General features: G+C 42.3%; 55 protein-coding genes and 1 rRNA gene (1 of these 56 only partly in view). 29 read left to right on the top strand and 27 right to left on the bottom strand.

What is annotated here, in order from left to right; genetic code table 11:
• Window positions 1-533, top strand: partial view of a DeoR/GlpR family DNA-binding transcription regulator gene (locus G457_RS0101170; RefSeq protein ID WP_026944843.1) — the 3' portion only. It extends 217 nt beyond the left edge of the window; only the last 533 of its 750 coding nucleotides appear in the window; its start codon lies off the left edge, out of view; it ends in the stop codon at window positions 531-533.
• A gap of 3 nt (window positions 534-536) precedes the next feature.
• Here the strand turns inward: G457_RS0101170 and G457_RS0101165 are convergent, their stop codons facing one another.
• On the bottom strand, window positions 537-1,916 hold the full coding sequence (locus tag G457_RS0101165) for a Gfo/Idh/MocA family protein (protein ID WP_081701361.1): 1,380 nt from the start codon (window positions 1,914-1,916) through the stop codon (window positions 537-539).
• 133 nt (window positions 1,917-2,049) lie between these two features.
• Here G457_RS0101165 and G457_RS0101160 point away from each other — a divergent pair, with 133 nt between their 5' ends.
• From G457_RS0101160 to G457_RS0101150, 3 genes are all read left to right on the top strand, one after another.
• Window positions 2,050-2,925 carry a geranylgeranylglycerol-phosphate geranylgeranyltransferase gene (locus G457_RS0101160; protein ID WP_024281643.1) on the top strand — a complete coding sequence of 292 codons (876 nt, stop codon included), beginning with the start codon at window positions 2,050-2,052 and terminating at the stop codon, window positions 2,923-2,925.
• A 76-nt stretch (window positions 2,926-3,001) separates the two neighbouring features.
• Window positions 3,002-4,084, top strand: a complete 1,083-nt coding sequence (proB, locus tag G457_RS0101155) for a glutamate 5-kinase (RefSeq protein WP_026944841.1) — start codon at window positions 3,002-3,004, stop codon at window positions 4,082-4,084.
• Window positions 4,077-5,318 carry a glutamate-5-semialdehyde dehydrogenase gene (locus tag G457_RS0101150; RefSeq protein ID WP_026944840.1) on the top strand — a complete coding sequence of 414 codons (1,242 nt, stop codon included), beginning with the start codon at window positions 4,077-4,079 and terminating at the stop codon, window positions 5,316-5,318. The genes proB and G457_RS0101150 overlap by 8 nt, the downstream gene beginning before the upstream one ends.
• On the opposite strand, the gene hisIE is transcribed toward G457_RS0101150, so the two are convergent.
• From hisIE to G457_RS0101075, 14 genes are all read right to left on the bottom strand, one after another.
• Window positions 5,315-5,938 carry a bifunctional phosphoribosyl-AMP cyclohydrolase/phosphoribosyl-ATP diphosphatase HisIE gene (gene hisIE / locus G457_RS0101145; protein WP_282705545.1) on the bottom strand — a complete coding sequence of 208 codons (624 nt, stop codon included), beginning with the start codon at window positions 5,936-5,938 and terminating at the stop codon, window positions 5,315-5,317. The genes G457_RS0101150 and hisIE overlap by 4 nt on opposite strands.
• Window positions 5,939-6,102: 164 nt before the next feature.
• Window positions 6,103-6,858 (bottom strand): imidazole glycerol phosphate synthase subunit HisF, encoded by a 756-nt coding sequence (gene hisF, locus G457_RS0101140; RefSeq protein WP_026944838.1) that lies wholly within the window; start codon window positions 6,856-6,858, stop codon window positions 6,103-6,105.
• Window positions 6,859-6,915: 57 nt separating this feature from the next.
• Window positions 6,916-7,635: a 1-(5-phosphoribosyl)-5-[(5-phosphoribosylamino)methylideneamino]imidazole-4-carboxamide isomerase gene (gene hisA / locus G457_RS0101135; protein ID WP_026944837.1), complete on the bottom strand. Its 720-nt coding sequence runs from the start codon at window positions 7,633-7,635 to the stop codon at window positions 6,916-6,918.
• Between the two features lie 134 nt (window positions 7,636-7,769).
• Window positions 7,770-8,366, bottom strand: a complete 597-nt coding sequence (gene hisH / locus G457_RS0101130) for an imidazole glycerol phosphate synthase subunit HisH (RefSeq protein ID WP_026944836.1) — start codon at window positions 8,364-8,366, stop codon at window positions 7,770-7,772.
• 90 nt (window positions 8,367-8,456) lie between these two features.
• The gene (locus tag G457_RS0101125) at window positions 8,457-9,239 is read right to left on the bottom strand and encodes a phenylalanine 4-monooxygenase (RefSeq protein ID WP_026944835.1); all 783 of its coding nucleotides are present in this window, start codon (window positions 9,237-9,239) and stop codon (window positions 8,457-8,459) included.
• A gap of 257 nt (window positions 9,240-9,496) precedes the next feature.
• A complete protein-coding gene (gene aroF, locus G457_RS0101115) occupies window positions 9,497-10,516 on the bottom strand; it encodes a 3-deoxy-7-phosphoheptulonate synthase (RefSeq protein WP_026944834.1) in 1,020 nt (339 codons plus the stop codon).
• A gap of 51 nt (window positions 10,517-10,567) precedes the next feature.
• The gene (gene trpA / locus G457_RS0101110; protein WP_026944833.1) at window positions 10,568-11,341 is read right to left on the bottom strand and encodes a tryptophan synthase subunit alpha; all 774 of its coding nucleotides are present in this window, start codon (window positions 11,339-11,341) and stop codon (window positions 10,568-10,570) included.
• Between the two features lie 88 nt (window positions 11,342-11,429).
• The gene (trpB, locus tag G457_RS0101105) at window positions 11,430-12,608 is read right to left on the bottom strand and encodes a tryptophan synthase subunit beta (protein ID WP_026944832.1); all 1,179 of its coding nucleotides are present in this window, start codon (window positions 12,606-12,608) and stop codon (window positions 11,430-11,432) included.
• A 12-nt stretch (window positions 12,609-12,620) separates the two neighbouring features.
• Window positions 12,621-13,259: a phosphoribosylanthranilate isomerase gene (locus G457_RS0101100; protein WP_026944831.1), complete on the bottom strand. Its 639-nt coding sequence runs from the start codon at window positions 13,257-13,259 to the stop codon at window positions 12,621-12,623.
• Window positions 13,259-14,074, bottom strand: coding sequence for an indole-3-glycerol phosphate synthase TrpC (gene trpC, locus G457_RS0101095; RefSeq protein WP_035482915.1), 816 nt, complete (start codon window positions 14,072-14,074; stop codon window positions 13,259-13,261). The genes G457_RS0101100 and trpC overlap by 1 nt, the downstream gene beginning before the upstream one ends.
• 9 nt (window positions 14,075-14,083) lie before the next feature.
• Window positions 14,084-15,094, bottom strand: coding sequence for an anthranilate phosphoribosyltransferase (gene trpD / locus G457_RS0101090; protein WP_026944829.1), 1,011 nt, complete (start codon window positions 15,092-15,094; stop codon window positions 14,084-14,086).
• A gap of 24 nt (window positions 15,095-15,118) precedes the next feature.
• On the bottom strand, window positions 15,119-15,685 hold the full coding sequence (locus G457_RS0101085) for an anthranilate synthase component II (protein ID WP_026944828.1): 567 nt from the start codon (window positions 15,683-15,685) through the stop codon (window positions 15,119-15,121).
• Window positions 15,686-15,732: 47 nt separating this feature from the next.
• Entirely contained in the window at window positions 15,733-16,095 is a 363-nt protein-coding gene (locus G457_RS0101080; protein WP_248602804.1) for a four helix bundle protein, read from the bottom strand.
• Between the two features lie 119 nt (window positions 16,096-16,214).
• The gene (locus G457_RS0101075; protein ID WP_026944826.1) at window positions 16,215-17,627 is read right to left on the bottom strand and encodes an anthranilate synthase component I family protein; all 1,413 of its coding nucleotides are present in this window, start codon (window positions 17,625-17,627) and stop codon (window positions 16,215-16,217) included.
• A 249-nt stretch (window positions 17,628-17,876) separates the two neighbouring features.
• Between G457_RS0101075 and G457_RS0101065 the strand changes: the two genes are divergently transcribed.
• The 3 genes from G457_RS0101065 (at window position 17,877) to G457_RS0101055 (ending at window position 18,746) form a co-directional block, all read left to right on the top strand.
• Entirely contained in the window at window positions 17,877-18,104 is a 228-nt protein-coding gene (locus G457_RS0101065) for a hypothetical protein (RefSeq protein ID WP_026944824.1), read from the top strand.
• A gap of 104 nt (window positions 18,105-18,208) precedes the next feature.
• The gene (locus G457_RS0101060; RefSeq protein ID WP_026944823.1) at window positions 18,209-18,415 is read left to right on the top strand and encodes a hypothetical protein; all 207 of its coding nucleotides are present in this window, start codon (window positions 18,209-18,211) and stop codon (window positions 18,413-18,415) included.
• Window positions 18,405-18,746, top strand: coding sequence for a type II toxin-antitoxin system RelE family toxin (locus tag G457_RS0101055; RefSeq protein ID WP_026944822.1), 342 nt, complete (start codon window positions 18,405-18,407; stop codon window positions 18,744-18,746). Before G457_RS0101060 ends, G457_RS0101055 begins: the two co-directional genes overlap by 11 nt.
• A 57-nt stretch (window positions 18,747-18,803) precedes the next feature.
• On the opposite strand, the gene G457_RS0101050 is transcribed toward G457_RS0101055, so the two are convergent.
• On the bottom strand, window positions 18,804-20,438 hold the full coding sequence (locus tag G457_RS0101050; protein WP_035482913.1) for a M28 family metallopeptidase: 1,635 nt from the start codon (window positions 20,436-20,438) through the stop codon (window positions 18,804-18,806).
• Window positions 20,439-20,661: 223 nt separating this feature from the next.
• On the opposite strand from G457_RS0101050, the gene G457_RS0101045 reads away from it, so the two are divergent.
• The 4 genes from G457_RS0101045 (at window position 20,662) to G457_RS0101030 (ending at window position 24,535) form a co-directional block, all read left to right on the top strand.
• Window positions 20,662-21,738 (top strand): DUF6544 family protein, encoded by a 1,077-nt coding sequence (locus tag G457_RS0101045; RefSeq protein ID WP_026944820.1) that lies wholly within the window; start codon window positions 20,662-20,664, stop codon window positions 21,736-21,738.
• 6 nt (window positions 21,739-21,744) lie between these two features.
• Window positions 21,745-22,845, top strand: a complete 1,101-nt coding sequence (locus tag G457_RS0101040; RefSeq protein ID WP_026944819.1) for a Gfo/Idh/MocA family protein — start codon at window positions 21,745-21,747, stop codon at window positions 22,843-22,845.
• 150 nt (window positions 22,846-22,995) lie between these two features.
• A complete protein-coding gene (locus tag G457_RS0101035) occupies window positions 22,996-23,373 on the top strand; it encodes a VOC family protein (RefSeq protein ID WP_026944818.1) in 378 nt (125 codons plus the stop codon).
• Window positions 23,360-24,535 carry a retropepsin-like aspartic protease gene (locus G457_RS0101030; protein ID WP_026944817.1) on the top strand — a complete coding sequence of 392 codons (1,176 nt, stop codon included), beginning with the start codon at window positions 23,360-23,362 and terminating at the stop codon, window positions 24,533-24,535. The genes G457_RS0101035 and G457_RS0101030 overlap by 14 nt, the downstream gene beginning before the upstream one ends.
• A gap of 46 nt (window positions 24,536-24,581) precedes the next feature.
• Here G457_RS0101030 and G457_RS0101025 read toward each other — a convergent pair whose 3' ends face one another.
• On the bottom strand, window positions 24,582-25,688 hold the full coding sequence (locus G457_RS0101025) for a Gfo/Idh/MocA family protein (protein ID WP_026944816.1): 1,107 nt from the start codon (window positions 25,686-25,688) through the stop codon (window positions 24,582-24,584).
• Between the two features lie 169 nt (window positions 25,689-25,857).
• On the opposite strand from G457_RS0101025, the gene G457_RS0101015 reads away from it, so the two are divergent.
• Complete coding sequence (locus tag G457_RS0101015) at window positions 25,858-26,304, top strand: Hsp20/alpha crystallin family protein (protein WP_026944815.1); 447 nt, start codon at window positions 25,858-25,860, stop codon at window positions 26,302-26,304.
• Window positions 26,305-26,452: 148 nt separating this feature from the next.
• Entirely contained in the window at window positions 26,453-28,888 is a 2,436-nt protein-coding gene (locus tag G457_RS0101010; RefSeq protein ID WP_026944814.1) for a penicillin acylase family protein, read from the top strand.
• Between the two features lie 78 nt (window positions 28,889-28,966).
• On the opposite strand, the gene G457_RS0101005 is transcribed toward G457_RS0101010, so the two are convergent.
• The 3 genes from G457_RS0101005 to G457_RS0100995 form a co-directional block, all read right to left on the bottom strand.
• On the bottom strand, window positions 28,967-29,698 hold the full coding sequence (locus tag G457_RS0101005; protein WP_026944813.1) for a hypothetical protein: 732 nt from the start codon (window positions 29,696-29,698) through the stop codon (window positions 28,967-28,969).
• Complete coding sequence (locus G457_RS0101000; RefSeq protein WP_155847057.1) at window positions 29,691-30,941, bottom strand: hypothetical protein; 1,251 nt, start codon at window positions 30,939-30,941, stop codon at window positions 29,691-29,693. Before G457_RS0101000 ends, G457_RS0101005 begins: the two co-directional genes overlap by 8 nt.
• Before the next feature lie 468 nt (window positions 30,942-31,409).
• Entirely contained in the window at window positions 31,410-32,516 is a 1,107-nt protein-coding gene (locus G457_RS0100995) for an App1 family protein (protein ID WP_026944811.1), read from the bottom strand.
• 234 nt (window positions 32,517-32,750) lie between these two features.
• Between G457_RS0100995 and G457_RS20830 the strand changes: the two genes are divergently transcribed.
• Window positions 32,751-33,143 carry a rhodanese-like domain-containing protein gene (locus tag G457_RS20830; RefSeq protein ID WP_051260653.1) on the top strand — a complete coding sequence of 131 codons (393 nt, stop codon included), beginning with the start codon at window positions 32,751-32,753 and terminating at the stop codon, window positions 33,141-33,143.
• Between the two features lie 10 nt (window positions 33,144-33,153).
• On the opposite strand, the gene G457_RS0100980 is transcribed toward G457_RS20830, so the two are convergent.
• Both G457_RS0100980 and pafA read right to left on the bottom strand, forming a co-directional pair.
• Entirely contained in the window at window positions 33,154-33,609 is a 456-nt protein-coding gene (locus G457_RS0100980) for a hypothetical protein (protein ID WP_026944810.1), read from the bottom strand.
• A 288-nt stretch (window positions 33,610-33,897) separates the two neighbouring features.
• Complete coding sequence (gene pafA, locus G457_RS0100975; RefSeq protein ID WP_081701360.1) at window positions 33,898-35,529, bottom strand: alkaline phosphatase PafA; 1,632 nt, start codon at window positions 35,527-35,529, stop codon at window positions 33,898-33,900.
• 110 nt (window positions 35,530-35,639) lie between these two features.
• Between pafA and G457_RS0100970 the strand changes: the two genes are divergently transcribed.
• Window positions 35,640-37,238 (top strand): aminopeptidase P family protein, encoded by a 1,599-nt coding sequence (locus G457_RS0100970; RefSeq protein ID WP_026944808.1) that lies wholly within the window; start codon window positions 35,640-35,642, stop codon window positions 37,236-37,238.
• Between the two features lie 213 nt (window positions 37,239-37,451).
• The gene (locus G457_RS0100965; protein WP_035482911.1) at window positions 37,452-37,847 is read left to right on the top strand and encodes a GxxExxY protein; all 396 of its coding nucleotides are present in this window, start codon (window positions 37,452-37,454) and stop codon (window positions 37,845-37,847) included.
• 50 nt (window positions 37,848-37,897) lie between these two features.
• Here G457_RS0100965 and G457_RS0100960 read toward each other — a convergent pair whose 3' ends face one another.
• Window positions 37,898-38,494, bottom strand: coding sequence for a carboxypeptidase-like regulatory domain-containing protein (locus G457_RS0100960; protein ID WP_407637237.1), 597 nt, complete (start codon window positions 38,492-38,494; stop codon window positions 37,898-37,900).
• Window positions 38,495-38,652: 158 nt separating this feature from the next.
• Between G457_RS0100960 and G457_RS0100955 the strand changes: the two genes are divergently transcribed.
• The 4 genes from G457_RS0100955 to G457_RS0100940 all read left to right on the top strand — a co-directional run bounded on the left by G457_RS0100955 (window position 38,653) and on the right by G457_RS0100940 (window position 42,253).
• On the top strand, window positions 38,653-39,036 hold the full coding sequence (locus tag G457_RS0100955; RefSeq protein ID WP_026944805.1) for an ArsR/SmtB family transcription factor: 384 nt from the start codon (window positions 38,653-38,655) through the stop codon (window positions 39,034-39,036).
• Between the two features lie 5 nt (window positions 39,037-39,041).
• Complete coding sequence (locus tag G457_RS0100950; protein WP_026944804.1) at window positions 39,042-39,737, top strand: YjjG family noncanonical pyrimidine nucleotidase; 696 nt, start codon at window positions 39,042-39,044, stop codon at window positions 39,735-39,737.
• 71 nt (window positions 39,738-39,808) lie between these two features.
• On the top strand, window positions 39,809-41,443 hold the full coding sequence (gene pruA, locus G457_RS0100945; RefSeq protein ID WP_026944803.1) for an L-glutamate gamma-semialdehyde dehydrogenase: 1,635 nt from the start codon (window positions 39,809-39,811) through the stop codon (window positions 41,441-41,443).
• 249 nt (window positions 41,444-41,692) lie between these two features.
• A complete protein-coding gene (locus G457_RS0100940; RefSeq protein ID WP_026944802.1) occupies window positions 41,693-42,253 on the top strand; it encodes a transposase in 561 nt (186 codons plus the stop codon).
• Window positions 42,254-42,375: 122 nt separating this feature from the next.
• Here G457_RS0100940 and fabG read toward each other — a convergent pair whose 3' ends face one another.
• Complete coding sequence (fabG, locus tag G457_RS0100935; RefSeq protein WP_026944801.1) at window positions 42,376-43,122, bottom strand: 3-oxoacyl-[acyl-carrier-protein] reductase; 747 nt, start codon at window positions 43,120-43,122, stop codon at window positions 42,376-42,378.
• A 293-nt stretch (window positions 43,123-43,415) separates the two neighbouring features.
• Between fabG and lpdA the strand changes: the two genes are divergently transcribed.
• From lpdA to G457_RS0100910, 4 genes are all read left to right on the top strand, one after another.
• Window positions 43,416-44,813 (top strand): dihydrolipoyl dehydrogenase, encoded by a 1,398-nt coding sequence (gene lpdA, locus G457_RS0100925; protein ID WP_026944800.1) that lies wholly within the window; start codon window positions 43,416-43,418, stop codon window positions 44,811-44,813.
• Window positions 44,814-44,891: 78 nt separating this feature from the next.
• Window positions 44,892-45,425 carry an RNA polymerase sigma factor gene (locus G457_RS0100920; RefSeq protein WP_026944799.1) on the top strand — a complete coding sequence of 178 codons (534 nt, stop codon included), beginning with the start codon at window positions 44,892-44,894 and terminating at the stop codon, window positions 45,423-45,425.
• 1 nt (window position 45,426) lies between these two features.
• Window positions 45,427-46,248, top strand: a complete 822-nt coding sequence (locus tag G457_RS0100915; protein WP_026944798.1) for an anti-sigma factor — start codon at window positions 45,427-45,429, stop codon at window positions 46,246-46,248.
• A gap of 100 nt (window positions 46,249-46,348) precedes the next feature.
• Window positions 46,349-46,804 carry a DUF2721 domain-containing protein gene (locus tag G457_RS0100910; protein ID WP_026944797.1) on the top strand — a complete coding sequence of 152 codons (456 nt, stop codon included), beginning with the start codon at window positions 46,349-46,351 and terminating at the stop codon, window positions 46,802-46,804.
• 274 nt (window positions 46,805-47,078) lie between these two features.
• On the opposite strand, the gene G457_RS0100900 is transcribed toward G457_RS0100910, so the two are convergent.
• Both G457_RS0100900 and G457_RS0100895 read right to left on the bottom strand, forming a co-directional pair.
• Window positions 47,079-47,813: a LytR/AlgR family response regulator transcription factor gene (locus tag G457_RS0100900; protein ID WP_026944796.1), complete on the bottom strand. Its 735-nt coding sequence runs from the start codon at window positions 47,811-47,813 to the stop codon at window positions 47,079-47,081.
• A 3-nt stretch (window positions 47,814-47,816) separates the two neighbouring features.
• A complete protein-coding gene (locus G457_RS0100895) occupies window positions 47,817-49,613 on the bottom strand; it encodes a tetratricopeptide repeat protein (RefSeq protein ID WP_026944795.1) in 1,797 nt (598 codons plus the stop codon).
• A 203-nt stretch (window positions 49,614-49,816) separates the two neighbouring features.
• Between G457_RS0100895 and G457_RS0100890 the strand changes: the two genes are divergently transcribed.
• From G457_RS0100890 to G457_RS0100870, 5 genes are all read left to right on the top strand, one after another.
• On the top strand, window positions 49,817-50,776 hold the full coding sequence (locus G457_RS0100890) for a glycerophosphodiester phosphodiesterase family protein (protein WP_035482908.1): 960 nt from the start codon (window positions 49,817-49,819) through the stop codon (window positions 50,774-50,776).
• The gene (locus tag G457_RS0100885) at window positions 50,766-51,779 is read left to right on the top strand and encodes a threonine aldolase family protein (protein ID WP_026944793.1); all 1,014 of its coding nucleotides are present in this window, start codon (window positions 50,766-50,768) and stop codon (window positions 51,777-51,779) included. The genes G457_RS0100890 and G457_RS0100885 overlap by 11 nt, the downstream gene beginning before the upstream one ends.
• A 159-nt stretch (window positions 51,780-51,938) precedes the next feature.
• Window positions 51,939-53,204: a replication-associated recombination protein A gene (locus G457_RS0100880; RefSeq protein ID WP_026944792.1), complete on the top strand. Its 1,266-nt coding sequence runs from the start codon at window positions 51,939-51,941 to the stop codon at window positions 53,202-53,204.
• Between the two features lie 225 nt (window positions 53,205-53,429).
• Window positions 53,430-54,758, top strand: coding sequence for a M16 family metallopeptidase (locus tag G457_RS0100875; protein WP_026944791.1), 1,329 nt, complete (start codon window positions 53,430-53,432; stop codon window positions 54,756-54,758).
• 27 nt (window positions 54,759-54,785) lie between these two features.
• Complete coding sequence (locus tag G457_RS0100870) at window positions 54,786-56,825, top strand: M16 family metallopeptidase (RefSeq protein ID WP_026944790.1); 2,040 nt, start codon at window positions 54,786-54,788, stop codon at window positions 56,823-56,825.
• A gap of 733 nt (window positions 56,826-57,558) precedes the next feature.
• On the opposite strand, the gene rrf is transcribed toward G457_RS0100870, so the two are convergent.
• Window positions 57,559-57,670: ribosomal RNA gene (gene rrf, locus G457_RS0100865) — 5S ribosomal RNA — on the bottom strand.
• Window position 57,671: the final 1 nt, after the last annotated feature.

The raw sequence follows: 57,671 nt of genomic DNA, 5'->3' as shown, positions 1-57,671 counted from the left end.
TCCTTTCTAAAAAGATTAAAATTGCCGAAAAGACCGTTTCATTACTTTCCGAAGGTCAAGTCATCCTGATGAGCGGAGGTACAACCAATTTGGAGGTGGCAAAGATGATCCCCAGGAAATTTCCATTGACAGTCTTTACGCCAAGTTTGCATATCGCTGTCCAACTTTTAGAGTTGCCGGAAGTAGAGGTTTTCTTTTTGGGCGGAAAGCTACAGCACGAATCAAAATTTGCCATTGGAGGCACAGTAGTCAATGCGCTCAATCGACTCAAAGTAGACCTTTGCATTCTAGGCACCGGCTATTTAGATGCTGAGGCTGGACTCACAGAATTTGACTGGGAAGTCATCCAGGTGAAGCAGGCGATGATTCAAGCTGCCAAAAGGACGATTATCCTATCCGTATCGGATAAGTTGCATAGTGTTCAAAAATACCGGACCTGCAGCCTGACGGAAGTCGACACCTTAGTGACCGAATTGGATCCGATGGATACCAAGCTCGACGCTTTCCGACCTTTTCATCTGAAGATCGTTTAGAGCCTAGACTCCTCTCCCACTTTCTTTTAGCTCAATATCAGTCAGATCAGCTATTTTGACTGATTTCTTGGATTCGATGCTATTTCGGGCTGCGATACCTACCAAAATTGACATGGCTCCATCTCGACTTCCAGCCGATTGACGCCAAGGATCAGCCATTTCAGGATCTTTGAAAAGCTTATCCTTAAGGCGGGTATCGCCTCCACCATGACCTCCACCTCCGTGGGGTATGACTATTTCTTTCCGCTCCCCAAAGTTGGTTGTCAGGTAAAGCACATCTTCGGCTTTTTCCTCCCAAGGCTGTCTTTCTTTGATCCAGGCTTCGAGCCGACCTTTCGTCCCATTAAATGCGATGCGGTAGCCTTCATAAGGCGAATAGGTCGTCAGGGAGTAACTAACCTGAACCTTATTTTTATACTTGATTTGCACGGCCATTTTATCGTAGATATCCACGTCCTCGCGGAATACACATCCATCTCGGTCATAGCCATCATATTGAGCATTATCCACATAAAGCTTTTTCAAATGCTCATTTCTGGTAATGTCCCAGAAGAAGTCACAATTATCTTTGTGCGGACAGGAGCGGCAGTTTTCACCTCGGAATAGACCGTTTTTTCCATAAAACTCCAATTCTCCATAGGCAAAAACTTCCTCGGGATCTGAATCTATCCACCAATTCAACAAATCGAAATGGTGTGTTGATTTATGCACCAATAGCGACCCTCCAAATTCTTTTCTGCGATGCCACCTTCTGAAATAATCGGCTCCATGGTACACATCGAGATACCAGTGAAAGTCTACTGATGTCAACTCTCCAATATCTCCTGCTCGAAGGATCTCATACATTCGCTGCCTATGAGGAGAATAGCGGTAGTTAAAGGTAACGATCAACTTCTTGCCTGATTTCCGCTCTGCATCCAAAATCGCCTGGCACTTAAACTCATCCGTGGTCATGGGCTTTTCAGAAATAACATGGATTCCATTTTCCAACCCTTTAATAATGTACTCATGATGGGTGCTATCCATGGTGGTGACAATCAAAACATCCGGCTTGGTCTCTTTAATCATCTGATCACCATCCGTGAATACAGGGCAATCTACCCCGATAAATTCCCTTCCATATCGCAAGCGACCCTCATTGATATCACATAAGCCGACAAACTCCACTAGATCACCATAGACCCTGACCACATCTCTTCCGAACATCGTAGTTCCCCGTATCCCTGTTCCTACCAGCGCCAATCGCATCTTTTGATTCTTTTTTTCCTTTTCAAAAAGTGAAAGCGCTTCAGCTACAGGATGAACAAACATGCTTCCGGCAAGTAGTCCTCCTGTCAAAGCAATAAAGTCTCTTCTGGATTGGGCGTCTTTTGGGTCCATCATATTTTGGGTTTGAGTTCAAAAGATTAATTTAATTAATCTTGAATTGTTTACAGAATCTTTAATCGGAATCGATTTCATTAAGCAAAAAAATATTTCCTTAAACCTCGGATGCCCTAATTTAGTATGTTTGAATATGAATCAAAACGCCACCATTGAGCGAAACATCTCCATCAGCAGTTTGCTGCGAATCAGCAGACCTATCAATTTACTGCTGGTGGCATTCACACAGCTGATGACGGCCTATTTCCTGGTGGAAACTAGTCAGACAGGACTTCCTGTATTGGAGGACTTCAAGCTGTATATTTTGATTCTGTCCACCTTGATCATTACTGCTGCAGGCTACATGATCAATGATTATTACGATGTCAAAATTGACTATGTCAATCGTCCCAATGAGGTCATCGTCGGAAAAGGCATCAAGAGACGAGTGGTCATATTTCTGCATACCATTTTCAATTTTACCGGTATTGGGCTTGGAGTGTTGGTTGCGCCGAGAATTGGTCTAGTCAACTTTATCGCAGCCTTTCTTCTTTGGCTATACAGTAACCAACTCAAAAGGAAGCCTTTCATCGGCAATCTCACCGTGGCTTTCCTCACAGGACTCTCTGTTTATTTGGTAGCCTTTTATTATCAAAAAAATGAGCTATTGGTCTTTACTTATGCCATTTTCGCCTTTTTTCTCAACCTTATCCGCGAAATCATCAAGGACATCGAAGACCGGGATGGGGACAGAAAGCATGGCTGCCAAACGCTTCCTATCGTACTGGGATTCCGAAAGACCAAGCAAGTCATTTTCATTATTGCCATCTGCTTTGTATCTGCGATCAGCATTGTGACTATAGAGCTCAACAAGCCAGAACTATTCTACTATTTCGGGATTTTAGGCTTCTTTTTCATCTGGTTTATGCGGAAAGTTTACGTTTCGGATCGCAAAGCACACTTTACCGAGTTGAGTACTTTTGCAAAAATCCTGATGCTTGTCGGAACCCTAAGCATGGGTTTTTTGTAAAGTGGAAAAACGAGTAATCGGCTAATTTTTAGCAATTCCACAACATTCGGGATATTTTTATAAAAATTCTTCATCAATGAAGCATCCCAGCACCCTAGTCATTAAAATCGGCTCAAATGTACTGACTCAAGCAGATGGCCTGCCCGATCTTGGCCGAATTGAGCATTTGGTCGGTCAAATTATGCAGCTTTTGAAAGCAGGGAACAAACTAGTGCTTGTAAGCTCTGGTGCGGTGGCTTTTGGTAGACAGGCGGTTTCTATTCCAGAAAAACTTAACCCAATCAGCAAGCGCCAAATTTGGGCAGCTACCGGTCAGGTTCATCTGATCGAGGCTTATCAGCGGCTTTTCCAAATACAGGGACAGTCAGTAGCCCAAATCTTGGTGACCAAGGAGGATTTTAGGGATCGAAAGCATTTTCTGAACATGAAGAACTGCATGGAAGGGCTGATGCAGCAAAACATTCTTCCGATCGTCAATGAAAACGATACGGTTACGATCACGGAGTTGATGTTTACAGACAATGATGAACTCGCTAGTTTAACAGCGGCCATGGTCAATGCCGACAGTCTGATTCTTCTTTCCAATGTAGATGGCATTTTCACCGGAAACCCTGCAGACCCAGGTTCAAAACTCATCGAATGGGTTTCTTCTGATACCAAAGACCTCTCTGAATACATCTCCGCTGCCAAATCCTCCTTTGGAAGAGGAGGCATGCTGACCAAGTTTTCTACCGCAAAAAAATCTGCCGACTTGGGAATCAATGTCATCATTGCGAATGGGAAGCGAGATGGGGTTTTGGAGGAATATCTTTCAGGGAAACTTGCCTGCACCCATTTTGAACCGAAAAAGAAAAAACAAGCTCCGAAAAAATGGCTAGCCCATGGCGCTCAATACTATAAAGGAGAAGTCTTTATCAACGAGGGAGCCAAAGCTTCATTAACTTCAGCTGTCATTCGCAGCCTCCTTCCCGTCGGAGTCACTCGGATAGAGGGTGAATTCTCCAAAGGTGACATTTTGCTGATTCGGAATGAAAAAGGAATAAAGATAGGCTTAGGAAGAGCCGAGTATTCATCCAAATCAGCGGTTGAAAAGCTTGGTCAAAAGAACCAAAAAGCCCTAATCCACTACGATTACTTATACTTATTTGACCATGACTGATTACAATGATATTTTCCAATCTGTCAAAAACAAGTCCCGAAAACTCATTGCTATTTCGGAAGAGAAGGTACAAAAAGTTCTTACCGAATTAGCAGAAGTGGCAGTAAAGGAGGCTGATTTTATTTTGGCAGAAAATCAGAAAGACCTAGAGCGGATGGATTCAGACAATCCTATGTATGATCGCTTACTGCTAACACCTTCTAGAATTGAGGGAATCGCGGAGGAGATCAGACAGGTTAGTCTACTCTCTTCACCATTGCATTTGAAATTGGAAGAAAAGCTGCTTCCTAACGGATTATATTTGGAAAAAGTCACGGTGCCTTTGGGTGTTTTAGGGATCATCTATGAAGCTAGACCTAATGTTACATTTGATGTATTTTCCATTGCTTTGAAATCCGGAAATGGCTTGATTTTGAAAGGAGGTTCGGATGCGGATTATTCCAATAGGGCAATCATCTCTGTCATTCATGAAGTTTTAGAGAAGAATGGAATTCCTACTGAAGCTTTCCAACTGCTGCCAGCAGATCGGAAAGCTACCAAGGCCCTTTTGGAGGCGGTGGATTATGTGGATGTCATCATTCCTCGAGGCTCTCAAGGCCTGATCAATTTTGTGCGAGAGCATGCCAAAGTTCCGGTCATAGAGACAGGTGCAGGGATCGTCCATACCTATGTAGATGAAACTGGCGATTTGGAGAAAGCCAAGGCAATTATTCACAATGCCAAAACCCGAAGACCGAGTGTATGCAATTCCTTGGATTGCTTGATTGTCCATCAAAGTCAATTAAAAAATTTGAATGAGTTGATTCAGCCTTTGTTGAAAAGCGGGGTAAAAATCTATGCAGATGAGCAGGCTTTTAGCAACTTGGAAAATCATGAATTGATTCAAAAAGCGATGCCAGAGCATTTTGGAACCGAATTTTTGAGTTTGCAACTAGCAGTCAAAATCGTAAATAATATGGATGAGGCGATTGCTCATATCTCGACATTTTCTTCCAAGCATTCTGAGGCAATTGTTTCAGAGAGTCAGGAAAACATACGGCGATTCCTTTTGGAAGTGGATGCCGCTGCTGTCTATTCCAATGCCTCCACGGCTTTTACCGATGGCGCGCAGTTTGGACTCGGTGCTGAGATCGGTATTTCTACCCAAAAACTACATGCCAGAGGACCGATGGCTTTGAGGGAATTAACTAGCTATAAGTGGGTAATAAGGGGAAATGGGCAGGTGAGGAATTAAGACTTTTTAGAATGCCGCTCTATCAACACCTCCATCACTTCATCCAACTCATAGCCTTTGGCCTCCAAAAGGACGAGATAATGAAAAAGTAGATCTGCTGCCTCACCCAAAAACAATTCCTTATTGTCATCCTTGGCTTCGATGACGATTTCTACCGCTTCCTCTCCTACTTTCTGAGCGACCTTGTTGATACCTTTGGCAAAAAGCGAAGCCGTGTAAGACTTGTCCGATGGATTGTTTTTTCTATCCTTGATGATGGCTCTCAGTTGGTCGATAAAGCCTGTCTTGGACGAATTTTCTTCATCCCAGCAAGTATCAGAGCCAGTATGACAGACAGGTCCACGAGGATTTGCTTTTACTAAAATGGAATCCCCGTCACAATCTCCTGCAATTGAAACCAACTCCAAAAAATTCCCTGAAGTTTCCCCTTTGGTCCATAGCCTATTTTTACTTCGCGAGAAAAAAGTCACCATGCCGGATTCCTTTGTTTTCTCCAAAGCTTCCTCATTCATATATCCCTGCATCAAGACTTTGCCTGAAACAGCGTCTTGTACGATAGCGGGAATAAGGCCGTTCATTTTTGAAAAGTCGATGTTCATTTTTTCTTTTTTTTGAAACACAGTGGAAATACTGTAGAAATATACCCTGACAAGTCAGGGTGAAATAAAAACGGAAAGAGTAAATCCAATATTTCGGCCCGTTTTAACGGGCCACATTTCAACGTATTTCGATTGTATTTCTCACATAACTATTTAAAACTTCGAGGTCTAAAAAACCTCAAGGGTTACTTTCTAATCGATATTCCCTCCCCAATCAAATAACTTTTCAATCCAGGAATAGGAATTTCTTTAAAGTGGAAAATACTCGCTGCCAAAGCAGCATCTGCTTTTCCAAAGGTAAACACATCTTTGAAATGAGGCATGGTACCCGCTCCTCCGGATGCAATCACAGGAATAGAAAGCGCTGACGAAATCTCAGCGGTGATTTCATTTGCAAAACCTGCCTTCGTACCATCATGATCCATGGAAGTAAGCAGAATTTCACCTGCTCCTCGATCTGCTACTTCCTTTGCCCATTTTTGCGTTTGCAAAAGGGTTGGCTTCCTTCCCCCATGCGTATGTACATAGTCTGTTCCATCCACATCCCGGGTATCGATGGCGACCACGATGCATTGCGAACCGAACTCCCGAGCCATTTCATCAATCACACCTGGATTTTTGACCGCTGCCGAATTAATGGAGATTTTATCTGCACCAGCATTTAGCAAAACCTTCACATCTTCCACTGTGGAAATTCCTCCTCCGACAGTAAAGGGAATATTGATCGCCATGGCAACCTTAGTCACCAATTCAGCCAGGGTTTTTCGCTTATCTACCGTAGCAGTGATATCCAAAAAGACCAGTTCGTCTGCTCCTTCATCTGAGTAGACTTTGGCTAGTTCTACCGGATCACCTGCATCCCGCAATTGTACAAAGTTGACACCCTTGACGGTGCGACCGTCTTTGATATCGAGGCAGGGGATGATTCTTTTGGTTAGCATTTTCGGATTGGAAAATTTTAAAATTGAAAGATTGGAAAATTAAGTTCCAAAGTTGGCCTATCGATTAAATTTTGCTAGTTCCTCTAAACTCACCTTTCCTTCATAATAAGCTTTTCCAACAATGGCTCCATAGACCCCAATTTTCTCCAATTCTTCTAAATCCTTGACTGAGGATACTCCTCCACTAGCTATCAATTTTAGATCAGGAATCTCTTCCATGATTTCTTGATACAATTCCACTGATGGACCTTGTAGCAAACCGTCTTTAGCCACATCTGTGCAGATCACATAGCGAACTCCCAGTTGGAAGTAGGACTTAATGAAAGCAATCACCTCTTGCTCCGTAGTCTCCTCCCAACCATGAATCGCAATCTTGCGGTCTTTGGCATCAGCTCCCAAGATAAGTTTTTCCGGACCGTAGGTAATCAACCAAGATTTGAACATGTCAGGCTTTTTTACCGCTACGGAACCTCCCGTCACCTGAGATGCACCCAGGTAAAAGGCTTTTTCGATCTCTTCTTCACTTTGAACTCCTCCTCCAAAATCTACTTTCAAACTTGTTTTCTGAGTGATATCCAACAGCACCTGATCATTAATGATCCGCTTGGCTTTGGCACCGTCGAGATCTACCAAATGAAGGCGCTGAATCCCTGCATCCTGAAAACGCTTAGCCATTTCCACAGGATCGTCGTGATATTCTTTTTTGCTACTGTAATCGCCTTGACTGAGACGAACACACTTACCATCTATTAGGTCTATGGCGGGAATGATATACATATTTTAGATACAAGAGTCAAGATTCAAGAATCTAGACACTTTTTTTTAGTGGTTTGAGATATAATTATGAAGGTCTCGACTCCGCTCGACCTGACAACTTTAATGGGTCACCCTGAGCGAAGTCGAAGGGTATTTCAAATACTTAGAAAATTACTCAGCAACTTCTCCCCCACAGTACTGCTTTTCTCAGGATGGGCTTGAATCGCCCAATAATTATCCCGATGAAGAATAGCTGTAAAATCATGAATATAATGCGTGCTAGCAATCGTAGCATCACTCAATTCCGCATAGTAGCTATGCACATAATAGAGAAATTTTGGGTCAGGAAGATCCTTTAGAAGGACATTATCAGCCAGATTCTCCAACTCATTCCAGCCAATGTGGGGGACCTTGAATTCCTGAGAGTTTTCAGGGATAAAGCGTTTTACTTTCACGGGAAAAATCCCCAAGCATTCCGTATTATTCTCCTCTGAATGCTCGCAAAGTAATTGCAAACCCAAACAAACACCTAAAAAGGGTTGCTTAATTTCCCGAATCAACTGATCTAGTTTTCTGGCTTTGAGATAAGTCATCGCGGTACTGGCTTCTCCCTGACCAGGAAAAATAACCTTATCGGCATTTAATATTTTCTCCGGATCATCAGTTAGCTCAGCATCTGCTCCCAATCGCTCCAAGGCATAGAGAACCGACTGCACATTTCCCGCGTTATATTTGATTACGGCTATATTCATTTTAATAAAGTCCGATGCACGGTGTCCGATGTCGGATGCCATATCGGTCATCTGACACCGGACACCGGACAAATTCCTTGCTTATTGATTCTAGCTTCTTGTTTCTTTCGTTAACATTTCCTCCAAAACCGCTTCTATTTCCGGTATGGAGTTGTAAAGTTGCTCATAACTTTCGATCACGAAGTATTTATCTTGGAATTTATTCTTCCAATACTCCTGATTCATGATTCTTTTCACGTCATAAGGATAATGAGCAGGCTCATCAGAGAGAGAGAATTTGGTTTCACCTTTAGAGCTCAAAATCCCGGCTCCATAGATTCGTAACTCCCCATTTTCACGAATCAAACCAAACTCAATCGTAAACCAATAAATGCGGCTGAGCAACTGAATCGCCCAGGGATCATCGATATGCTTCAAGGCAATACCTGAAAGCTTCTCCAAAAAGTCCACATAAGGCTGATTGGTCAACATAGGCATATGGGCAAAGGCATCATGGAACATATCAGGCTCCTCGAGGTAATCCAACTGCTCCATTTTTCGCAACCAAGTGGAAGAAGGAAATCTTCGGTTGTTTAGCAAGCCGAAGAACAAATCGTCATCGATCAAACCCGGCACAACTTGCACAGCCCATCCTGTAGTTTCCTTCAAAATCTTATTGAGTTCCTCAAAATTAGCAATGCGATCAGCAGTGAATTTTACAATCTCCACCCCGTCCAAATAAGCCTGAGAGGCTGCTTTTGGGAGGTTAGGCATTTGTCGCTCATAGAGAATCTTCCATACCTTAAAATCTTCCGTCGTGTATGCCTCATAGTCCTGCTTGAGGTCCTGCAATCGGGGGTCGCTAAAGACCCAGTTTTTCGGTTTATCAGTCATATTTCTATTTGGGTTTATACTTATCTAACTTTTAATTCTCGCTTGGCTTTTGTTTACCTATAGTCCATGGGCTTTAAAACGAAAAAAGCCCATCCCGCAATTGGAATAGGCTTTAATATCGTTCGCAAGAAACCATACTTATCCCATTCCTTCATTGAAGCGGATAGTGGGAATGATGAATATAGGTTCTTGGAGTTGGACTCATGATCTAATTTGCTACTAAGATACTCAATAGGAGGTTTACAAAGCAAGTGCTTTTACAACAACTCAAATCCCTTTCTCATTGCGAAACTCTCCCGAATCCAATTAGCTAATCTGGCACTTTGGGCGAAATCCAAAGTTTGCTGTCCGTCTGAGTATGCTTTTTCCGGAATCTCATGGGATTCATAGATAACTCCATCAGCTCCAGCCATCACACCGGCTAAGGCCATCTGTGGCACATAAGAGCGAATACCAATACCATGAGACGGATCCACAATCACCGGAAGATGAGACTTGGCTTTCAAAATCGGAATAGCATTCAGATCCAAAGTGTTTCTTGATGCCTTTTCGTAAGTTCTAATTCCTCGCTCACAGAGAATCAGTTTTTCATTTCCTCCAGAGAAAACATACTCAGCAGACTGAAGCAATTCTTCTATCGTACCGGAAATACCCCGTTTGATCATTACGGCTTTATCCACTTTACCGAGTTCATCGAGCAGGTTGAAATTTTGGGAGTTTCTAGCCCCTACCTGATAAATATCCACATAAGGATACATCTCTTCGATTTGGGAGGTCTGCATCACTTCGGTGACTATTTTGATGCCAGCCTCGGAGGCTATTGAGTGCCAAAGCTTGAGTCCATCAATACCCATACCTCGGAAAGCATAAGGAGAAGTTCTTGGCTTGAATACACCACCACGCATCATTCGGATTCCGTTTTCGACGCAATGAGCGACCACATTTCGAATCTGCTCTTCCGACTCGATGGAACAGGGACCTGTGATGATCGCCATTTCTCCATCCTTGATAAATACCCCGTCGCCCAAGTCGATGGAAGTTGGTTTAGCCTTCCATTTTTTGGAAACCAGTTTGTATTCATCAGAGACAATATGAATGTCCCGGATGCCGTCGAGTTGACCGATTTTACGGATATCAAAATCTTTCTTACCAATACCGATCAGGTAATCCCCCAATTGAGTATTGACTTCTGTGGTTTTATAGCCGATTCCGTTGACCTTATCGATCAAGGTTTCCTTTTGCTTGGAAGAAATATCGGGTTGTAGTTGAATAATCATTTTTATGTGCGATTTACGAAATACGAATTACGAGGCTTTTTCAAAAGAAATCTAGTTAATAACAGCCTTGATGTAATCCTGAATATCTTGAGATTGATTTTGTGATTCTTTGATTTTCTTAATGAACGCAGAACCGATAATGGCTCCGTGGCTGTAGCTTGAAGCAGTTGTGAAGGTTTCTGCATCAGAAATCCCAAAGCCAATTAGACGAGGATTTTTAAGATTCATATCCTGCACCCGTTTGAAATACGCAATCTGCTCCTCGCTAATTCCACTTTTTGCTCCGGTGATCGAATGTGATGAAACCATATAAATAAAGCCATCTGTATTTTCATCGATCTCACGTATACGCTTTTCGGAGGTTTGTGGGGAAATCAGGAAGGTGTTCACTAATCCATATTCTTCGAAAAGCGATTTGAATTCATCCAAATACTGCTGCATCGGCAAATCAGGGACGATCAAACCATCAATACCAACCTCCTTGCACTTTTTACAGAAGTCCTCCATTCCAAACTGAATGATTGGATTCAAGTAACCCATCAAGACTACGGGAATATGGATTTTGGCACGAAAGCCCTTCAGTTGCTCAAAAAGCTTCTTCATGCTCATGCCATTTTCCAAGGCAATCTTATTACTATCTTGAATAGTCGGACCATCGGCAATCGGGTCAGAATAAGGCACGCCAATCTCGATAATATCCGCAGCACCTGCCTGAATGGCCTCCATCACAGGAATCGTATCCTCCAAATGGGGAAAACCAGCAGTAAAGTAGATCGAGAGCACCCGCTCCTGCTTGTTGTTGAATAAATAATGTATTCGGTTCATGAAATATTTGTTTGATGTCCGTTGTCCGATGTCCGATGAGAGTATATTAGCATACATCGGTCATCTGACATCCCGCATCGGACTTTTATCAATACCCTCCCCATTTAATATAAGTCTCCAGATCCTTGTCCCCTCGGCCGGAAAGATTGATCACAATGACGTCATCTTTGCGGTACTCGATCATGTTCAGAGCATGAATAGCATGGGCTGTCTCGATGGCTGGAATGATTCCTTCTGTACGGCTGAGTAGAATCCCCGCTTTCATGGCATCTTCATCCTCCACGGCCACGAATTCTCCCCGACCGATATCGAATAGATGCGCATGAACAGGTCCGATTCCAGGATAATCCAAACCTGCAGAAATGGAGTGAGGTTCGACCACTTGACCATCTTCGGTTTGCATCAGGATGGTTTTCGAACCATGCAAAATACCGGGCGTTCCCAAAACGGTGGTCGCCGCAGATTTGCCACTGCTGATTCCCAATCCTGCTGCCTCAGCTGCAATCAATCGAACATCAGGCGTATTGTAATAGTGATAAAAGGCACCTGCCGCATTCGATCCTCCGCCCACACAAGCGATGACCAAATCCGGGTTTTCGCGTCCTTCTTTCTCCTTCAGTTGCCATTTCATCTCCTCTGAGATCACCGATTGGAATCGGGCTACCATCTCGGGATAAGGATGCGGACCTACTACCGAACCGATGATGTAATGGGTATCCACGGGATTGTTGATCCACTGACGCATGGCTTCATTAGTTGCATCTTTGAGTGTACGCGAACCTGAAGTTGCAGGGACTACCTTGGCCCCGAGAATTTTCATCCGCTCCACATTGGGACGCTGACGCTCGATGTCCAACTCACCCATGTACACGGTACAGTCCATTCCCATCAGCGCACAAACAGTCGCTGTAGCTACTCCGTGCTGTCCGGCACCCGTTTCGGCGATGATTCGCTTTTTTCCGAGCTTCTTGGCCAAAATGATCTGACCGATAGTATTGTTGACCTTATGTGCTCCAGTATGGCAAAGGTCTTCTCGCTTTAGGTAAATTTTTGCACCAAAGGTCTCTGACAATCGGCTGGCAAAATATAACGGCGTTGGCCTTCCCACAAAGTCCCTCAGCAAAAGCTGAAACTCTTGTTGGAATTCCTCTGAGGCCACAATAGACTCGTAATTATCTCTCAACTCCTCGATATTGGGATGGAGCATCTCAGGGATGTATGCACCTCCAAACTTTCCATAAAAACCCTTTTCATCCACTCTTATCATATCTTCTCCAGTTTAAATGGCCTCTTGTGACAGAAGCTTTTGTTTAAATTTTTTCAATTTTTCAATATTCTTTAAGCCAGGCGCATCCTCAAATTTGGAATTCAAATCTACCCCGCTCAATTGTGGAATTTGGAGGTTCAAATTTAGAATTTCACCGGCACTTTCCTCATCCAACCCGCCACTCAACAGAAAGCTTTTGTCGAAGGGATAAGTTTCCAAAACAGACCAATCAAATTTCTTTCCCGAACCACCATGCGCGGCAGTCGCGGTATCGAAAAGGAATTTATCTACAAATGGCAAGTAGCCTTCCAAACTTCCCCAATCAATCTCCTCTTTCACGGATATCACCTTCCAAATCTCAGCTTCCGTATTTTGGGAAAGTCGCTCGGCAAATTCAGCAGATTCACTTCCATGTAATTGAATGGCTGAGAGTCCAAAAAGATTGACTTTTCGAAGAATTTCGATCTCCGTTTCGTTGACGAAAACCCCGACTTTTTTTACATCAACTTTATTGAAATCTATAGCTTTATCCTCTGTCACAAAGCGTGGGGATTTGGGATAGAAAATCAATCCCATCCAATCAGGCTTGACCTCCGAGATCAATCCTTGGATATTCCCTAACTCACGCATGCCGCAGACTTTGATTTCCATCAGACTTCTGATAATTCGCTCGCAGCTAATTTTTTAAACTCCTTGATGAAATTGTAAGCAGCTTGCTCCGGCCTACTCGATTTCATAAAATTCTCTCCGATCAGAAAACCGTCGAACCCAGCCTTCTTCAATTCAATGAGCGTTTTAGGGTCTGAAATCCCACTCTCAGAGATTTTTACAAAAGAAGAAGGAATCGCTGAAACTAGCTCCAAAGAGGTATCTATGGAAACATCGAAAGTCTTCAGATTTCGGTTATTCACTCCTACAAGGTCCACTCCGTCATTTAGGCTTTTTTCTAATTCTTCTCCATCGTGAACTTCCAACAAAACCTCTAATCCGAGACTTTTTGCAAAGTATGCAAGTGACTTAAGCTTCTCTGGCTCCAAAGCCGCAGCTATCAAAAGAATGCAGTCTGCACCAATTGATTTGGCCTCGATGATTTGGTATTCATCCACCACGAAATCCTTCCGAAGAATCGGACAAAAGTTGAATTTGCGAGCGACTTTCAAATCTTCACTACTTCCACCAAAATACTCCTGATCAGTCAAAATGGACAAGGCAGAAGCCCCAGCCTGCATGTAGCCAATGCTGACCTGCTCTACCGAAGCAGCCCCATTTATCAGACCTTTCGAAGGTGATTTCCGCTTGAACTCGGCAATGATTCCGGATTTTTCAGGATCAGTCACATACTTTTTCATCGAAACCACCTTGCCATCGAAGAAGATGCTTTTTTCAAGCAGTTTGACTGGAATCAAGCTTTTGCGCTCGGCTACCTCTCGGTATTTGTCAGCAATTATTCTTTCTAAAATATTCATAATCAATGTTTAAGCGAATGAAACAGAGGTTTTTGGATTGACAAGACCATTGAATACATCAAAGGCTTTTCCGCTTAGCAATACCTCTCGTGCTTTCTCCACAGCATCCGGGAATGAGAGACTAGGATCAGCGGTAACCAAAGCCGCCGCTGAATTGGCCAAAACAACTTCATTTTGAGCCTTCGTTCCTTTGCCTCTTAAGATATTTTCAAAGATTTTGGCGGATTCTTCAACAGTTTCACCTCCTTTGATTTCTTCGGCATTCAGTTTAGAAAGTCCGATTTGCTCTGGCTTGAATAATTTTTCCCCAGAATTGGATATCATTTTAAAATCTCCCGTAAGCGAAATCTCGTCATAGCCATCCAAGGCATGTAAAATGGAAAATTGCGCATCACTTTCCTGATAGAGATAGGCATACAACCGGGCAAGCTCTAGGCTAAAAACACCTACCAATTGCTTCTTGGGAAAGCTTGGGTTGACCATTGGGCCAAGCATATTGAAAAAGGTTTTTACACCAAGCTCTTTTCGGATCGGAGCCACATTTTTCATCGCCGGGTGGAAAAGTGGTGCATGCAAAAAGCAAATACCTGCCTCGTCCAATGAGCGCCTGATTTCACTGATGTCATTGGTAAACTCATAGCCAAAATAAGCCAGCAAGTTTGAGGATCCACAAATCGAGGAAACCCCAGTGTTGCCGTGCTTGGCGACATTTTGCCCAGCTCCTGCGACGATGAAAGAAGAAAGGGTGGAAATATTGAATGTATCTTTTCCATCACCTCCCGTACCACAAAGGTCCATGGCATCGTATTCAGCAATCTCTACCGGCACACAAAGCTCTAGCATAGCCTCACGGAAGCCTCGAAGCTCCTCCACCGTGATCGAACGCATCAAATACACCGTCATAAAGGCTGCGACCTGAGAGGAATTATAGGCTCCTGTTGCCAGGTTTTTTAATACCTCACGAGCTTGACGTTGACTCAAAGTTTTATGCTCGATCAGTTGATTTAAAATTTCTTTCATTTTATGGGTGATTTTGGGCAGAAATCAGGATTCCAACCAGTTTTGAATGATTTTGACTCCATTTTCGGTCAGGATACTTTCGGGATGAAACTGAACTCCTCTGACGGCAAAAGTTTTGTGGCGAACGGCCATGATTTGTCGGTCCGGAGTTCTAGCTATCACCTCTAGGTCTGGCGAAAGGGTGGATTCGTCAATGACCCAAGAGTGATACCTTCCAGTAGGAAAAGTATCTGTGATTCCTTCGAAAAGCAAATCTTTTTCCACTTTCACCTGAGAAGCTACTCCGTGTAGGACTTCAGACAAATTGATCAAACCGCCGCCAAAAGCTTCCCCAATCGCCTGATGTCCCAGGCAAACTCCAAGAATAGACTTTTCAGAAGAATACCTTTTCAATAATTCGGGCATGATCCCAGCCTCTTCTGGAATACCAGGACCGGGAGAAAGCAGAATTTTACCGTATTGAGCAACCTCTTCCAAGGAAATCTTATCATTCCGAAAGACATCCATTTGATCTCCATAACCTAGCTGTCGGATGATATACACCAGATTGTAGGTAAAGGAGTCGTAATTGTCGAGTACTAGTATTTTCATTTTTGGGATTGGAAAATTGAAAGATTAGAAGATTGTAAGATTACTTTTCATCCTTTCCTTTTTCGATTCTTTTCAAATTCTTTTAAATATTTGATTAGGCCTTTAACAGCACTAGAAAAGAGGACCAGGTCCTTGTAATTAAAATCATAAATTTCTTGGTTAATTTTTCCAGCTTTCATCATCAGAAATAGCTGACTTCTCAATTCTCCTGCGGAACCTTTAGCAATTTCTAAATACCGGATAAATTGACGGTTTCTATTATATTCAAAGCCTTCAGCAATATTGTTTGAGATCGAAATTGCAGCACCAATTAGCTGATCTTTAGCTCGATAATCCTTTAAGAGTTGTTCAGTTTCTACCAGTTTATAAATTCTAACTCCTATTTCTAACGCATGTTGCCAGATAGGCAAATCCTCAAATCGCTCGTATTTCGCCATAATCTTCCAATTTTTAAATCTTTCAATCTTTCAATTAAGCTTAATCAACCTTTCAACTTTCAAACCTTACAACCTTTAACTCCTAAAACCCCCTAAATCTCCTCCGCAGCCCTTAGCGCTACCCTCAAGGCCTCCAGTTTATTCGCAACCTCCTGCAATTCGGAGGGAATGGAAGATTTTGCTACTACACCGGCTCCGGCTTGAAAGCGAAGCTGATTGTTTTCGGAAACAAAGGATCGGATCAAAATGGCATGGTTGAAATCCCCGTTGAAGCCCAAATAACCAATCGCGCCTCCATAAAACTGTCGACTTATATTTTCAAGGCCGTCGATGAGTTCCATTGCCCGGTATTTTGGAGCTCCGGAAAGTGTCCCGGCTGGGAAGGTATCTGCCACGAGTTGCAGGGGATTGGCTCCTTCCGGCAGTTCTCCAGTCACTTTTGACACTAAATGAATGACGTGCGAATAGTATTGGATTTCTTTGAAGACATCTACATTGACCACATCGGAGGAACGCGAGAGATCATTTCTTGCCAGATCTACCAACATCACGTGCTCTGAATTTTCCTTCGGGTCATCATACAATTTGCGGGCAAGAGCGGCATCCTCTTGGTCATTTCCCGTTCGACGGAAAGTCCCCGCAATCGGATATATCGTTGCTTTTCGATTTTTGACCACAATCTGTGCCTCTGGAGAGCTTCCAAAAACCTTAAATGAACCATAATCGAAATAGAACAAATACGGCGAAGGATTGACAGAGCGAAGAGCCCGATAGACATTGAACTCATCCCCCTTGAACTCAGTAGTAAACCTTCTGGAAAGTACGATCTGGAAGACATCACCTCGAAAACAATGCTCTCTTCCTTGATTCAGGATTTTCAGAAACTCCTCATCCGTGTAGTTGGAAACTTCCTCCCCGACTTTCTTGAAGGAATAGGCAGGGATATTTTTATTATTGAGCAATTGCTCAATTTCGGCCATGTACTCCGGATTTTCAGCTCCGGCTACTCGGTGTTCGAAAAGATGAAGTTCATTTTTGTAATGATCGACCACAATGATGTTTTGATACATGGAATAGTGCATCATCGGCACCTCGTTGGGCTGCGTTTTACTCAGTTTGATATCCTCAAACCAGCCCACCGTATCATACTGGATATAGCCAAAAAGCCCATTTGTACTAAACTTGAACTTGTCTGGTGTTGGGTCAAATTTGTTTCCAAAAGCCCTCAGATGATCCATTAAAGGCTTTTTGGCAGTCACCTCGTAATTAAGCTCTTCTCCGTTCGGCAATTTCTCAGACACCTTCCCATCATTGAAGGAAAAGGTAGCCAATGGATTTAAGCAAATGTAGGAGTAGCTATTTTCCTGGCCATGATAATCGGAGCTTTCCAGCAAAATCGGATTCGCAAAACGATCCCGAATCTGAAGGTAAATACTCACCGGGGTAATCGTATCAGCCAATCGCTTTTTGTAGGTGGTCAGAATAGGAAATTTCACGTGGTTCATGAGTGGTTATTTTTTGACATAAAAAAAAGCTTACCGGGGGAAACCAGTAAGCCTTTCATGTATTTCTTGCATTCAAATTTAGGCAAGGGCTTTCTGTGCTTTCCCCGGGAAAGTTTCAGTATGCCACCACCAATATTTGTTTGTGCTTTGTTTCATAAGATATCGGCAAATTTAGGAAGGGATCCCAATTCACAAAATCCAATCATCAAAATATTGGCTTAATTTTGAAAAAAAATTAAAAAGAACTCAATGGGCAAGGCAATAGCACAGTATTTCAAGCGGATTTTTGATGACTATCAGGTTTTGGTAATGGTCAATCCCTCAGATTATACCGGTACGGAATTGATTTTACATCCTGACGGTAAAGTAGAAAAAACAGAAATGACCTTCGATGAAGAAATTTTTGAGGATTTGGCTGAAGATGAATTTCAGGCCTGTAGTCCTTTGGAGTTTCAGTTGCTTTTGGCGAAAAGTTGATTGGAGGGATTGAATTTTAAATCAGATAAATAACTTAATTTCTTGCCTGATTTTGTTAAATTAAGCTTATCAAAAGGAAAAAAGCTAACCTATAAACTAATACGATGAAGTTATTATTAGAAATCGAAGACGAAAAAGCGGATTTCATTTTGGAACTTTTAAAAAATTTCAAATTTGTAAAAGCCAAAACCCTAAGCCCGTATAAGGCGGACGTTTTCAGCAACCTGAAGCAATCTATTGAAGAATACAATCAAGTTAAGGAAGGTAAAACAAAATTAATTTCAGCCAAAGAACTATTGGATGAATTATGAAATAGTTGCTATTCCGAATTTTAGGAAGGAGTTAAAAAAGCTTTCAAAAAAATATGCTTCCTTAAAGGAAGATTTTTCAGATCTAATCCAGAGTCTTCAAGAGACTCCAATCCAAGGGATTTCTCTAGGTAAAAATTGTTTTAAAATCCGAATGTCAATCAAATCCAAGGGGAAGGGAAAATCAGGTGGTGCTAGAGTTATTTCATTAGTAAAAATTAATAAAAATACCGTTTTCTTACTTTCAGTTTACGATAAAGCCGAGAAAGAAAATATTTCAAACACAGAGTTAAAAGCACTTATAGAGCTGATCGAAGGAGAGGAGCAAGAATAAAATACAAGTAATTAGGGTGACGCTTTTCTCAAAGCAAGCCCTTTATTCCTTTCCCAATCACTTCTTCATATACCCATCTCTCACCGCCTTAAACTCAGAACCAGCCTTCCAATTAGGCCAATTGCTACTATTAGAAAGGTTTTGACCGATATTGAAGAGTAGCTGCACATCATCTACCGCTCCGTCCAGATTCCATCTTCCAAGATCGTACTCATCCGAAGGCTTGTGATAGTACTCAGCGGTATACTGGGCAGCCAACTCTTTTCCATATTCTTTCCCTTTTTCAGCATGATCGATCCCCGTGTGGAAATACAGTGCTGGCACACCCACTTTGGCAAAGTTGAAATGATCAGAACGGAAATAGTAGCCTGCAACTGGATTAGGCTCGGGAGCTGAATACCTCCCCAACTTTTCCAATTCCACGTCCAATAAGTCTTCCATTTCGGATTGTCCAACACCAATGACAGAAACGTCACGCATTTTTCCGTAAGGGTTTATTCCATCCATATTGATATTGGCAACGGTCTTTTCTAGGTCATAAATCGGGTTTTGGGCGTAATGAGCCGAACCCAAAAGTCCCTGTTCTTCTGCCGTTACAGCCAAGAAAATCACAGAACGCTCAGGCTGCTCACTTTCCTTAAAAGCTTTGGCAATTGCCAATAGAGCTGCTGTACCAGATGCATTATCCAAAGCTCCATTGTAGATGCTATCTCCTTTTTCATCCGGCTTTCCGATTCCCAAATGATCCCAATGGGCGGTGTAAACCACATATTCCTCGGGTCTTGTGGAGCCTGTAATCTTGGCAACCACATTTTTGGATGTATTGTAGGTAGCCTCCACTTCCATACTTGCACTAGCTTTCAAATTCATGGGAATCGCTTCAAAATCCGCCTTTCTGGCCTTGGCCAAAAGTTCTCGCTCATTTAATCCAGCCATTTCAAAAAGCTTATTTGCTGTAGGCAAGGTCACCCATCCCTCAAAGGCCAACTTATAGTCATCTTTTCCTCGATCATCCAAGTAAAGCTTGGAGGCATTCCATGAATTTTGAATCACATTGAAGCCATAACCAGCCGGAATCGTATTGTGAACGATCAGGCAACCCAAAGCTCCCTGACGAATAGCTTCTTCGTATTTATAGGTCCAGCGCCCATAGTAGGTCATGGTATTTCCTTTGAAAAAATCTTGATCTTCTGTACCAAAGCCCGGATCATTGACCAGGACGACGACGATTTTATCCTTCACATCGATGTTTTTATAATCATCCCACCCATACTCTGGAGCGACGATACCAAAGCCTGCGAAAATCATTTCCACATCCACAAAGGCTACCTCAAACTCTGTCCGCTGAGTCCAAAGCACATAATCTTTCAGCCCTTCCAAGGTCAGTTTTTGATCTTCTGATGAAATCTCCATTGTTGGGGAAGCCGAAGTCAGAATAGATACCAAGGGAACATCCTGAATAAAGGAATCTCCATTACCAGGTTCGAGGCCAATTTCTTGAAACTCCTGCAGGAGATAGTCTACTGTCTTTTTTTCTCCTTCGGAAAAAGGCATTCGCCCTTCGAAATAATCCGATGACAAGGTATCTATATGAGGCTCTAGATCAGAAACTTGAAATTGATAGGTTTCTTGAGAATCACAGGCTGCAAATAACAGCCCCAAGGACAAGAGTTTGAAAGGGATATTTTTCATCAGTTTATTTTTGATTTTCTATGGTCTGATGGTCCCGAAAGCCTTCGGGATGACGATTGACCCCGACAAATCGGGGTAATTACCTGCCTATTTATTGATTATTTTAATCGTGTCGATTTCATCAGATTCAGGAGGATAATTTTGGTGAAGTAAGCTACGCAAAATTTGATTATGGATAGAAAATTACAAAATTGGAGGAAGCTCAAGCACAAATCATAAAAAAATGAAAACGGCCTTACTTTTTTTTGCTTGCCTGCATGGCTTAATCCATTTGATGGGTTTTCTCAAGGCATTCAAATTGGCTGAAATCCAACAGCTCACCCAGCCTATTTCTACAACTCAAGGCGTTTTTTGGCTAATTGGGGCTTTGCTGTTCTTAGCCTTTGCCCTAGCTGCTTTCCTGGAGAAACCATTAGCTGGCTACCTTGGTCTCGCAGCTGTTGTCCTTTCGCAGGTTCTGATTTTCACAGTTTGGCAGGATGCAAAATTCGGTAGTATCGCCAATTTGATTCTCCTATTTGTAGCAATACAAATGATCTATCAGGCTAATTGGGAGAAAAAAATCACCTCAGAAAAAGCTGTATTTAAGGAATCGGGAAGTATTCCTGATCTGAGAAAAACAGAAGAACTACCTCTTGCTATCCAAAAATGGTTGAAAGCATCAGGATACCGCATGGAAAGTCCCATGATCTCTGCTGAAATCCATCAAACTGCCCAGATGAAAATGAAACCGGCTCAAAAGGATTGGAAAGAAGCCCAAGCTTTTCAAGTGAGCAGTTTGGATCCGCTTGGTTTCCACTGGCAAGTAGAGATGGATATGATTCCGGGTTTTAAGATTTTTGGTAGAGATCAATTCAAAGATGGAATAGGTGAAATGCTTATTCGTATTGGAGCAGCTATCCCGATTGTGGACGAGAGCGGAGATAAAATCAATGAGGGAAGCCTACAGCGGTTTTTAGGCGAACTTGTTTGGATGCCTAGCTTGGCTCTTCATCCCGGTATCAGTTGGAAAGAACTAGATAAATATACGGCAGAAGCTACTTTGAAAATAAATCAAACTTCGGGAAGCGGAACATTTCATTTCAATGATGGTGGTGATTTTGTTCGATTCGAAGCTTTGCGATTTTATGAAAACAAAGAAGATTCGAAACGATTCCCCTGGATTTTGAAAGTGGAAGAATACCGAGATTTTGAGGGTATTCGGATCCCAAGCACAATGAATGCAACTTGGAAACTCCCTGAAAGGGATTGGACTTGGCTCCGCTTACAGATTGATTCCATTAGATATACTTATAACTAGAAACCCGTGACTAAAAAGCTCATCATTTGCCTTCTCCTTTTTGGAATGCACATTATCGCATTGGCACAAACTGAAAAACTTCGACTGGCGGTAGGAGGCCTGAGCCACGGACATGTAGGCTGGGTTCTATCTTCTATGGATCGAGGCGATTATGAAATTGTAGGTATCGCAGAAAGTAACCGAAAGCTTGCTGAAAAATATGCCAATCAGTTCGGTTTCTCCATGAGCTTGGTCTATGATGACTTGGCAGAAATGCTTGAGAAGACTAAACCTGAAGCAATCGCCGCATTTGGAAACACCTTCGATCACCTGAAAATTGTCCAAGAGGCAGCTCCAAGAGGAATCCACGTCATGGTCGAAAAACCCCTTGCAGTTAGTTTGCCTCATGTCCGCGAAATGGAAGCCTTGGCAATAAAACATGGGATTCACCTGTTGACAAATTACGAGACGAGTTGGTATCCTACTAACCATCGAGCCAAAGAGATTTTGGAGTCAGGAGAATTTGGCAAAGCAGTAAAAATAATTGTCAGAGATGGTCACCGAGGACCAAAAAAGATTGGTGTGGGCCCAGAATTTTTGGAATGGTTAACCGACCCCAAGTTGAATGGAGGAGGCGCCTTGATGGATTTTGGTTGCTACGGAGCCAATCTGATGACTTGGCTCACTGAAGGTGAACGGCCCATCTCAGTGACGGCCATCACTCAGCAGCTTCAACCTGAAAATAATCCCAAGGTAGAGGATGATGCTACCATCATCGTCAATTACCCTGACAAGCAATTGATTATCCAAGCTTCTTGGAACTGGCCCATTGGCAGAAAAGACATGGAAATCCATGCTGAAAAAGGAGTGATTTATGCAGACAATCGAAACCAACTCCGGACTCGATTAGCAAAAGGCTATGATGGATTTCAGGAGCAGGTTTTTAATCTTCCCGAGCTCCCACCTCCCTACCCCGATCCATTCCTGATGCTCAAAGCTGTGGTCAGAGGAGAGCTAGATTTGCCGAACTTTGATCTTTATTCCCTAGAAAATAATCTCTTGGTCATGGAAATCTTGGAAGCAGCAAAGGAAAGTGCTGAGAAGGGGCAGACTGTTTATTTTGATTGAAAATTTGTAATTTCTTGAAATCGAGCATGACGTACCCGTCACACAGAGGGATGATTATAACTGCGAGATTCTCCCGAATCAAGTTCGGGACAAGCTATGTGGCCTTTGAAAATCAAATTATAAACACATGAAATTTTAAACTTAAAGATCATGAAACTAGGCGCATTCTCCATCAGTCTTTCTGTCAAAGACCTATTAAAATCCAGAACATTTTATGAACAACTCGGATTCGCTGTTTTTGCTGGAAGCATGGAACAAAACTATCTGATCATGAAAAACGATCAGACTTTGATTGGCCTTTTTCATGAAATGTTCGAAAAAAACATCCTGACTTTCAACCCCGGCTGGGATCAGGAAGCGCAACAAGTGGGCAACTTCGACGATGTACGAAAAATTCAAAAATCACTAAAGGAATCCGGAATTCCATTAGCTCAGGAAGCCGACCCAAATAGCTCAGGTCCTGCAAGTATCCTTCTTTTTGACCCTGATGGAAATACCATTTTAATTGATCAGCATGTTGAATCCTAAGAAGCTTTCACTCACTTGCTTGTGGAGTATTGCCGTTTTTATTTTTCTCACGCCCAATTTTCTCCAAGCCCAATCCAAAGAAGACACAGTCTTTACGATTCCATTTCATATGGACGCCAGGCTTTTGGTTTTCAAAGGAAAAATGAACGGCCAAGAAATTGATTTTGCCTTTGATACTGGAGCTGCTATGGGGCTAGCTGGTGAAAACATCCTTGAAAAGGGAGGAATTTCCAAAAAAAGCAAACGAATGACGATGAGGGATTCCAACCGGGAGCGGAAAAGAGTAAGAACAGGAATTACTAATCTGGTGGAGATAGGAGGCTTTGAAATTACTAATGTCAATAACCTTTTGACAGATATGCCTTATTTGGTATGTCATGATTACTACCTTCTCGGGTCCAATGTTATTCAGAAGCTCAATTGGAAGATTGATTTCGAACAAAAAACTATTCAGGTATCGCTGAAACCCTTTCCCGTAGAAAGCCATTTTATGAAAATCCCTGTGAAATATATGGGAAATCGGCCTTTTTTGGATTTTAGCTTTGAGGGAATTGATTTCGAAAATATCCTCATCGACACCGGATTCTCAGGAATACTGGATATTTCTGACAGGCAGAGTTCTATTCAAGAATTTTTAGCTTCCAAAAAATCGCTTGGATTAGATAATCCCAACATAAGCTTAAATACGGGCGCAGTCAGTCAGACTGTGATCCCTACCTCCATTATACTTTTAGATAGTCTCAGGATCGCTGGAAAGTCTTTCCCTCAGGTACCGGCTACATTTGAGTATCCAACTGCAAATAAACTAGGAATAGGCTTTTTCGCTCACTTGAGCCATCAAACGATTATCAACAATTCGGAGTCCGCTTACTACCTTAATCTAAAAGATAATCCCGGACCGTTTAAATATCCAAATTACCTTAATTTAAACTACCAAAATGGCAAAGTGGTCATCTCTGGCAAGTCTGTAGGGCTCATTCCAGAAGACGAGCTTATAGAAGTGGGAGAAGAAATTATGGAAGTGAATGGAATTTCACCTGAAAGTTTTGAGGATCAGTGCCAATTTATCCGATGGTATTATGGGGTAAATGTTGACCAATTCACAATCAAAAAAACGAATGGGCAGGAACTGGTTTTTTCCAGAATACCTTATCGATTATAAAGGAGAATTAGAAATAAATCATAAAGATTTCAAAAGCTAAATCCTTTTAAATCAAGACCCTTTCGCCAGTCTTCGCTGATTCTAGAATGGCTTCAACAATTCGAATATCGCGCTTGCCTTCCTCACCAGGCACTTTCATCGCTTGATTATTCATAATGGCAAGCGCATCCCTATCCATCTGATTGGCTTGCTGCCAAGGGACTTGATATGGGAAGTTGATTTCACCTAGCGGACTTTTTCCGCGATTTCCTGCGTAGGCCTGAAAGGGTGCCATTTCTATCGTGCCGTCTTCACAATGGATGTTTAAAAAATTGATATTATCTGCAAAGCTAGTTTTGATCCAAGCAGTCACTCCATCGGGGAATTCTAACTCGGCTTCCACGATCTCACCCAACCCATTTTGGTAGATGTCTGGTCTTTCGGTCCAGACTTTGGCAGATTTGACAGCAATAGGTTCCATGTTGCTCCCTAGTCGGGCTCCTTGAATAGAATAAACCCCCATATCGTAAATCACTCCACCTCCCATCTCCCGCTTTTGTTTCCAATGATTGGTGCGGTTTTCCCGATAACCAGCAGCACATTCTACCCGCTGAACTGGACCTAGCAGTCCTTCCTTGACTATTCGCTGAAACTCTAGGGTATTCGGTTCATGCTGACAACGGTAGCCGATGGATAGGCTGACCCCATTTGCTTTACAAGCATCGATCATGGCTTGGCATTCATTGGCAGTGACCGCCATCGGCTTTTCACACCAAACCTGCTTTTTGGCCGCAGCGGCCCGCTCCACATACTCTCGATGCATAGAGGGTGGAAGGACCACATAGACCACATCAATAGCGGGATTGTCTTTGATGGAGTCAAAGTTTTCATAGTTATACACATTCTCCTTTGGAATCCCGTATTTATCCATCCAGATTTTCTCTTTTTCGGGCGTTCCGGTTACGATACCTGCCAAGTAGCAATGCTTCGTCATTTGTAGAGCTGGAGCCAAAAGATCCGTGCTGTAGTAGCCCAAGCCGACTAATGCAACTCCCAGTTTCTTTTCGGAGTTTTTGGGTTCGGCACAGGCTGAGAATGCATAAGGGGTCAGGTAAGTCATGCCTGAAAGCAATCCGAGTTTTTTAATCAATTCTCTTCTGGAAAAATGTGTCATCACTTAGTTCAATTTTCAACCAAAATACAGATTTATAAGATTGCTTTCAAAAATTACTTCTGTTTAACACTTTGTTTAATTTGATCTCAATCAGCTGATTTCCTGACTTTTGTCATTCCAAATTTCAGGAAGAGAGTCGAAATTTAAGTCAACAAAATCAATTTCAATCATGGGCACTTTAGCAAAACGAAATAGAGGTTTTTGGCCCAAAATGGTCCAGGACTTCTTTGGCGCAGAGAATCCCTTCGACTGGGATGAAAAATTGTGGTTCGCAGACAAATCTGCGGAGGTTCCCTCAGCCAATGTTATCGAGAATGAAAAGGAATTCAAAATAGAATTATCGGCGCCGGGATTTGAAAAGAAGGACTTCAAAATAGAAGTGGAGGATGGCATTCTCAATATTTCTGCAGAGAAAAAGGACGAAAAAGAAGTGGAAAAAGATGATTATCGAAGAAAGGAATTTTCGTATTCGAGTATTCGAAGGTCTTTTGTACTTCCCGAAAATATCACCGAAGAGAGCATTGATGCCAAATACGAAAAGGGTTTGTTGAAACTAGTCCTTCCTAAAAAAGCACTAGCTGAAGGAAAAGCTAAAAAGGCAATTTCGGTAGGCTGAAAAAACCCATAGAGGTAGTATTTTTTGATTGATAGTTAGAAAAGGAGCCCCGGATATTCCGGGGTTCTTTTTTGGATTTTATTCCATCCATATAAAAGCAGTTGGAATTCAGTATTTTGAGCTCGACTTTCTATCAAAATCAAAACCTATGCAAATAGCTCGCATTTCCGTTCTTATTTCGACCATTTCCCTCACCATCTTTCTTTCTTGCACAGAAAAAGAAAATGAAATCCAAGGTCTCAATCAGTCTGTAGAAGTCATTCGCGACCAAAATGGGATCAATCACATTTTCGCCCAAAATGAAGAGGACCTATTCTTTGCTCAGGGTTACTTGGCTGCCAAAGATCGCCTGTTTCAATTTGAACTATGGAGGAGACAAGCTACAGGAACTTTAGCTGAGATTTTGGGCGAACGTGAATTAGAACGGGATCGGGGTGTCCGGCTTTTCAAATTCCGAGGGGACAAGGAAACCGAACTCAGACATTACCATCCTCGCGGAGTGGAGATCGTAGATTCTTTCGTGGCAGGTATCAATACCTACATCGAGGAAGCTAAGGCCAGTCCTGAAACTCTGCCAATTGAATTTAAAATGCTGGGAATCCAACCCCAACTCTGGACTTGGGAGGTGGTGATTTCTCGTCATCAGGGTCTGTTGGAAAATGTGGTGGACGAATTGGATATCAGCCGGGTTGTCAGTCAGATTGGAGACGAAAAAGCAAAGGAACTTTACTATTTCCATCCCAATGAGCCAGTCTTAGATTTGGATCCGGGTATCCCAGAAGAATTATTGATGAAAGATATTCTGGCTCCCTATCAGGCATTCCGAAGGAGAGTTGAATTTCGGCCGGAAGACATCATGGAGGAATTTCGAAGGGATACTAAAGAGTTTGAGGAAGTCACTGCCTTACTTGAAGAAGAATTAAATTTCACCTTAAACTCAGATGCCTTTGCACAGGGAAGCAATAATTGGGTGATTTCCGGAGAAAAATCTGCCAGTGGCTATCCCATGATGGCCAATGATCCCCATCGCTTACAAGCCATCCCCTCCTTGCGCTATTGGGTTCATCTAAATGCTCCGGGTTGGAATGTGATTGGAGCGGGAGAGCCTGTTATTCCGGGCGTTTCCATTGGGCACAATGACTATGGGGCTTGGGGATTGACGATTTTTTCTACAGACAATGAAGACCTTCGAGTCTATGATATCAACCCCGATAACCCTAGCCAATACCGACACAAGGGCGAATGGCTGGAAATGCAAAGTATCCAAGACACGATCAAAGTAAAAGGGAAAGAGAAAGTAAAAGGGAAAGAGGATGAAATCGTCACCCATTACTATACAATTCACGGACCGGTTACCTTCATCGATGAGGACTTAAATAAGGCAGTGGCGGTGGAATGTGCTTGGTTAGAACCTGGTTCGGCGCCCTATCTCGCCAGTCTGCGAATGGATCAGTCCACGACTTGGGAGGAGTTTCGCGATGCCTGTACCTACAACAATATTCCTGCGGAAAACATGGTTTGGGCTGATAAAACAGGCGATATCGGCTGGCAGGCAACGGGAATCGCCCCCATTCGAAGGGGTTTTTCAGGACTGGTTGCCACCATGGGTGATGGTCGCTACGAATGGGATGACTACCTTCCCATCGCCGATCGACCTCACTCCATAAACCCCGAATCTGGTTTTATTTCTACAGCCAATCAAAATGTAGCTGAAGCAGATTATCGCTTTCCGGAGGCCCTGGGCTATGAATGGGCAGATGATTTTCGAGGGGAGAGAATCAAGGAGGTATTGGGTCAAGATAAGAAGTTTACGGTCGAGGAACTGGGAGCTTTGCAAAATGACTATTTGGCTTTGCCCGCAAGACGATTGGTTCCTTTTCTGAAAAATCTAACTTTTGAAACTGTACGAGCTGATTCTTTAAGTCAGGTCCTGGAAAACTGGGATTTTGTTTTGGCTCCCAGCTCAGTAGAAGCGGGAGTTTATGTGATGTGGGAGCGAATTCTGAGGCAAAACGTTTCCGATTTGATGATTCCAGATGAAGTCAAACCCTGGCTGGGAAGCATTCAGCTGACTCGGGTGCTGGAGTGGATGGAAAATCCTACTAGGATCTATGATCAAAACCCGATAGAAAACCGGAATCAATTATTGATGGCAAGTTTCGAGGAAGCTATCGAAGCTTTGGAAGGCAAGCTGGGGAAAAATGTCGCTAACTGGCGATATGGACAGGCGGATTACAAACACGCCAAAATCCGTCATCCCCTAGGCGAAGTGGTCAATGCCGAATGGCAGGCCAAACTCAACACCGAAACGCTACCCCGGGGAGGCTACAGCTTTACCCCCGGAGCCAACGCCTATGGAGACAATAATACCTCCGGCGCCTCCTTCCGCATCGTAGTAGACACCGAAGACTGGGAAAAAACCATCGGAATCAACAATCCGGGCCAATCAGGCAACCCCGAAAGCCCTTTTTACAAAAACCTATTTCCCATCTGGGCTAATGATGAATTTGAGGGGATTCCCTTTGCTAAAGATCATATTTTGAAGCAACAGGTGGAGCGGAGGATATTGAAGACTGATAAGTAAAAAAAGCACCGAGCCGAAACTCGATGCTGTTTAAATTTATCCTTAAAAACTGTAACGCATATTCAGGACTAGTCAGTATTATTCCTTTTCCTTCCTAAATTCAAATCTATAATACAAACCCAATCTTGTTGACTGGGTCCTTCGCTGATATGTATAGTCTTGCCCATAAAGATTGTATCCATTGCTAATTGACCGATTGATATTATTCGTTCGGAAAAGAGTCAGCCCAAAGCGCTTGTATTCCAGAGAAAGTCCATATTGAAAATTCATATAGAAGGATTTCGGGATAGTCTCCGAAGCATTCAGTACGTCGATCACCTCCTGAGTCCAATCAATTCCTTGAGGCTCTATCTTCAATTTTTCAAAATCTTGAATTGCAAAAACAGGAACAGCGGAAAGGTCAAGTAATAATTTCACCTTCTCTGAACCAATGAGCTGATAACTTCCACCTAAGGGAATCTCAATATTTCGAGTGGCAGTACCCCAGCCTTTACCTATTGAAGGGATATGATCCGGCCAAGAATCTGATGTATATTCTACTGCAAAGGCAATTCTGGATACATGGTATTGGATACCAATGTTAAGTTGAATCTTTTCAGAAACCGGGTATTGGTAACTTATAAAAGGCATGGGATAATCTGTAGATCCGTTTGTTTGTTCATATCCAATTAAAGTATCCAAAGAGATTTGGGAAGCGAACCTCCTTTGCTCATCAATTAACCCAAAACCCACTTTTAAACTCTGGGAAAAAACGGCCTGCCCGGCAATTATGACCAAACAGGCTGTAAGTATGGCCCGCACTTCAACCATTTATTTTAACAGCAAAATTAAACCTTCCTGTTGTATAGATTTTCAGATCTGAACCTGTAACATCATCGCAATATTCCATTGGGGTACCAAATAAATCAAAGTCATTATTTGAAACCGTTGTACTACTTGTGAAAGTTTGATTATTTCCCGCAGCATCTTTGACAGTAATACTAAAACTCCTAGTCTCCGAATCTCCGGGATCATATTCAAAAAACCGAATAGTAACAGCACGACCATACAACTGGGGATCCCAATTGAACATCTCAAGATTGATATTAAAAAGCCATTCAGGGTTACAGGTGAATACTCCGCAGTCTTTCCACTTACTTCTATCTACTACGGGCAAAGCCTTAGGTGGTAATTGAGCTAAATTAGCTTGAGAGGAGCCTGTAAATAGAATATAATATACTTCTGGAGCACCATCTAACCATCCTTCAGCTTCACGCATCCAATTCATGGATTCAAACTTTGCTCTATCTAAGAAATCAGGATTATTATTTTGATCTCGGTCACAACCCGTACTACCCCCAGTTCCGCTGCCTCCTGAACCTCCTGTTCCGCTACCACCTCCAGAAGTCCCTCCACACATGTAATCATCGATAAAATAATAATCATTCATCCCATCACTAAAATAGGGATCAGAAGCATCCAAACAGGTAGAAAGAGCAATTCGCTGATTAGCTCCTCGCTCTACTTTGATCAGTCGTTCGTTAAGCCCTACGATCAGCACAGGATCCTCTGGCACTTGATTGATATCCCATTCACCTACATTTCCATCCGGATAAAAGACCGGTACGATAGGGTTCTGATCCAAATCCTGATCAGGTGAAATGTAAAACACAGGCACATCAGTACCCAGAGACTGTATAGCAAACAAATCCTCCTCCTCGCCCCGCAAGGCCACCTGCATCAAAGGATCAAAATCCAGCGCGGTGTTACTGATTTTAAATCTATTTGGATCCCCAAACAAGGCCTCTTCAAAGGTGACCGATTTGTAATTGGGACCTCCTACCGGAGTACTTTTTTCGGTGTAGTACAAAAAATTGAAATCACCATCAAACTGCTCTTGGGTTTTGTCAAAAACAAAGGATCTCAATGTCTCGTCTTTCAATCCAGCCGCCAGTGCCGAAGCAAAGGTCAGACCTGGCTCATTTAGGTCGATCTGAGATTTTTTCGCAATTCTTTCCAGTTCTTTCATCTGCTGTGGAGAATACTCTGACTCTGAGCAAGAAACTAATACCAAGCCGGCAAGGATTAGACAAATTCCGATGCTTAGGCTATTCCAAGTATCTGTACGAGAAAGTTGGAAATCACCAGCCGTGTGTGTGTGTGTGTGTGTGTGTGTGTGGTCCCATAAAATTTGAGTTTAAATAGATAATGAGAAAAAATTAATTACAATACTTCAAACGAACAAATTTTTATTTATTTTTTTATAAATTAATTTTAGCTATCCGATGACAATTGAATACTTCAACAAGATTCACTGTTTGAAATGCAGTTTTTATTTTAAGCACTCAATTAGCGGGTTCAAAACCCAATAGCAATCTTTTCTGATTAAATAATGCAGCTTAGAAATACCATTGCCTGCCAGTTTGAAAGCCTAAAACAAGTACCGAGGTAAAGAATTGGAAGGCATCAGTAAACCGAGAACCTACTAGATAAAAAAGAAATCATTTAGTGATCGATTTACTTTTAATAATTTTTTCGATTGTCAACCCGCTTCATCCTGTAGCTTTTGTCGAAGAATGGTACTTTGATCCTCCTCCAATATCCAGCCCATCCCAGCAGCATGTCTACTGGCATCCATGGAATCTTTCATCAGAATAAAGGGTACAGCTAACTTTTCATAATCTTCTTGAAGCCCTGAAAGATCCCTATCCCCAACGGCCCGGATATACACCGCCTGAATTCGACCTTGGAAATCCCGACAAATCTCCAAATAAATCTCAGGATCCTTCTGACCACTGTCTCCAATTAAAATAAATGGCAGTTCAGGATAAGTAGACAAAATATGCTCAGCCTGCTTCAATTTATGATCCCAATGACTCCCGGCTATAAACTGATCCCTTGATAGTCCCAAATCACGCAACATCAAGGGTCCCCTTGGAATCTGATGAACTGCCATCATTTCCTGAAGAAAATCATAGAGATTCCAAGGGCTACTAGAAACATAAAATATGGGATTGCTATCCTCCCCATCCGAACCTTTTCGAAGTGCATCGTACAAGGCAGACACCCCTGCAAAGGGAACTCGGGTATGGGCATTTTTGGCAAAGGTCGTTTTCAGCATATCCCAAAGCCTCGTCGCTCCAGTGGGTACGATGGTGTCATCTATATCCGAAATGATTCCAAAATCAGCTTTCTTGGAAGGCACATATATCCAGGCGCTCGCTTCTACCTGCTCCTGCTTTCTGATTGGAGGCTGAGGCAGGGAAAGGCTGAGGTTATTCCAACCCGACTCAGGCTTTTTCTTTGAAGAAAATCTGAATTCGAAATAGCCTTCTTCATCGGTTTTGGCTAAAAGTCTTTCTTCACCACAAACTAATCGAACATCCAAACCCGGAAAAATCACGGTTAAAAACCGCTTTCGCATGGATCGGAAGTTTTCTTTGAATCCGTCCTCCTCATTCGCAGGCGCAATCCCCTTATCCTCCAAAACCCTGCCTGCGAGATAGATTTCCCTTTCACTTCCAAATCCCAAATAGGGTTGGATCTTTGCCTTTTTCACCAGACCAAGACGAATGCTCATCCATAACTTGGCGTTTGAGACCTGTCGCTTAAAAAAGTAGAGTAAAGGGAGAAGCTTTTTAAAAGGCATTTATCATCAATTTTGAGCTTTGTAATTTTTCTCACAAAATATCGAAGGCCCAATATCCTAATTTTGGAAAAACTTTGCTGTCTTGAATCTGGTCAGAATAAAATAAACCCTTATGAAATCGAGCATGCTTGAAGAATACAGGCATGACTGACCCGCCGCACACTTGTATGCCCCGATGAACCGGGGAAACCATGCGAGATTCCATGTGGCTTTTTAAAAACAAATTATAATCACATGAAAAATCTCAACTGGATATTCCTTTTCTCAATCCTTCTGATATCTGCCTGTAGTACTTCTTCCACAAAAACGGAGAATCAGGTCATCAATTTAGACCCTAAGAAGTTTAGCGAATTAAGCAATTCGGGAAAAATAATAGATGTCCGAACACCTCAGGAAATCGCTCAGGGAAAAATTGAAGGTGCGATAGAAATGGATTATTACAGGCCGGATTTCAAAAGCAAGGTTTTGGAACTTCCTAAGGACAGCCAAATTTTCATTTATTGTGCAGTCGGTGCTCGAAGTAGGGATGCTGCAGAAATGCTTGTAAATGAGGGTTTCACCAATGTGCATCACCTCCAAGGAGGAATCCAAGCTTGGTATCAGCAAGGATTCCCTTTGACTCGATAAAGATGGCCTTCTAGTAAATTGATTCGATTTGATACCGAACCCCATTGAACTCAAAGCTTTCGCCAGACTTCTTGCCTTCCATCACTTTGAAAATAGGGGCCTTCACCGAAATCCCAAAGATTGACTTATCATTCACCTCCACTTGCTCGATGGAAGTGGAAATAAAAAAGGTCCGCTGATCTGTCACGACGACAGCACCATGTTCAACGTGGGTTTTGGCCTCATTCGGATCCAGATTGTTTAGTGTCTCCAGTTCTTTTTTGAGGAAACTCAATTCGTGCTCTAAACGAACCAACATTTCATTTTGACCACCGCTTCCGCGATGCGCCTGACTGGCAATTTCATCATGGTCGGTGAGATTCTGTCGGATATTTTTGACTTCCTTTTCAAAATCTGAAATAGTCAACTCCTGCTTGATTTGGCAAGCATGAAGAATACTGGCTTTGGATACCTGCTTATCGCTCATAACTCATGGGATTAATGAACTCAATTTTAAGCCCAAATCGGCAGAGAAAATATGACATTAATCACCCAGAAGCCTGAATAAAATCGAATGATAGCTTTTGACCCAATTAATCAACTTTCTGATCATCGGCTAGACTGCCTGATTAAAAGCCTACGTACAAGAATAAGCCTAGAGGTTTAGATTATGCCAGCTTCACTCTTCCTACTCCCCGCTTCCCACCAGATAAAAAGAGAAATTATGGCACTTTTCATCATTTCAGAAAATAATATTCAGACAGTACAAATCTCCTCATTCAAATATCTCATGGATTGGCTGGCCTGTCGCGCCATTTGGAAGCCGAATATTGAGCAGCATGGATAGTGTCGGGGCGATATCCGTGATAGTTGCATAGCGGGTACTTGATCCTGCAGGCACGTTCCATCCATAAAAAAGAATCGGAACATGTGTATCATAAGTGTATCCCGTGCCATGAGATGTCCCTCTAGGACCTCCTGTCAACCAACCCGGCTCCAGGATCAGTAGCAAATCTCCTGAAGATTTATGATTATATCCCATCTGCAAAAGCTTTGCCCTCCCGGATCCAAACTCGGTGCTTCGCATGGTGTGAGCCGTATAGACTTCCTTGATCCCTCGGAATCGTAGAAGGAAGTTTGCCAAGTCCTCCTGCATGTCATCCAGATCAATTTCCTTCTCTTGGATCAACTTGTGATTCAAAAAGACCTGATCATTTGACACGTTTTCGATCCAGTCACCTTCACCATATACGTAGTTGCTGTAGCCCATCAGCTGACTTCGGATGAAGCCAACATTCACATTCCCAGCAAAGATATTTTCGCTTTCCATGTGAGTGGCAATCTCAGCTACCCCATGATCAGCAGATAGAAAAATCAAGTAGTTACCCTCGCCGTACTCTTGATCCAAAAAGTTGAGAAATTTTTCCATTTCTCGATCAAGTCTAAGATAATTATCCTCCAGCTCCATCGAGGATGGGCCAAAGCGGTGACCGATGTAGTCAGGAGAGGAGAAACTAACCGCCAAAAAATCGGTTTCTTCCCCTTTTCCAAGCTTCTCTCCTTCGATCGCCGCATAGGCAAAATCAAAGGTCAAGCTATTTCCAAAAGGAGTCGAAGAAATCATGCCTGCTCCTCCATTATTTTCATTCAGTTTTGACAGATCATAAGGAAAAACTGGGGCATCCTTTCCGATAAAAGGTTGCTCAAAATTATTGTCATCATCAATGCTATTCACATAGGTGTTCGCTGGAAAAAGGGGCTCCCAAGTCATCTGAAGATACTTTTGTACCTGCTTTTGCTCATTAAATTTCTGAACCCAGCCTGGTAATTTGTCTCCGTAATAAGAAGAGGTCATAAACTCTCCTGACTCACTATCAAACCAGTAAGCATCTCCCAGATGGCCGGCAGGCATACTCGCTCCACGGTCTTTAATAGCAATTCCAACTACTTTAGATCGCTTATTATTTGAAAGGCGCAACTCATCCGTGATGGTGGTACTAAGTAGGTTTCTTGGACTGATTTGTCCTGCCCGAGGCGTGCCACCTATATTGTAAACCGTAGTATCTTCTGCACAATACACTGATCGCTTAAGCGTTTTCGAATACCAGTTATTGGCTATAATTCCATGAGTAGCTGGAGTGGTGCCGGTGTAAACAGAAGCATGGCCCGGACCGGTGTAAGTTGGGATATAATTATAATGCCCATTTTTCATCATAAACCCTTCCTTCATCAGTCGCTTAAATCCTCCTTCAGAATATCTGTCAGAAAAGCGATAAAGATATTCTTGACGCATTTGGTCGACGATGATTCCTACGATCAATTTTGGCTTTTCGGACGATTGCTGCGCAAAAGCTCCTAAAGAGACAGATAGGAAGAACGTGAGAAAGAATTTGGAGATGATTTTCATTCTTTTGGGTTTTTTAACGCCACAAAGATAAGGATATAGATACATCTGCGTATTAACACTTTGTTAAATGGACAAAAGCCTACATCTTAGGCTTGTTAGATATACTTATTATGAAAACATACTTTCTCTCTTTTTTATTTCTTTTGGTTTCCTCTCTCTCATCGGCACAGTCATATTTTGATGACGGGCTGAGCGCCGAATGGCACCGACAGCGGAGAGATGCTTTGCGAGAGCTTATGCCCGCAAATAGCATGGCAATCCTCTTCAATAATCCGGTGAAGAATCGATCCAATGATGTAGACTTTATTTATCACCCCAATACCGATTTTTATTACCTGACAGGGTTTCGTGAACCAAATTCAGCTTTGATTATTTTCTCCGAAAAGCGTATGATCGATGGCATGGAAACCGATGAGATCATTTATGTCCAGCCGAGAGACCCAAGGTCAGAAATGTGGAACGGAAAACGTCTAGGAACAGAAGGCGTGCAGGAAATCTTAGGCTTTCAAACGGTTTTTCTTTTTGATGACTTCGGGAAAAAGCCGGTGCTAAATGCCGGAGATTTTGACAAAATTTTATCCATGGATTTAGGCGCTGAGATAGAGGGAAGCAGTGCCAATGCCCCCTTGCGACGTATGATTGCTGATTTTAAAAAAAATGCAAACTACCCGAGCGACAAAAGCCCTGTTTCACTTCAGATGTATGATTTGATTCGGGCTACTGATATCGAAAATTCCGCCAATGTAGCACAAATCATCGGTCGCTACCGCCAACGCTATCCGGAAGTGGAAAATGATGAAATCCTTCGAAATTTTGTCGAGGCAGACAGCCCTGAAAAACGAATGGAAGTGAAATCCAAGATTCCTGCAAGCAAAACAGACCTTTTTGCCTTATCCCAGATGATGGATGTCCTACGAGAAGTCAAAACAGCCGAGGAAATTGCCTTGCTCCGCAAAGCGGTTAAAATCTCAGCTATTGGCCAAATCGAGGTGATGAAAGCTGCAAAGCCTGGCATGTCAGAGCGTGAAGTTCAGGGAATCCATGAATTTATCTACAAGCGCTATGGTGCAGAAGGAATCGGCTATCCGTCTATTGTAGGTGCAGGAAATAATGGATGCATTCTGCATTACATCGACAATGATATGAAGCATATGAGTGAGCGATTGATCCTGATGGACCTCGGAGCTGAATGGCGTGGCTATACCGCTGATGTCACGCGTACCATCCCTGTCAATGGGACTTTCACCCCAGAAGAAAAAGCTATCTACGAACTTGTCCTAAAATCGCAAGAGGCAGGAATAGCCCTCTGCAAACCTGGAGTGGACTTTTCAGAAATCGGCCAAGTGACCCGAAACATCATCAACGAGGGACTTGCCGAACTGGGCATCATCAAAAAGGGTGAGCGTCACAACTATTTTCCCCATGGAACCAGTCACCATCTGGGCTTGGATGTACATGACCGAGGAGGATACGGAGCCCTGAAAGAAGGGGTTGTTTTGACCGTTGAACCAGGCATATACATTCCTGAAGGCAGCGATTGTGATCCTAAGTGGTGGGGCATAGCAGTTAGAATCGAGGATGACATCCTAGTCACTCAGTCAGGTCCTGAGAATCTTTCCAAAGACGCTCCACGCACTGTTGCAGATATCGAGCAAATGATGAAAATCCCGAGTATTCTGGAAAATTGGGTGCTACCTGATTTAGACTGATGCTTGAATCCTCCCGCAAAGGTTGAAGGAGCAAAGATTAGTTTTAAAAACACATTAAAGGTAGACCTAGAAACCTGATCTAAAATTTACTTTAACCAGAGTGATGATCAAACAAGTCTATTTATTTGTAAATTTAAAATCAAAGCATTAAAAAGGTTTTTCCTTTATAATGACTCGCTCATCAAGTAAAACCTGAAATAGCATTTGAATTTAATGGAATACAATGAAAATGAAATTTCAAAGATTGTCCTAGATACGGCTTTTGAGGTTTACTTTAAACTTGGGCCAGGTTTGCTTGAATCAATTTATGAGCAAATTTTAGCGATAGAGCTTAAAAACAAAGGCTTGAAAATAGAGACTCAAGTACCAATACCAGTATTTTGGAAAGGTAATGAAATAGGAACTGGTTATCGCGCAGATATCCTGATCGAAAGAAAAGTACTTATCGAGCTGAAATCAGTAGAAAAAGTTCTTCCAGTTCATCCAAAGCAATTGAAAACGTATTTAAAAGTACTGGATTTAAAGCTGGGCCTACTTATAAATTTTAATGAGGCTAAGTTTGTTAATGGAATTGTGCGGGTAGTCAATGGCCTCAAAGATCCAAGTTAAAAGCTCCTTATTAGAAAACTTTTTTTCTTTGCTTTCTTTGTGGGAGACTCCTAGTCTCGTCTATTCAGATCACCCCGCTTAATCGACCGAATGAATTGAGCCCAAGCGAAAGGATCAAGAAGACGTAATGGTCTTGGCCCGTAGAGATCCTGATTCTGTTGCATCAGGCCTTGTTGGAAGTAGCGGAAGTTTTCGTTCCCCGAAGCTGGCATCATTTCGGCAGCTCGTAAAAGCATCTCCGGACTCATATTTGAGCCACTGATGGTCATTGGATCTACCACAGACATTGCCAAAACTGCCTCTTTGAATTCTTTTTCCGAAGGGTACGGCATAACTTCTATTTCCTCCAAAGCGATCTCATCCAATTCCATCGTCAAGATCAAGCTAATCCGGTCATCCTCCATATTCTCCGGAACCTTATAGGTCTGTCTTTTCAAACCAATAAAACTGAACACCACACTATCGCCTTCCAAAACAGGCATTGAAAAATATCCAAAGCGACCACTACTCGTTCCCCGACCTTTCTTAGGAACATAAATATTTACTCCTGGAACAGCATCTGTGCTATCAGCATTGAGGATGATGCCGGAGAGTTGGACTACCTTTCGCTCGCGTTGATCTTGGGCATGAACCCATCCACTAGCCAAAAGCGAGAAACAAATGATAAGAAAAGAAGGTAGAAGTAGCTTTTTCACAAATAAAGAAACCAAATTGATGGACGAAAGTTGCCAAATGAAACGCACAACTCCTGAAAGTTCGGTTGATTTTTTAATTTCACCAGCAAATCGCTGTTAAAATTGCTCAAATGAGACTCAAAAATATAAGTTTAAATTATGGATTGCGAATTTTTAAAGCGTTAAGTGAGGAAGCGAGAGTCCGCATCATTCATTTGTTGCTTTTAAATAAGGAGCTGAGTATCTCTGATTTGGAATTGATCCTGGATTTTACCCAGACTAAAACCAGTCGTCATCTCATCGGACTGAAAAATGCTGGACTTCTCGGTAGTCGGCGAGTAGATCAATGGGTATTTTATTACATCCTGGAAGAATACCTCGAAATCATTCAGCAGATTTTTAAGTTTATTCAAAAGGATCCCAACTTACTCAAGGATCAAGAAACCTTCGAAATCCTAAAATCCAACCGAGAGCTGGCGATCAATAAAATTCAAAACAACCAATACAGACGATAAACCCATTGAAAACTTACCAACACCTCTTCTTCGACTTAGATCATACGCTGTGGGACTATGATCGAAATGTCAGTGAATCCCTGCAAGAACTTTATGAAATCTATACCTTAAAGGAATTGGGCATCCCAACATTCGAAAAGTTTTTCGAGGCTTTTCATGCTGTCAATTTCAAACTTTGGGACTGGTACAATATTGGGAAAATCGACAAAATCAATCTTCGTAAGGAACGCTTTCCAATGATTTTTTCCCATGCAGGAGGTCGCGTAGATGCGATCCCCCTGGAATTTGAAGAGGACTTTATGCATCGAACTTCAAGCAAGCCACATGTTTTCCCCTATTCGAAGGAGATTTTAACCTACCTAAAAGAAAAATATCGAGTCCATGTCATCACCAATGGATTTAATGAATCCCAAGCGAAAAAGATGAAGTCCTCGGGTTTGGATGTGTTTTTCGAGCTGGTGGTCACCTCAGAGACCACAGGCCATAAAAAGCCAGATGTTCGAATTTTTGAATATGCATTGACTGAGCTGAAAACAAACCCTGAACATTGCCTGATGATTGGTGACAATCCCAACTCGGACATCTTAGGTGCTCAGCAGGCTCAGATCGATCAGGTTTATTTCAACCCTGAGGGAAAAACCATAGCCCTCACCCCTACTTATGAAATCAGACATTTGCGAGAGCTTGAGCAGCTTTTGTAAGTAAAATCACGGCCCGTTTTGACGGGAAAGCTTATCTTTGGCGAATCAGAATCACATAAACTCCAAATAGTATGTTAAAAGGATTTTTCAATGTCCCCACTCCCGTCAATGAGCCGGTAAAGTCTTATGCTCCGGGAAGTCCTGAGCGAAAAGAATTGCAGGCGATGTTGAGCGAATTACGGGCTAAAGAAATTGACGTCCCGATGTATATCGGAAGCGAGGAAGTCCGCACTGGCAAAACCCGTCCAATGTCTCCTCCACATGATCATCAGAAAGTATTAGGCCACTTTCATGAAGGAGATGCTTCCCATGTAGAGCAGGCAATTAACGCTGCTTTGGGAGCCAAAGAGGCATGGGAAAACCTGGAATGGGAACAGCGAGCAGCTATTTTCCTGAAAGCAGCAGACCTTTTGGCAGGTCCTTACCGCGCCAAAATCAATGCAGCCACCATGCTTGGTCAGTCGAAAAATGCCTTTCAAGCAGAAATAGATTCTGCCTGTGAATTCATAGACTTTTTGAGGTTCAATGTGAAATACATGACTGAAATCTATTCCCAGCAGCCGCCAGTGTCTGGAAATGGCGTTTGGAACAGAGTAGAACAGCGTCCTTTGGAAGGCTTTGTTTTTGCTTTGACTCCCTTCAACTTTACAGCCATTGCCGGGAATCTACCTACTTCTGCAGCCATGATGGGAAATACCATCGTATGGAAACCAGCCTACACGCAGATTTACTCAGCGAATGTGTTGATGGAGGTTTTCAAGGAAGCTGGAGTTCCTGACGGCGTGATCAACTTGATTTACGTAGACGGCCCAACAGCTGGTGAGGTGATTTTCAAACATCCGGACTTTGCGGGAATTCACTTTACAGGTTCTACCGGCGTATTCCAGCACATCTGGAAAACTATCGGAGAAAACATCAAGCTCTACAAATCTTACCCTAGAATCGTGGGCGAGACAGGAGGAAAAGACTTTGTCTTGGCTCATAAGTCTGCAGATGCAAAAGCAGTGGCGGTTGGATTGGTGAGAGGGGCTTTCGAGTACCAAGGCCAAAAGTGTTCTGCCGCTTCCCGTGCTTACATCCCGTCCAACCTTTGGGAAGATGTGAAAAAGTACATGCTGGAAGATCTAGCTTCGCTCAAGATGGGTGGTACGGAAGACTTCACCAATTTCATCAATGCAGTCATCGATGAGAAGGCCTTTGACAAAATTGCCAAGTACATTGACAATGCAAAAGCAGCCGATGGTGTTGAAATCATCGCCGGAGGAAACTACGATAAGTCTAAAGGCTACTTTATCGAGCCTACCGTCATCCTAAGCCAGGATCCGATGTATACGACCATGTGTGAAGAGATTTTCGGTCCGGTTTTGACTATTTATGTTTACAATTCCGAGCATTTCGAAACCGTATTGGAATTGGTGGATCAGACTTCTCCGTATGCTTTGACAGGTGCTGTATTCTCTCAAGACCGCTATGCGATCGAATTGGCTACGCAAAAGCTAAGAAACGCAGCCGGTAACTTCTACATCAATGACAAGCCAACAGGGGCCGTAGTTGGTCAGCAGCCATTTGGCGGAGCTAGAGCATCTGGAACCAATGATAAGGCAGGTTCGATGATCAACTTGCTGCGTTGGGTGTCTCCTCGCACGATCAAGGAAACCTTTGTTTCTCCAAAGGACTACCGATATCCGTTTTTGGGGAAAGACTAAAAAATGCTCAATGAGCAATGATCAAATTCAATTTTCAAGAGCCTCGGCTCCGATAAAATCGGGATCGGGGCTTTTTTAATACCCCAATCTTCTCTTTTTAAATAAAAACGGCTGAATCTCTCCAGCCGCTTTATTGACCTTTGAGGTTTTAAATAACCTCGAAGGTCTCACTAACAAATATATTTTTGACCTAAATATGGATTTAGTTAACTTGTTGTTTTAAAGATCAATGTCAAAACTTCAACTTTTATGACTGATCCATTTTTCCCAGAAGAATTTTACCATGTTTATTCCAGAACTATTGGAGAGGAACTTCTTTTCCGGACTGAAGAAAACTGTATTTACTTTCTTAAAAAATATCAAACTCATTGCTCAACTCACTTTTCAACATTAGCCTACTGTTTATTACCCAATCATTTTCACTTTTTGATTCGAGTAAAAGAAATTACCGAACCAGAAGTTGCTTTAAGTGCTTTTTCAAACTTTTTGAATGGCTACGCTAAAGCATTTAATAAGCTTTATGACCGACACGGAGGATTATTTCAACGCAAATTCAAAAGAAAACGAATCGATAAAGAAAGCTATCTATCTCAAGTCATAATTTATATTCATCGAAATCCTCAAAAGCACGGAATAGTAGAAGATTTTAAAAAATGGAGGTTTTCATCCTACCAAGCCATCATCTCTCAAAAACCCACCCAAATCGACCGAGATTTTGTAATTGAATGGTTTGGAGACCTTGAGCAATTCCGAAAAACACATCACTTGGAAAACGTTTCAAATTTTCCAGAGGAGCTTTCCCTTGAATAGAATAAGGATTAAAAATCTCAAAAAAACTCGAAGGATTTCTCTAGAGGAAATCTTCGAGGCTTTGAGTTGAAAATGTAAAAGGAAAATAAAACCTTCGAGGTCTTGAAGACCTCAAAGGTTAATTAGGTATACATCGCTCCATTCACATGAAGCACCTGCCCGGAGATGTAAGTACTCATCTCGGAACCCAAGAACACGCAGGCATCCGCAATTTCCTCCGGCTTGCCACCGCGTTTCATTGGGATCGCATCTCTCCAGCCCTGAACTGTCTTTTCATCCAAAACCTCGGTCATTTCAGTCTCGATAAATCCAGGTGCTATGGCATTACAACGGATATTTCTTGAACCCAATTCCAAAGCGACGGATTTGGTGAAGCCGATGATTCCAGCCTTGGAGGCTGCATAGTTGGCTTGACCAGCATTGCCTTTGGCACCGACTACAGAGGTCATGTTGATGATCGAGCCGGACTTGGCTTTCATCATGGTGCGGGTTGCGGCTTTGACCGTATTGAAGCATGACTTTAGGTTGACATTCATGATTTCATCCCAAGACTCCTCAGTCATTCGCATCAAAAGATTGTCTCGGGTAATACCAGCATTATTGATCAAGATATCCAAAGACCCAAAATCAGCCACGACACTGTTTACCAAATCTTCTGCAGCTTTGAAATCAGAAGCATCAGATCGATATCCTTTGGCTTTGATCCCATATTCAGCCAATTCAGCTTCCAAAGCTTGACCTTTTTCGACTGAAGAAAGATAGGTGAATGCGACATTTGCCCCTTCTTGGGCATATTTGATGGCAATGGCTCTTCCGATTCCTTTGGAGGCACCGGTGATCAATGCAGTCTTTCCTGAAAGTAATCCCATAAATTCTATTTTTTGATTGGTCAAAAATATAAAAAAAGCCAGTAGTAATCCTTCCCTGAACCAAGCAAATCGATCTCCTTCATTTTTAAACCTTGAAAAACAAGCAAATATCTACTCAGACAAAATTAATCATCTGTAAATAACCACTTTAACGAAAGGAATTTTCGAAAATTGACTTTACGGTCCCATAGAGGCAGATTAAATTGGGTTTTCAAGCTTTTGAGTAGATTTTTTTCTGAAACCAAAAGGCCTATTTTTGCATAGTTTCAAAATCGTAACAAACTCAAGAAAATATGTCTTCATCAAAATTTGATCTGATCGTATTGGGAAGCGGACCGGGAGGCTATGTGGCTGCCATTCGTGCATCCCAACTCGGACTGAAAACTGCTATCATAGAAGCTGAGGAGCTAGGTGGAATCTGCCTCAACTGGGGTTGTATCCCTACCAAGGCCCTTTTGAAGAGTGCGCAGGTATTCGAATACATCAATCACGCCAATGACTATGGAATCAGCGTCAAAGATGCTTCGGCCGATTTCACTGGCATGGTTAAGCGAAGCCGAAACGTAGCCGATGGCATGAGTAAGGGTGTGCAGTTTTTGATGAAGAAAAATAAAATTGAAGTGATTGCTGGCTGGGGCAAAATCCAACCTGGCAAGAAGGTGGAAGTAGCAGACAAGGATGGTAATAAGACTGTTTATGCAGCCGACCATATCATCATTGCTACCGGTGCTCGATCTAGAGAATTGCCTTCTATGCCTCAAGACGGCAAGAAAATCATCGGCTACCGAAAGGCCATGACCCTAGAGAAACAGCCCAAGAAAATGGTTGTTGTAGGTTCAGGTGCGATCGGAGTGGAATTTGCTTATTTCTATAATTCTATTGGCACGGAAGTAACCATCGTAGAATACATGGATCGAATTGTCCCTGTAGAAGACGTAGAAGTTTCTAAGGCTTTGGAAAAAATCTACAAGAAAGCAGGGATGAAAATCATGACTTCCTCCGAGGTAACTGGCGTGGATACGAAGGGCGCCGGATGTAAGGTAAAAGTAAAAACTGCAAAAGGCGAGGAGACGCTAGAATGTGATGTAGTACTTTCTGCAGCTGGAGTGGTTTCCAACTTGGAAAATGTCGGTCTGGAAGATGTAGGAATTCTAGTAGACAAAGGCAAAATCAAAGTCGACGAATATTACAAAACCAACATGCCTGGCTACTATGCCATCGGTGATGTGGTTTCCGGACCTGCATTGGCTCACGTAGCTTCTGCCGAAGGGATTATTTGTGTAGAAAAGATTGCAGGCCATCATCCTGAGGCTTTGGACTACAACAATATCCCTGGTTGTACTTATTGCTCTCCTGAGATTGCTTCCGTTGGTTATACAGAAGCGAAGGCTAAAGAAGCAGGCTACGAAGTGCGAGTTGGTAAGTTCCCATTCTCTGCCTCCGGCAAGGCTTCAGCAGCTGGCGCAAAAGACGGATTTGTAAAATTGGTCTTCGACAAGAAATATGGTGAGTTGCTTGGCGCACACATGATAGGAGCCAATGTGACCGAAATGATCGCTGAAATCGTCGCAATCCGTAAGCTGGAAACTACAGGACATGAATTGATCAAAACAGTTCACCCTCACCCAACTATGTCTGAAGCGGTGATGGAAGCCGCAGCAGCAGCTTATGATGAAGTGATTCACCTCTAAAAAAGTTTTAGCAAAATTACACCGGATCGAAACAATTGGTCCGGTGTTTTATTTTTCTCATATTCATAGACAATTATTTTGGAGGAAAAGGAACTAATACAGGGATTACTTGAAAGAGACCGCAAGACGGTAGAGTATTTATATGAAAAATACTCGAGAGCGCTTTTTGGAGTAATCCTTCGCATCATCAGTGATCGGGATTTGGCCGAGGAAGTCTTTCATGATGCCTTTGTAAAAATCACCCAAAAAATCGATTCATACGACGAGTCGAAAGGGCGACTATATACCTGGATGGCAAACATCTGCAGAAACTCGGCTATTGATAAATTGCGATCCAAAGAAATCTCTCAATCCAGTAAGACCAATACTATTGATGACTTCGTATATGGTCTCGAAGGAGGTGCTCAGACCCAAGAAAAGGTAGATGGCATCGGTGTCAAAGATCTGATGAATCAGCTCAACACAGACCAAAAGTTCATCATTGAGTATATTTACTTTCAGGGATATACCCACTCGGAGATTGCAGAGGAATTTGACATACCCTTAGGGACAGTCAAATCCAGGCTACGGGCAGCCCTTCAGGTTTTAAAAAAGAATATTGAAAGAATTTAGCGTGAACATCCAAGAATATATCGAATCAGGCAAGCTGGAGCTCTTCCTTCTCGGAGAGCTGAACGAGCGTGAGCGGGAGGAAGTCATCGCTATGGCTAAAGCCCACCCTGAGATTCAGCAGGAATTAGATTCCTTGGAGGAGGCTATGTTTTCTTTGGATGAACTGACGGGAGTCGAGCCTTCCCTTCAAACGAAAGAAAAAATCTTCGCCACTCTTGATGGAGATCTTCAAGAAAGGAAAATTCCTACTCCAACGGCAGCTCCTAAGGAAACCAAAACGGTCAAAATGACTCCTTGGAAACCTTTTGCTGTGGCAGCATCATTGGTGGCTGTATTGGCCAGTGCGGCGGCAATTTATTTTGCCGGAAAATTCTATGAAACTGATCAGAAGTTTGTCGCCTTGCAACAAGAACAGGCTGTTTTGGCAGACAATCTAAATCAGGTAAAGCAAGAGTTTGAGCAAACCGATTCTCGCTTAGACCGCTTGGTTGCAGGTGATTTCAGACGTATCGAAATGATGGGAGAAAGCTTTGACATGCAAAAAGATGCGAAGGTGGATGTCTTTTGGGATCAATCCCAGCAAGAAGTTTTCATCGCGGTCAACAGGCTAAACTCACTCAGCGCTTCGTTTGACTACCAGCTTTGGGCAATTGGTCCTGAGGGACCAGTGGGTATTGGAATTGTGGACCCTTCACAGCCGTTCAGCTTACAGCAAATGAGCGCGGTAGCGGAAGCGGGAGCCTTTGCTATCACCATCGAACCCAAAGGCGGGTCTGAATCGCCGACTCTGGAAAAACTGGTGGTTTTGGGCGAAGTGGCCTAAAATCTCAAAAAAATTATAGAAGCCCGTTTTGAACAAAAACGGGCTTTTTTCTTGATTTTTCCGAACTTATACACTCCTGAACCTATTTATCTATTCGCAAATGGAACTACAGCTCTCCACACCCGCACTTCTTTTTTCAGCTATTACGCTATTGATGTTGGCTTTCACCAATCGATTTTTGGCAATAGCGAGTCTTATCCGTGGTTTGCACAAAAAATTCAAAGAGAGTCCGGATGAAGAAAAACTGGTAGTTGAGCAGCTGCATAATCTGCGTAGAAGGCTTTCTCTGATCAAAAACATGCAACTCTTCGGGATTTTCAGCTTTTTGCTTTGCGTGACCTGTATGTTTTTGCTCTTTCAGGGATATACTATCGCTGCTAATTGGGTTTTTGTGGGCAGCATGGGATCCTTGTTGATTGCTTTGGCACTCTCATTAATTGAAATTCAAATCTCCACAAAGGCACTCAATCTTGAGTTATCCGACATGGAAGATGTATTTGCAAAGCGGAGTAGCACATTGGATAGCTTTTTCAGAAAGGAAAATAAAAAAGAATAAAAAAAACTCAGTCAAAAAAATCCGCCAAATCACCCCCATTTGGATTCGGATCGTCTCTTAAAAAAAGAGATAAAAAAAATAATTCATCACCGTGATGACCATCAAAAAGACGCTTAACCAAATAACCTTTTTAAGGAAAGTTTTCAGTACCATTTGGACATTTCGATTACTGATTACGGATCAAAAGTAGCCCGTCTAAAGTTGGAAAAATCAGCAAATGAGAATTTGAGAAGAACTGTTGAGAAAGCGTAAGCTTTGGTCTAGAATCTGCTGATCAAAGCGATCTCAATACCTGAATGAGTTGATCTTTCTTGCGGGTAGCAAGCGGTAAGGTCGCTCCGTCTTTCATCCGAATCGTACCGCCGTCACGTTTATCGTAATGATCAAAAAATGATAAATTGATCAAGTGAGATTGATGAGAGCGAAAAAAGCCTGAGGGCTCCAATAATTCAGCATACTCTTTTAGAGTTCTGGAAATTAATAGTTTACGCCCATCTCTCAGAAAAAACCGAGTGTAATTATCCTCGGATTGACAACGCAAAATGTCAGAGACTTGTACCAAATAAATATTTTCAGAGTCAGAGAGTACCAATTGCTGAAGTTTCTCAGCGTGCTGAATTTCTTCAGCCTCTTGGATTTGCATATTTTGTAAGGGCGGGTGTTTTCGTACTTTTTCGATAGCCTCTTCAAGATCATCAGGATCCACCGGCTTTAGCAGGTAATCGATGGCACTTACCCGAAAAGCCCGAATTGCATAGCCATCATGCCCAGTTACAAAGATCAACCTGAAACCAGGTTCTTTAAAACGATTGAGCAGATCAAAGCCAGTGCCATCAGCCATTTCAATATCTAAAAATACCAAATCAGGAGAGTACGTGTTTATTGCAATTTCTCCGGAATTCACTCCTTCTGCCTCACCAACGATCTCTATATCAGGAGCTACTTCATTGAGAAGCAATCTCAGATTTTCTCTTACATGAGCATGATCATCAATAATTAGCGCTCTCATGAATTAGTAGTTTTTTGAAAAAGGAACAAGCAGTAGAACCTCTGTACCCTGTAGACCTTTTTCGGATAAATCTGTGATTTTTAATTGAATTTGATTCTTAAGCTTCCGGTTATAGTTTTCAATTCTTTCTCCAATGATGGAGGTAGCCAAGGATTGATGCCTGCTAGAAGGCTTCACTGTAGCCTTGATTCCTAGCCCATTGTCCTTAATCTTCACCTGCACATATTCGTTTACCAATGAAAACTCTAACTCAATTTTACCCTCTTGGTTTTGAATTCCATGTTGGATGGCATTTTCTACGAAAGGCTGCACAAACATTGGAGGAATTTCATATGTCTGTGAATCCAAAGGCGGAAGACAAGAGATTTGAAAATCAAATTGCTTTTGACTGAGGTTTTTTTGGACCTCTAAATAATTTTCAAGCATTCCTATTTCTTCCTCAAGAGGAATGTATTCTTCTCGTGAGTTTTCCAGCACCTGCCTCATGAGTTTGGAAAACTTACCTAAATAGTAGGAGGCTTTCTTTGACTCGGAGTTTAGCATATAGTTTTGGACCGAAGAGAGCGCATTGAAAATGAAATGCGGGTTGAGTTGGGATCGCAAAAAGCGTTGTTCAATCTCAGACATTTTTGCCTCCGCCCTGATTTTTTTCCGAAGATAAATGCTATATCCCAAGCCAATCAATAATATGGTTCCAACTATTGAAAGAAAAAGTAACTGATTTTTCTGTGTGAGCTCAAGACTTTGAATTTCATTTTCTTGGGAAAGCGCCAGAATCTCAGCTTCTTTCTTTTCAGTTTCATATTGAGCTTTCAATTCTTCGATAGTTTGTGCCTTCTCCAAGGAAAAGATACTATCCCTGATATTTTGCCATTTTTTGAAAGAATTTAAAGCAAGGGAAAAATTCCCGCGTCGCTCATAAAGCTTACCGAGTCCTAGATACCCATCTTCCAAAAGGGGCAAAGCCTGAATTTCCTCAGCTAAAGCGATTCCATCCCGAAAATACTTTTCAGCTTCCTGATAGCGCCCCTGCCCTGAATAAACGTTTGCCATACCCAGCATGATAGTCCCTACATTTCGGGTAAAACCACCTTTCTGAGCAATTTCCAAAGCCATGATGTATTCAGATTCGGCACGATTCAGATCATTTTTAGAAAAATAAACTGAACCCAAATTACTTTTGGCCATCATCACCCCTACTTGTAAATCTGCCTCCCGGCTGACTGCTTCCACCTTCTCAAAAGCCTGCAAAGCCTGATCATAATCACCCAAATTATCATAGGCTGAGCCAAGATTATTATAAAGAATGGCTAATTGCTGGAAGTTTGATTTGTTTTGAGAGGCAATTTGTATGGCATCCAAATAAACCTCGATGGCTTTTTCGACTTCTCCGGTTCGGTTGTAAATGATACCCAGATTATTGTAGACCGAAAGCAAGCCTTCAGACTGATCTTCATTTTGGAGATACACTCGCTCCGCCGCCAGAACATACTGCAAGGCTTGATTTAGATTCCCAACCTGGAGGTAGTATGCACCTAGCGAATTATTAGCTAAAGCCTCTCCCTTGGGAAAGGAGATTTCTTTTGATATTTCAAGAGCCTTTCTGGCATAATCAAGTCCACCCTGCTCCTCTGTAAATGTACTTGCTTCGCAAAGCTCAATCAGAAGTAGGACATAGGCCGAATCTTTTTCCTCCTGCGCATCAAGACTAGCCTTGAGGCTATCTACCCGGTTAACCTGTGCCTGAGCAAGACAAACGGTCCAAAAAAAAGCAAAGGAAATCCAGCAGCGCAGCAGCATTGCAATAGTTGGTTTAAAGGAAAGGGGTGCTAGTCAAAAGGTGATTTTAAATCGCATATGAAAATGGGGAATGATCTTCAAATCAAGAAATATTTTCTTCAGGATTATTCTAAAAGTTTTTATTCGAAGCCCTAAACCACCTTTTCTAAAATTTCTCTTTAATAAATGAGACCATTTTGTTCTATTTGAAAAAAAACTAAAGCATGCGAGTATTTATACCCTCTTGGTGTATTTTAACGGCACTTATCTTCATTTCCTGTGAATCCAATTCTCAAAAGAATGAAGTACCCGAGAACCAAGAAAGTGAATCTACACACCGAATTCAGGTGTCCAGTCTTTCCGAGACAAAAGATTTTTATACCTGGACATCTGATCGAATACCGCTAGTCTCTGCTCATCGAGGTGGACCTTATCCTGGCTTTCCTGAAAATGCGATCGAGACCTTCGAAAATGTCCTAGAATACACCCCTGCCATTATTGAATTAGATGTAGCTATGACTCAGGACTCCGTTTTAGTCCTGATGCATGACGATGATTTGGATCGGACGACCAACGGAACGGGGAAAGTGAATGAAGTTACTTATGACTACATCCAAACGTTGTTTTTGGAAGACAATGAGGGAAAGCTCACTGAATTCAAAGTTCCTACTTTGGAAGAGGCACTGATTTGGTCTAAAGGAAAAGCCCTACTCACAGTTGACATCAAGCGATCTGTACCTTTTGAAAAAGTGGTAGAAGAAGTGAGGGAAACGGAAAGTGAAGCTCACGCAGCATTAATTTCCTATACCTTTCCCGCTGCCAAAAAGCTTAATATCCTTGCTCCTGAGCTCATGCTTTCGGTGACCATCCGAAATGAAGAAGAAATCAAAAGACTAGAAGAAACCGGTATTCCCTGGGATCGGGTTATTGCTTTCACCGGGGTGGCTGAAAGACCCAAGTCCTTCAATGAAGCCCTTCATGAAAAAGGAGTTTTTACCATTTTGGGTACTTTAGGCAACCTAGATCGAAGCGCAGTGGCAAGGGGAGATGAGTTGTATTTGAATTTTGTGAATAACGGAGCGGATATTTTAGCAACAGACCGACCCATCGAAGCAGCAAAGGCCATTCAAACCCTTCACCCAGAAAGCAGTTCCAAATCCAAGTATTTCACCCATGTTGATTGATTTAAGAAGTGATACGCTTACCCAGCCCACACCGGGCATGAAAGAAGCGATGTTTGCAGCCCCAATAGGCGACGATGTTTTTGGAGAGGATCCAACTGTCAATGCCTTGGAGGAAAAAATCTCCAAGCTATTTGGTATGGAAGCGGCACTCTACTGTCCCTCCGGCACCATGACGAATCAGATTGCGATTCGTCTTCACACTCGGATACAGACAGAAGTAATTTGCCACAAATATTCCCACATCTATCTCTATGAGGGGGGTGGGATCATGGCCAATTCCCTAGCCTCAGTCAAATTGCTGGATGGGAATTTGGGAAAAATCACCGCAGCCCAGATTGCCGAATCCATCAATCCGGATGATGTACATGCCCCGGAGACAACCTTGGTTTCTCTGGAAAACACCATGAACAAAGGAGGTGGAAGCATTTATACCTTGGACGAAATCAAACCAATCCATTCACTATGTCAACAAAAAGGCATTAAGCTTCACTTGGATGGTGCGCGATTTTTCAATGCATTGGTCGAGACTGGAGAAAGTCCAGCGGACTGGGGGGCACATTTTGATACCATCTCCATCTGCTTGAGCAAAGGATTAGGCTGCCCAATAGGATCTGTTTTATTGGGATCTAAGGCGGATATCAAGCAGGCACGGAAAGTTCGAAAAGTATTTGGTGGCGGAATACGACAGGCAGGATTCCTGGCTGCAGCTGGTATTTATGCCTTGGACCATCATATTGAAAGACTGAAGGAAGATCATGCCAAAGCTAGGATGTTGGGAGAGATGCTTAGCAAATCCCCTTTCGTTTCAGAAATACTGCCAGTAGCTACAAACATTGTGATCGCCAGACTAGAGAATACAAGCCCTGAGGAATTCATGAAAAAGCTGGCGGATCAAAATATCAAATCCGTGAAATTCGGAAAAGACCTAGTTCGATTTGTAACTCATTTGGATTTTGGAGACGATCACTTGGAGGAATTTGGAAAAAGAATTCAGAATATCTAGCAGACAGTATTTGACTTTATTCAAAACGAATCAGGCCTGAAAAGGCCTTTTTTTATGCTATTTTGCGATTCTCAAAGGAATAAATAAACCTGAAAGTAATTAAATATCGATACTCGATACTTTCTAATTTCTTATCTCTAATCTCTTGCTTCTACGAAAATGAATTCTACCCCCCTTGCCGAGCGAATGCGTCCTACCAGACTGGAAGACTTGATTGGTCAGGAGCATTTGTCCTCTCCCAGCTCTTTTTTGTATAAAGCTATCAAGTCCGGAAATGTACCTTCCCTGATCCTTTGGGGACCTCCCGGGGTGGGAAAAACAACCATCGCCAATATCATTGCCAATGAGATTAAGGCTCCTTTTTATACCCTTAGCGCGATAAGCTCAGGCGTAAAAGACATCCGAGAAGTCATCGAAAAGGCCAGGTTTCAGATGGGGGTAGTGCTTTTTATAGATGAAATCCACCGCTTCAATAAATCTCAACAGGACGCCTTATTGGGAGCTGTGGAAAAGGGAATAATCCGATTGATCGGTGCCACCACAGAAAACCCTTCCTTTGAAGTTAATTCTGCCCTTCTTTCCCGTTGTCAGGTTTTCACCCTGAATCCATTAGGTAGATCCGAAATGGAGGCCATGATGCAGCAGGCTTTGAAAAAAGATGTGGACCTAAAAAAGATCCAAGTCGAGCTTCAGGAAACCGATGCTCTGCTTCGTATTTCCGGAGGGGATGGCAGAAAGCTGCTCAACCTTTTAGAAATCGTAATCGATGGGATCAATGAAAATCCCTGTGTGATCACGGATGAAAAAGTCATGCAGATCGCTCAACAGAAAGTAGCACTTTACGACAAATCAGGGGAGCAACATTACGATATTATTTCGGCTTTTATCAAATCCATCCGAGGCTCTGATCCAAATGCAGCCGTTTATTGGCTAGCACGAATGATCGAAGGAGGTGAAGATGTGAAGTTCATCGCTCGCAGATTGGTGATTTTAGCATCTGAAGACATCGGCAATGCCAATCCCAACGCCCTGCTTTTAGCCACCAACTGTTTTGAAGCTGTGAAAATCATTGGCTATCCGGAAGCAAGAATTATCCTTTCTCAGTGTGTGACTTATTTAGCGAGTTCTCCAAAAAGCAATGCCGCTTATCTTGCCATCAACCAAGCCCAAGCCTTGGTTAAGGAAACCGGCAATCTCTCTGTCCCGCTACATCTCCGAAATGCCCCAACGAAGCTGATGAAGGACCTGAACTATGGCAAAGCCTATAAATACTCGCATGATTTTCCCGGCAACTTTGTTGAGCAGGAGTTTTTACCCGATGAGATTCAAGGCACTAAGTTTTACGAACCAGGAGAGAATGCCCGAGAAAATGAATTGAGGAGATACCTATCCGGAAAATGGAAGGGAAAATATGGGTATGAATAAGGTCCATCTGAATAAAATCAATAAACTTCTATAAATTTTTTTTTAGGATAAAATAAGATTTATTTAGCTGAAATATTTTTTTATTTCGAGGGAAAATAATTGTTTAGACATCTGAAAAATAAGTAGGTCAAAAAACTTAGTTTATTTTCTTTTGTTCAAAAACGAACACTCAAAACAAATCGTATTGGCTTACGAGTTACAATTGAAAACTAATCCTAATCTAAAATGAAAAAACTCACAGTCTTTGGCCTGTTGATGGCTTGGATGATAATTCCAGCAATGGCCCAAAAGAAAATCGAGTTCAGGGAGTTTACCTTGGACAACGGGTTGCATGTCATTCTACATCAAGACAACTCCACCCCGATTGTAAACACCTCAGTTCTTTATCATGTAGGCTCTAAAAATGAAAATCCTGAAAGAACTGGATTTGCGCATTTCTTCGAACACTTGATGTTTGAAGGTTCTGAAAATATCGAACGCGGGCAATACATGAATATTATTCAGGGACGTGGAGGAACGCTCAATGCATTTACCTCCAACGATATTACATTTTATTATCAAACTGTCCCATCCAATGAACTGGAATTAACCTTGTACATGGAAAGTGAACGAATGCTTCATTCCAAAGTAGATGAGACGGGTGTGGAGACTCAAAGAGAAGTCGTGAAAGAAGAAAAGAGACAGAGCTATGACAATCGTCCTTACGGTTCGATTTTGATCGAAACATTGAAGAGAGCGTATTCAGAGCATCCTTATCAGTGGGCGCCAATTGGATCTTTGGATCATTTAAATGCAGCAACGATTGAGGAATTCCAAGATTTCTACAAGCAATTTTATGTGCCGAATAATGCTACACTGGTAGTAGCCGGAGATATCGATTATGCGCAGGCTGAATCTTGGGTTAGGGAATACTTCTCAGAAATCCCTAGAGGTAGCGGAGAAATCTACAGACCAAACGTTACGGAGCCTAAGAAGACCGAAGAAATCAGAGATGTAATCTATGATAATATTCAAATTCCGGCCGTGATTCAGGCTTACAATCTTCCGCCAAGAAATCATCCGGATTCCTATGCACTTTCTATGCTCTCAACCTACCTGACAGGAGGTAATTCTTCGCTAATGACAAAAGAATTGGTAGATAAGCAGCAAAAGGCCCTTGCAGTAGCTGCTATTCCCCTAGAACTTGAAGATGGTGGAATATTCATCATGTATGGAATCACCAATATGGGTGTAGCTCCTGAGGATTTGGAAAGTGAAATTGATAAGCTAATTGCACAGGTACAGTCGGAAGGAATCTCCGATAGAGATTTTGAAAAACTGCAAAATATTATTGAAAATAATATTGTAAGCGGAAACTCCTCTGTATCTGGCGTTGCGCAGAATTTGGCTGAAGCTCACGTGATTTTTGGAGACACCAATTACATCAATCAGGTAATGGACTACTACAGCAAGGTGACTCAGGAAGACATCAAGCGAGTAGCAAACGAATACTTGAACCTTGATGGACGAGTGGTTTTATATTATTTGCCTAAACCGCAAGAAACTACTGAATAATTATTTGGCTTTAATCAGAATAGAAAGATGAAAAAATTAGCAATACTATTATTCGCTGCTCTCCTAGTAGGCAATGCATGGGCTCAAGTTGACAGAAGTGAGCTTCCTGCTTCAGGACCAGCTCCCGAAATCAATATTGGGGATGCTGAAATGTTCACCCTGGAAAATGGGTTGAAAGTTATCTTGGTTACAAATGACAAATTGCCAAGAGTGGCTTTTTCTCTTGTTTTAGACCGAGATCCTTTGATGGAAGGAGATAAAGCAGGACTTACTGGCTTTGTGGGCCAAATGATGACATCAGGTACCGAAGGCAGAACAAAAGATCAGATTGATGAGGAAATTGACTTTATAGGGGCTAGCCTTTCGGCTTCTTCTACTTCCATATTTGGATCCTCACTGAAGAAGCATCAGGGAAAATTACTTGAACTGATGACTGATGTTCTGTACAACCCAAGTTTTCCAGAGGAGGAATTAGAAAAATTGAGAAAGCAAACATTAACAGGCTTGGCTACAACCAAAGATGATCCGAATGCCATCTCAAGTCGATTAGCTTCGGCTATGGTTTATGGCAAAGATCATCCGTATGGTGAAGTAGAGACAGAGGAGACAATCAAAAATATCTCTGTTGAAGATGTAAAATCTTATTATGAAACCTTTTTCAAGCCTAATATCGCTTACCTCACCATTGTAGGTGATATGGAGCTTAATGAAGCCAAGAAAATCACCGAAGAATATTTTGCAGATTGGCAAGCCGGTGATGTTCCAACATTTACTTACGAGAAGCCATCCAGAACGAATGAAACGGTAGTAGGCCTTGTAGATAGAAGCTCTTCCGTCCAAACTGTAATCAATGTAACTCAGCCTGTAGAGCTCAAGGTAGGAGACGAAGATTATATTTCTTCAAGACTACTTAACCAGATTCTAGGTGGCGGCTCATCTGCTAGACTTTTCATGAATCTTAGAGAGGATAAAGGCTATACTTATGGCGCCTACTCATCTATTAGTCCTGATCGATTGATTGGTAGATTTAATGCTAGCGGTTCTGTTAGAACTGAAGTTACTGATTCTGCAGTCGTAGAGTTTCTGTATGAGATTAATAAAATTGTAGAAGAAGGAGTTACTGCTGAGGAACTTGAAAAAGCGAAGGCTAATCTATCAGGTTCTTTTGGAAGATCTCTTGAAAGTCCTTCCACCATTGCAAGTTTTGCATTGAATATTGAGCGCTATGGACTACCTAAAGATTACTACAAAAATTACCTTCAGGAATTAAATAGCTATACGGTTTCAGACATTAACCAAACGGCAAAGGAATTAATTGATCCGAGTAAGCTTTACATCACAGCAGTAGGAAATGGAAGCGAAATTCAGGAAAAATTAGCTCAGTTTGGCGAAGTTATGTTATACGATAATATGGGTTTCCCTGCTAAGGAATTGACAGCTGATGCTGATATGACTGCAGAAAAAGTAATTTCCAATTATCTTGAAGCAATCGGAGGAAAGGATAAAGCTCAAACCATCGAAACAGCCAAATTCACCATGAATGCAGAAGTGATGGGAACAGTTCTAACTATGGCAATGACCTATGACGCCAATGGCAGATATGCTCAAAAAACATCAGTAGGTGGAAATGTCATGCAAAGTTCTGTCATCCTAAAAGATTCTGGTAAAATCAGTGTTCAAGGTCAAAGCATGGAACTTACCGGCGCACAACTAGAGGAAGCTAAGATTAACTCCTATCTAATTCCAGAAGCCTGGATAAGTGATTTGGGATATTCGCTTTCACTTGACGGACTAAAAGACGTGGATGGAACTCCTGCCTATAAAGTGGTTATTTCAGCTCCATCCGGTGCCAAACTGATCAATTACTACGATCAATCAACCGGCTTGAAAATCAAAAATGAAAATCCAGCTTCAGGAGATACATTCTATTCAGATTATCAAGAAAAAAATGGAGTTTTAATACCGATGACTTGGACTATCAAATCTCCAATGATCCCAGTTCCTTTGGAAGCAAAGGTTGCTGAAGTCACCATCAATGAGGAATTAACTGAAAGTGATTTTCAATAATCAACATTGAACAATTTGAAAAGGAGGCAAATGCCTCCTTTTTTTGTATCCACTATGCAAATCCCCCTACTTGATTATTCAATATCTATCAATAAAAGCCACAAATTTTAAAGCCCTTTTGATACATAGTAATCACCAAAATAAGTCCGAAATAAAAGATGATGAATTATGAACATATTTTTTTATGGCATTAATTAAAATTCAGATAAATAGGACCATAAAACAGAGCAATAACCTTTATCATTCTGGATTTTAAACACTTAAAATTGATGAAATCAAACTGTACAGGTCTAGGAATTAATCATTAAAAATAGACATGGTTCACTTGTATTTAACTGTCCAAGTTAAGATGCATTTCTTCTACCCTCATTCAAAAGTCCTAAAACAAAAAAAAACCAGCTGCTAGGTTGAGGTTTTGAATAATGAGGCGGCGATCCCGAGATGTCGGGACAGGCTCTACTCTCCCGTGCGCCGTGGCGTACCAGTACCCCGCCACGGCGGGCAGGCATCGGCGCTGCAGGCCTGCCCGGATCCATCTGGGCTTATCCGCCGCGGCGGATCGGGATGGGAAAAGGCGGATTTCTTGAACCACTAAAAATAAACCTATAAAGGTTTAAGATATAAAAATTAAAAATAACCAGCTCTCATAGCCAGGCCGATAAGTCTTCAATCCTACCCGCCAAAACACCCCTAAAACCAAAAAACCCCAGCTGTTAGGCTGAGGTTTTGAATAATGAGGCGGCGACCTACTCTCCCGGGTGTAACCCCAGTACCATCGGCGCTGCAGGGCTTAACTGCTCTGTTCGGGATGGGAAGAGGTGGAACCCCTGCGCCAGGCCGCCTAAA

The organism is Algoriphagus marincola DSM 16067, from assembly GCF_000429405.1.
GTDB classification, from domain to species: domain Bacteria; phylum Bacteroidota; class Bacteroidia; order Cytophagales; family Cyclobacteriaceae; genus Algoriphagus; species Algoriphagus marincola.
Note: the sequence above shows the minus strand (reverse complement) of the source record. Positions and strands in the feature narration are given on the sequence as shown.

Excerpts from the sequence above, each read along its gene's own strand:
- G457_RS0101165 (WP_081701361.1), bottom strand. The coding sequence starts at position 1,916 with ATGATGGACCCAAAAGACGCCCAATCCAGAAGAGACTTTATTGCTTTG.
- G457_RS0101160 (WP_024281643.1), top strand. The coding sequence starts at position 2,050 with ATGAATCAAAACGCCACCATTGAGCGAAACATCTCCATCAGCAGTTTG.
- proB (WP_026944841.1), top strand. The coding sequence starts at position 3,002 with ATGAAGCATCCCAGCACCCTAGTCATTAAAATCGGCTCAAATGTACTG.
- G457_RS0101150 (WP_026944840.1), top strand. The coding sequence starts at position 4,077 with ATGACTGATTACAATGATATTTTCCAATCTGTCAAAAACAAGTCCCGA.
- hisF (WP_026944838.1), bottom strand. The coding sequence starts at position 6,858 with ATGCTAACCAAAAGAATCATCCCCTGCCTCGATATCAAAGACGGTCGC.
- hisA (WP_026944837.1), bottom strand. The coding sequence starts at position 7,635 with ATGTATATCATTCCCGCCATAGACCTAATAGATGGTAAGTGTGTTCGT.
- hisH (WP_026944836.1), bottom strand. The coding sequence starts at position 8,366 with ATGAATATAGCCGTAATCAAATATAACGCGGGAAATGTGCAGTCGGTT.
- G457_RS0101125 (WP_026944835.1), bottom strand. The coding sequence starts at position 9,239 with ATGACTGATAAACCGAAAAACTGGGTCTTTAGCGACCCCCGATTGCAG.
- aroF (WP_026944834.1), bottom strand. The coding sequence starts at position 10,516 with ATGATTATTCAACTACAACCCGATATTTCTTCCAAGCAAAAGGAAACC.
- trpA (WP_026944833.1), bottom strand. The coding sequence starts at position 11,341 with ATGAACCGAATACATTATTTATTCAACAACAAGCAGGAGCGGGTGCTC.
- trpB (WP_026944832.1), bottom strand. The coding sequence starts at position 12,608 with ATGATAAGAGTGGATGAAAAGGGTTTTTATGGAAAGTTTGGAGGTGCA.
- G457_RS0101100 (WP_026944831.1), bottom strand. The coding sequence starts at position 13,259 with ATGGAAATCAAAGTCTGCGGCATGCGTGAGTTAGGGAATATCCAAGGA.
- trpC (WP_035482915.1), bottom strand. The coding sequence starts at position 14,074 with ATGAATATTTTAGAAAGAATAATTGCTGACAAATACCGAGAGGTAGCC.
- trpD (WP_026944829.1), bottom strand. The coding sequence starts at position 15,094 with ATGAAAGAAATTTTAAATCAACTGATCGAGCATAAAACTTTGAGTCAA.
- G457_RS0101085 (WP_026944828.1), bottom strand. The coding sequence starts at position 15,685 with ATGAAAATACTAGTACTCGACAATTACGACTCCTTTACCTACAATCTG.
- G457_RS0101075 (WP_026944826.1), bottom strand. The coding sequence starts at position 17,627 with ATGAACCACGTGAAATTTCCTATTCTGACCACCTACAAAAAGCGATTG.
- G457_RS0101065 (WP_026944824.1), top strand. The coding sequence starts at position 17,877 with ATGGGCAAGGCAATAGCACAGTATTTCAAGCGGATTTTTGATGACTAT.
- G457_RS0101060 (WP_026944823.1), top strand. The coding sequence starts at position 18,209 with ATGAAGTTATTATTAGAAATCGAAGACGAAAAAGCGGATTTCATTTTG.
- G457_RS0101055 (WP_026944822.1), top strand. The coding sequence starts at position 18,405 with ATGAATTATGAAATAGTTGCTATTCCGAATTTTAGGAAGGAGTTAAAA.
- G457_RS0101050 (WP_035482913.1), bottom strand. The coding sequence starts at position 20,438 with ATGAAAAATATCCCTTTCAAACTCTTGTCCTTGGGGCTGTTATTTGCA.
- G457_RS0101045 (WP_026944820.1), top strand. The coding sequence starts at position 20,662 with ATGAAAACGGCCTTACTTTTTTTTGCTTGCCTGCATGGCTTAATCCAT.
- G457_RS0101035 (WP_026944818.1), top strand. The coding sequence starts at position 22,996 with ATGAAACTAGGCGCATTCTCCATCAGTCTTTCTGTCAAAGACCTATTA.
- G457_RS0101030 (WP_026944817.1), top strand. The coding sequence starts at position 23,360 with ATGTTGAATCCTAAGAAGCTTTCACTCACTTGCTTGTGGAGTATTGCC.
- G457_RS0101025 (WP_026944816.1), bottom strand. The coding sequence starts at position 25,688 with ATGACACATTTTTCCAGAAGAGAATTGATTAAAAAACTCGGATTGCTT.
- G457_RS0101015 (WP_026944815.1), top strand. The coding sequence starts at position 25,858 with ATGGGCACTTTAGCAAAACGAAATAGAGGTTTTTGGCCCAAAATGGTC.
- G457_RS0101010 (WP_026944814.1), top strand. The coding sequence starts at position 26,453 with ATGCAAATAGCTCGCATTTCCGTTCTTATTTCGACCATTTCCCTCACC.
- G457_RS0101005 (WP_026944813.1), bottom strand. The coding sequence starts at position 29,698 with ATGGTTGAAGTGCGGGCCATACTTACAGCCTGTTTGGTCATAATTGCC.
- G457_RS0100995 (WP_026944811.1), bottom strand. The coding sequence starts at position 32,516 with ATGCCTTTTAAAAAGCTTCTCCCTTTACTCTACTTTTTTAAGCGACAG.
- G457_RS20830 (WP_051260653.1), top strand. The coding sequence starts at position 32,751 with ATGAAAAATCTCAACTGGATATTCCTTTTCTCAATCCTTCTGATATCT.
- G457_RS0100980 (WP_026944810.1), bottom strand. The coding sequence starts at position 33,609 with ATGAGCGATAAGCAGGTATCCAAAGCCAGTATTCTTCATGCTTGCCAA.
- pafA (WP_081701360.1), bottom strand. The coding sequence starts at position 35,529 with ATGAAAATCATCTCCAAATTCTTTCTCACGTTCTTCCTATCTGTCTCT.
- G457_RS0100970 (WP_026944808.1), top strand. The coding sequence starts at position 35,640 with ATGAAAACATACTTTCTCTCTTTTTTATTTCTTTTGGTTTCCTCTCTC.
- G457_RS0100965 (WP_035482911.1), top strand. The coding sequence starts at position 37,452 with ATGGAATACAATGAAAATGAAATTTCAAAGATTGTCCTAGATACGGCT.
- G457_RS0100955 (WP_026944805.1), top strand. The coding sequence starts at position 38,653 with ATGAGACTCAAAAATATAAGTTTAAATTATGGATTGCGAATTTTTAAA.
- pruA (WP_026944803.1), top strand. The coding sequence starts at position 39,809 with ATGTTAAAAGGATTTTTCAATGTCCCCACTCCCGTCAATGAGCCGGTA.
- G457_RS0100940 (WP_026944802.1), top strand. The coding sequence starts at position 41,693 with ATGACTGATCCATTTTTCCCAGAAGAATTTTACCATGTTTATTCCAGA.
- fabG (WP_026944801.1), bottom strand. The coding sequence starts at position 43,122 with ATGGGATTACTTTCAGGAAAGACTGCATTGATCACCGGTGCCTCCAAA.
- lpdA (WP_026944800.1), top strand. The coding sequence starts at position 43,416 with ATGTCTTCATCAAAATTTGATCTGATCGTATTGGGAAGCGGACCGGGA.
- G457_RS0100910 (WP_026944797.1), top strand. The coding sequence starts at position 46,349 with ATGGAACTACAGCTCTCCACACCCGCACTTCTTTTTTCAGCTATTACG.
- G457_RS0100900 (WP_026944796.1), bottom strand. The coding sequence starts at position 47,813 with ATGAGAGCGCTAATTATTGATGATCATGCTCATGTAAGAGAAAATCTG.
- G457_RS0100895 (WP_026944795.1), bottom strand. The coding sequence starts at position 49,613 with ATGCTGCTGCGCTGCTGGATTTCCTTTGCTTTTTTTTGGACCGTTTGT.
- G457_RS0100890 (WP_035482908.1), top strand. The coding sequence starts at position 49,817 with ATGCGAGTATTTATACCCTCTTGGTGTATTTTAACGGCACTTATCTTC.
- G457_RS0100885 (WP_026944793.1), top strand. The coding sequence starts at position 50,766 with ATGTTGATTGATTTAAGAAGTGATACGCTTACCCAGCCCACACCGGGC.
- G457_RS0100880 (WP_026944792.1), top strand. The coding sequence starts at position 51,939 with ATGAATTCTACCCCCCTTGCCGAGCGAATGCGTCCTACCAGACTGGAA.
- G457_RS0100875 (WP_026944791.1), top strand. The coding sequence starts at position 53,430 with ATGAAAAAACTCACAGTCTTTGGCCTGTTGATGGCTTGGATGATAATT.
- G457_RS0100870 (WP_026944790.1), top strand. The coding sequence starts at position 54,786 with ATGAAAAAATTAGCAATACTATTATTCGCTGCTCTCCTAGTAGGCAAT.